The sequence below is a fragment of the Pseudomonas sp. NFACC25 genome (assembly GCF_900100935.1).
Taxonomy (GTDB): domain Bacteria; phylum Pseudomonadota; class Gammaproteobacteria; order Pseudomonadales; family Pseudomonadaceae; genus Aquipseudomonas; species Aquipseudomonas marginalis.
The window spans coordinates 1-56122 of record NZ_FMUC01000008.1 but is presented as its reverse complement, the minus strand read 5'-3'; the positions used below and the strand labels follow the sequence as shown (position 1 = coordinate 56122).

The window sequence follows — 56122 nt, the reverse complement described above, 5'->3', positions numbered from 1 at the left end:
AGTCCCCATCACCACAGCAACCCCCCTCCCACATTTTGCTTTGTGTCGTGTCAGCTATGGCGGTAGAACCGGTCCAGCAACGCCGGTAACCCCGCTCGCCACGCCCGCGGCTTGATGCCGAAGGTGTGGAGGATTTTCTTGCAGGCCAGCACCGCATGCTGCGGTTCGTCTGCCGCATCCGGCCGTGCCGCGTGGGCCTGGGCGGTGGGCGCTTCAATGGCCAGCGCATGGTAGCTGCGCGCTTCGGTGAGGATCGCCTGGCCCAGCGCCAGCGGCGTGGTCGCCTCATGCCCGGCGTAGTGGTAAGTGCCCCACAGCGGCGCCGCGCAATCGAGTTGCTTGAGCACCGAGATGATCACCCGCGCGGCATCGTCCACCGGCGTCGGGTTGCCGCGGCGGTCGTCCGCCATCAACAATTCATCCGGTTTTTCCGCACGCGCCAGAAAGCGCCCGAGGGTGCCGTCGACGCTGTCATCCAGCAGCCAGCCAAAACGCAACAGCACATGTTGCGGACACGTCGCACGCACGCTCTGTTCGATCCGCCATAACGCCTGGCCCCGCAGGCCCAGGGGCACCGGCTCGTCCTTTTCGCTGTAGGCGGTGGCGCGGGAGCCATCGAACACGCGGTAGCTGGACGGTTGCAGCAAGGTAATGTTGTGGTGCTGGCACAGTTCGGCCAGGCGCTCGATGGCGAACTCCTGGGCGGCCAGGCGGGTTTCGCTGACGGCTTCGGCCTGGAACCAGTCGAAATAGTAGGCGAGGTTGATCAACGCATCGGGACGGGTGTCGTCGAGCAATTGGGTGAGGCTTGCGGCATCCCAGCCGTCTTGGGGCGGTTTGGGTGCGAGGAAACCAATGTCTTCCTCTGCACCGAGGCGAATCAGCGCCTGCCCGAGGGCATTCCCGCCGCCCAGTAACATAAGGCGCATTCGCATAGATTGAGCAGGCCCGGTCTGTTTGGAACGATGGTTATGGTCGGCAAGCCCGTGAGGCGTGCCGTAGGTTTATTCCAGAATCGTTGCATTTTGCGGGTTTGTAGCGCAACCGTCACGGATAAAGTGCGGGGTTGCAACTTGTTGGAGCGGGCCGCATAACTTAGGCATGAACCTTCCTGAATCAACCGACACGGTATTGAACGGCTTCCACCCCGCCGTCAGCACCTGGTTCCGCCACACCTTCCCTTCGGTGACCAGCGCCCAGGCCCAGGCGTGGCCGCTGATCCGCCAGCGCCGCTCGACGCTGATCGCAGCGCCCACCGGCTCCGGCAAGACGCTGACGGCGTTCCTCGCGGTGCTCGATGACCTGGTTCACCAGGGCCTGGCCAACGGCGGGCAACTGCCGGACGAGACGCTGGTGGTGTATGTGTCGCCGCTCAAGGCGCTGTCCAACGATATCCAGATCAACCTGCAAACCCCGCTGGCCGGGATCACCGAGCATTTGCAGCGCCTGGGCCTGCCGCCACTGGTGATCCGCACCGCCGTGCGCACCGGCGATACCCCGCAGAAAGACCGCGCACAGATGCGCAAGCGCCCGCCGCATATCCTCGTGACCACACCGGAATCGCTCTACGTGCTGCTGGGCTCGGACTCCGGCCGGCAGATGCTGGCCAGCGCGCGCACGGTGATCGTCGATGAAATCCACGCCATCGCCGCCAGCAAACGCGGCAGCCACCTGGCCCTGAGCCTGGAGCGCCTGCAAGGCTTGTGCGCCGAGCCGCTGACCCGCATCGGTCTGTCGGCCACGCAAAAACCCATTGAAGCCGTGTCGCGCTTTCTGGTGGGCACTGAGCGAACGTGCGACATCGTCGACATCGGCCATGCCCGCCCCCGCGACCTGGATATCGAAGTTCCGCCGGTGCCGCTGTCGGCGGTGATGGCCAACGATGTCTGGGAGCTGGTCTACGACCGCCTCGCCGCCCTTGCCCGTGAGCACCGCACCACGCTGATCTTCGTCAACACCCGGCGCCTGGCCGAACGCCTGGCTCGGCACCTGAGCGAGCGCCTGGGCAAGAGCGCCGTGGCCGCCCACCACGGCAGCCTGGCCAAGGAAATGCGCCTGGATGCCGAGCAACGGCTCAAGGCCGGCGAGTTGCAAGTGCTGATCGCCACCGCGTCACTGGAGCTGGGGATTGATATCGGCGATGTCGATTTGGTGTGCCAGATCGGTTCGCCGGGCTCCATCAACGGCTTTCTGCAACGGGTGGGCCGCTCCGGGCACCAGGTCGGCGGCACGCCCAAGGGGCGCCTGTTCGCCACCACCCGCGACGATCTGATCGAATGCGCCGCCCTGCTCGATTGTGTGCGGCGGGGAGAACTGGACACCTTGCAGATCCCGGTGGCGCCCCTGGACGTGCTGGCCCAGCAGATCATCGCCGAGGTCAGTGCCCAGGAGTGGCCGGAGCAGGTCCTGCTCGACCTGATCCACCGCGCCGCGCCCTACGCCACCCTGGATGAACGCCACTACCAGGCGCTGTTGCAGATGCTCGCCGACGGCTACAACGGGCGCCAGGGTATCCGCAGCGCGTACCTGCACCGCGATGCCCTGACCCGCACCCTGCGCGGTCGCCGTGGCGCCAGGCTGACCGCCGTGACCAGCGGCGGCACCATCCCCGACAACGCCGACTACAGTGTGTTGCTCGAACCCCAGAGCCTGAACATCGGCAGCGTCAACGAAGACTTCGCGGTGGAAAGCATCGCCGGGGATATCTTCCAGCTTGGTAATACGTCCTACAGGATCTTGCGAGTCGAAGCCGGCAAAGTGCGGGTCGAAGACGCCCATGGCCAGCCGCCGACCATTCCGTTCTGGCTCGGCGAAGCGCCAGGGCGCAGCAATGAGTTATCCGCCGCGGTCGCGCGTTTGCAGGGGCAACTCGACACCCTGCTCAGCGCCAGCCCCGGCGACCTGCAACCGGCGCAAGAGTGGCTCACCGGCACCCTTGGCCTGAACCGCGCCAGCGCCGAACAGATCCTCGACTACCTGGCCCGCGCGCGCCTGGCCCTCGGCGCGTTGCCGTCCCGGGACACGTTGATCATGGAGCGGTTTTTCGACGAATCCGGCGGCACCCAGTTGATCATCCACACGCCGTTCGGCAGCCGCATCAACCGGGCCTGGGGCCTGGCGTTGCGCAAGCGTTTTTGCCGCACCTTCAATTTCGAATTGCAGGCGGCAGCCAGCGAAAATGCGATCGTGCTGTCGCTATCCACCAGCCACAGTTTCGAGCTGGATGAGGTGTGGCGTTACCTCAACAGCCACAGTGCTGAACACCTGCTGATCCAGGCGGTGCTGGATGCGCCGCTGTTCGGCGTGCGCTGGCGCTGGAACGCCGGCGTGGCCCTGGCGCTGCCGCGCTTTACCGGCGGACGCAAAGTGGCGCCGCAGCTGCAGCGTATGAAGAGCGAAGACCTGATCGCCAGTGTGTTCCCCGACCAGATCGCCTGCCTGGAAAACCTCGCCGGCGAACGCGAAGTGCCCGAGCACCCGCTGGTGGAACAAACCCTCGATGACTGCCTGCACGAAGCCATGGACAGCGACGCCTGGCTTGCCTTGCTGCGGCGCATGGAGCGCGGCGAAGTGCGCTTGATCAGCCGCGACCTGCCGGCGCCCTCGCCCATGGCCGCCGAAATCCTCAGCGCGCGCCCCTACACCTTTCTCGACGATGCACCGCTGGAAGAACGCCGCACCCAGGCCGTGCTCAACCGCCGTTGGAGCGACCCGCAGAGCACCGACGACCTCGGCGCACTGGATGCGGACGCCATCGCCGGCGTGCGCGAAGAGGCCTGGCCGGCGCCCCATGGCGTGGATGAAATGCATGAGGCACTGATGAGCCTGGCGTGCATCACCAGTCACGAAGTCACGGCGCCATGGGCCGAGTGGCTGAACGCCTTGGCCAAGGCTGGCCGCGCCTTTCAATTGTCCAATGGCCTGTGGGTCGCGGTGGAGCGCCTGGGGTGTTTGCAGGCGATCTACCCTAACAACTTGCCGTTGCTCCCCGGCTTCGATGAGCCCTGGACCTTTGACGACGCACTCGTCGAGGTGCTGCGTGCACGCCTCGGTGGCTTCGGCCCGCAGAGCATTATCGAGATCGCCGCGCCACTGGCCCTCCCGCTGGCCGACGTTACCCAGGCGCTGGCCCGCCTGGAGCAGGAAGGCTACGTGCTGCGCGGTCGCTTCAGCCCCGGCGCACTCGAGGAACAATGGTGCGAACGGCATCTGCTCGCCCGCATTCATCGCTACACGGTCAAGCGCCTGCGCCGGGAAATCGAGCCGGTGGCTCTGCAGGATTTCATGCGCTTCCTGTTCGATTGGCAGCATCTGTCCGACAGCACGCGGGGCCAGGGCAACGCGATGCTGCCGCAGATTGTAGGCCAGTTCGAAGGCTACGCCGCCGCCACGTCGGCCTGGGACAGTGACCTGCTCAGTGCGCGGCTCAAGGATTACTCATCGACCTGGCTCGACGAGCTGTGCCGCAGTGGCAGGCTGGTGTGGACGCGCTTGAGCAACAAGTCCGGCGCCATCGCCCTGCGCAGTACGCCGGTGGTGCTGTTGCCGCGCAGCCAGGTGGCATTGTGGAGCGGGCTCACCGAACCCACCGACAGCACGACGCTGTCGCCCAAGGCGCAGAAAGTCCACCTGGCCTTGCGCGAACACGGCGCGCTGTTTTTCGATGAGCTGGTGCACGAAGCCCATCTGCTGCGCAGCGAACTGGAAACCGCCTTGCAGGAACTGGTCGGCGCCGGCCTGGTGAATGCCGACAGCTTTGCCGGCTTACGCGCACTGACCACCCCGGCCAGCAAGCGCCAGGCGCGCAGCAGTCGGCGCGGGCGTGGGGCGTTTATCGGCGGCATGGACGATGCCGGGCGCTGGGCACTGATTCGCCGCCCCTCGACCGCTGCCGGCCCGCACTCGGCCGAGACCCTGGAACATGTGGCGATGACCTTGCTGCGCCGTTATGGCGTGGTGTTCTGGCGCTTGCTGGAGCGCGAGGCGGATTGGTTGCCGAGTTGGCGCGAACTGCTGCGCACATTCCATCGGCTGGAAGCCCGGGGTGAGATTCGCGGTGGGCGGTTTGTCAGCGGGCTGGCGGGTGAGCAGTTTGCGTTGCCGGAGGCGATCCCGTTGCTGCGCGAGGTGCGGCGCCGCCCCCATGACGGGAGTTTGATCGCCGTGTGCGGGGCTGACCCGCTGAACCTGGTGGGCACATTGTTACCGGGCAGCAAGGTGCCGGCGGTGAGTGGGAATCGGGTTGTGTATCGGGATGGGTTGCCGGCGGCGGTGATGGTCGCCGGCAAGCAGCAGGTGTTGCTGGAGGTGGATCAGCAGGCGGTGCAGGAGAAGTTGATCAGGCATTGAATTTGAGGGCCTCATTGAGGCCTGGGCTGCTCCGTCAACACCACCGACGCCGGCACCTCTTCATCCGGCTCATCCACCTGGGATGTACGCTTGGGCAACAAAACCTGCTGTGGATAAGTCTGCGCGAAGTGCACCGCATCACAGTTATCCACAAGCTTTTTCAAACGCTGGTTGAACGCACGGCTCACCGCGTATTGCCCACCCGACACAGTACGAAACTGCGCCGTGAGCACCACGCCATTGAGGTCCATCTTGTCGACGCCAAACACCTCCAGCGGCCCTTGCAGGTTGTACTTGAGGAACACATCGTCGCGGATCGACTGCCCGGCCTCGCGGATCAGCTCCACGGCCTTGTCCACATCGGTGTCGTAGGTGAACTGCACCGAGAAGAACGCATAGGCAAATTGCCGCGACTGGTTGGTGACCGCCTTGATCTGCCCGAACGGCACCGAATGCACGAACCCCTTGCCATCGCGCAGGCGCAGGGTGCGGATGGTCAGGCCTTCGACGGTGCCGGCGTGGCCGGAATCAAGCACCACCCAGTCGCCGATGGACAAGGTGTCTTCGATGATGATGAACAGGCCGGTGATCACGTCCTGCACCAATTGCTGGGATCCGAAACCAATCGCCAGGCCGACCACACCGGCCCCCGCCAGCAACGGCGCGACGTTGATGCCGAGGTTGGCCATGGTGGTAATTGCGCAGATCACCACCAGGATGATTTTGATCGCATTGCGCAGCAGCGGCAGGATGGTCTTCACCCTTGTGCTGGGCTGGCGATTGGAGCGTTTGTTCACCGGCGGTTTCAGCGCTTCCTGGATCGCCGTGTCGAGTACGACCCAGAACAACCAGGTCATCAACAGGATCAGGCCGATGCTGCTGAGGGAGTCGCTGATCGCACGGCCTACCGAGTTGCGCTGGGCAAATTCGAACAGCGATACGCCCCAGATGCGCCCGAGGATTTCGATAAAGGCGATGGCCATGACGATACGCAGGATCGCGTGCAAGAGGCTGAGAAAACGCTCCTTGTAGGCACTGCTGCGCTGGATCGCCACTTGGCTGCGGGACTTGAACAGGTGTTGCAGCACCGTGCTCAGGAATACCGTGCCGATCAACAGAATCGTGGTGAACAGCGCGCAGCGCAGGGCTTTCTGGTTGTCGTCGCCGGCGCCGATCAGGTTGATCGCCGAGACCAGCACCATCAACAGGATGGGCCAGTACCAAAGGCCGGAAAATACCCGCAGCGACTGCTGCAACGCCGGGTGTTTCAGGCGCTGGGCCAGCGGTCGATTACGGATCAGGTGGGCCACCGGGCGGCGCAGGCGCACCACCAGCACGCCAAAGATCACCGCCGCGAACAGGCCGGTAAACACCGCGATACTGCTGGTGATATTGCCGCCGAGCTGGCGGGCGATCTGTGGACTGGTCAGGGCGTCGCTGAGGGCGGCGAGGAAGCCGATCAGAAACAGCGGCTTGGGGCAGTAGTCGCGAATGATCTGCACCGCCGGCCGCTTATGGCCGACGTTGAACATCACAATCACGCACAGCAGCATCGACGTGGAGAAGATGCCGCTGCTGGTCGCATAGGCAAAGCACAGCGCCAGGGCGCGGCCTATGGACGTGGGCAGGAAGTGACTGACATAGAGCGTCAGCGGCAGGCAGATCAGCGCCGGGATCGTGTAGGGCACCACATAACCCAGTACGCCTTGCAGGCGCCCGCGGCGCTCGACGAACGGGCGCCGGTTCAAGCGCCGCACGATAAAGCGCCCCAGCAACGTCAACAGCGCGAAGGCGCCAATCCACACACTGGACAGCAGCAGGAAGTCGCCGGCCACGCTCCACGGCGAACGCTCCGACGTCTGGTCAACCAACCGGCCGACTTCATCCGCCGCGCGATCCGCGCGCAAGCGCCAGGCATCAACGAGGTTCTGATTGAGGTCGAGCTTGTTCTGCACATCATCGATGCTGGAACTGATGGCACCGAGCAATCCACCCTCCACCAGCAACTCCGGCTTTGCCGGCGCCTCGGGCTCCGGCGCGGTGGCCGCGGCGTACAGTGCGCCGCTGCCGCAGAACAGCAGCGCGCCGAGCAGTAATGCAGTCTTTAGATTCAGCAAAACACCGGGCTCCTTCAGAAGGGTCTGTAAGGAACTGACGGATTTGAGCACTGATCGTTCCCCTGCTTATTGCCGGACACCGATCCAAATGGGTTTATGCCGCCTGTAGGACAGTGGAAACTTTCGGCCAAAAATCGCAGTCAGCCATAAACGGGGGTCAGGCCCCTCACTCTTTCACAGGAGCAATCATGGCTGCGATCCCCGACTGGGTGCCCATCACCCCTAGCGTCGCCATCACTCGCTTCACGGTGCTGACGGTCAATATCCACAAGGGCTTCACCGCCTTGAATCGACGTTTCATCCTGCCCGAGCTGCGCGAAGCGGTGCGCAGTGTGGGCGCTGATATGGTGTTCCTGCAGGAAATCCACGGCACCCACGAGCGCCATCCCCAGCGCTACAGCGACTGGCCGAACATGCCGCAGTACGAGTTCCTCGCCGACAGCATCTGGCCGCAGTTCGCCTACGGGCGCAACGCGGTCTACCCCCATGGCGACCATGGCAATGCGTTGCTGTCGAAATTCCAGATCGTGCGCTACGACAACCTCGATATTTCCCAAAGCGGCCATGAAAACCGTGGTCTGTTGCATTGCGTGCTGCGCTTGCCTGGCACCGGACAGGAAGTGCATGCGATCTGCATCCACCTGGGCTTGCGCGAGGTGCATCGCCAGCAGCAATTGCGCTTGCTGGAGCAGCGTATCAGCGAGATCCCGGCGGATGCGCCGTTGGTGGTAGCCGGCGATTTCAATGACTGGCGCCAACGCGCCGACCTCAGCCGAAGCGGCCTGCAGGAAGTCTTCATGCAGGCCCACGGCAAACCCGCACGCACCTTTCCGGCGCGCTTGCCGCTGCTGGCACTGGACCGCATCTATGTGCGCAATCTAAAGATTCATAACCCCAAGGTGCTGACCACCCGCCCTTGGTCCCATCTGTCAGACCACGTGCCCCTGTCGGTGGAGATTGAACTATGAACATTGCCGTTGAGCACATTGCTACCGACCAGCCGCCGGATGAAGCCAAGGCCCGCGACCTCGATTACGGCTGGCAGCCTGACAACCGGCTCGCGTTGCTGGAGAACGGCGAGGCCTACTTTCCCAAAGTGTTCGACGCCTTGCGCGGGGCACAGCGGGAGATCCTGCTGGAGACCTTTATCCTCTTCGAAGACAAGGTCGGCCATGAGCTGCAACGCATCTTGATCGACGCGGCGCAGCGTGGGGTCAAGGTGGTGGTCAGCCTGGATGGCTTTGGCTGCGGCGAACTGAGCCCCGCTTTTCTCGGCGAATTGGCCCAGGCCGGGGTGGCCGTGCAGATGTTTGATCCGGCGTCCAAGACCCTGGGTATTCGCACCAACTGGTTTCGCCGCCTGCACCGCAAGATCGTGGTGGTGGATGCCGCCGTGGCGTTTATCGGCGGGATCAATTTTTCTGCCGATCACCTGGGGGATTTCGGCCCCGAGGCCAAGCAGGATTACGCGGTGCAGGTGATAGGCCCGGCGGTGGCCGACCTGCATCATTTCGCCCTCGCCCAAAGCGGTCGCCAGGTGCGCACGCGGCGCGGTTGGCGACGGCGCCAGCAACGGCCATCGCCTTGGCCGACCGATACAGGCGACGGCCTGGTGCGCCTGATTTACCGCGACAATCTGCAACACCGCGACGACATTGAAGAGGCCTACATCCATGCCTTGAGCAAAGCCCGGGAACGCGCGGTGATTGCCAATGCCTACTTCTTCCCCGGTTACCGCCTGCTGCGCGAGATCCGCAATGCGGCGCGCCGTGGCGTGAAGGTGCAATTGATCATGCAGGGCCAGCCCGATGTGCTGCTGGCCAAGCTGGCCGCGCGCATGCTCTACGACTACTTGCTCAAGGATGGCGTGGTGATTCATGAATATTGCCAACGCCCGCTGCACGGCAAGGTTGCGCTGGTGGATGACGAGTGGAGCACCGTGGGTTCGAGCAACCTCGACCCGTTGAGCCTGTCGCTGAACCTGGAGGCCAACGTGCTGATTCGTGACCGGGCGTTCAATCAGCAACTGTACGAACGCCTGGACGCACTCGCCAAGGAGCATTGCCAGACCATGCCGGAAAACCGCAAGCCGCGCCTGTGGCTATGGCGATTGACCGTCGGTTTCCTGGTGTTCCATGTGATGCGCCACTTCCCCGCGCTGACCGGCTGGTTGCCGGCGCACAAGCCACGGTTGAAACCCTTCGAGGCTCGCACCCATGACATCTGAAGCCAGCGATTCACGCTTCAAGCGCTGGAAGAAACCGCTGACCGTGGCGTTCTTCCTGTTGCTGATCGTGCTGTTCACCCTGCTCGCAAGGCGTATCGACTGGAGCGAAGTGTTTCAGACCCTGGGCGATTTCAAGCTGCGCACCCTGCTGATCGCGGGCACGCTGACGTTGTGCAGCTTTATCGTCTACGCCTGCTTCGACTTGATCGGCCGCACCTACATTCGCCAACCGCTGCGCTGGAAGCAGATCCTGCCGGTCGGCATCATCAGCTATGCGTTCAATCTGAACCTGAGTGCCTGGGTCGGCGGAATCGCCATGCGCTATCGGCTGTATTCGCGGCTGGGGGTGAGCACCGGCAATATCGCCAAGATTCTCGGGCTGAGCCTGGCCACCAATTGGTTCGGCTATATGGCATTGGCCGGGGTGGTGTTCAGCAGCGGCCTGGTGACCATGCCGCCGGGCTGGAAGCTCAGCAGCGGCGCCCTGCAGGGCGTGGGTGTGCTGTTGGTGCTGGCCAGCCTGGGCTATCTGGCGGCGTGCCAATTCTCGACAAAGCGTGCATGGTCGATTCGCGGCATCGAGATCAACCTGCCGTCGCTGCGCATGGCGTGCCTGCAGTTGGCATTGGGCGCGTTGAACTGGTCGCTGATGGCCGCGGTGATTTTCACCTTGTTGCCCGCCAAGCTGGACTACCCGCTGGTGCTGGGCGTGCTGTTGATCAGCGCGATCGCCGGTGTCATCACCCATATCCCCGCCGGGCTCGGGGTACTGGAAGCGGTGTTTATCGCACTGCTGCAACATGAAGCGTCGCGCGGCAGTTTGCTGGCCGGGCTGATCGCCTATCGGGCCATCTACTTTATCCTGCCGCTGCTGATCGCCCTGGTGATGTACCTCGGTGTCGAGGCCAAAGCCAAGGCGCTACGGGTGAAGAAAACACCGGCATGACCGCGTTACTGGGACTGGATGATGCTCAACCGTTCCCCCACCACCATCTCGGTGATCCAGTCCACCAGGATCGAGGTATAGGCCTGTTGTGACACTGGATCGCTCAGGGAGTGGTCGGCACCATCGATGATGCGGTGCGTCAGGGAGTGCGTGTGCTGGCACGCCGCGCGGTAGCTCATGATGGTGGCGTGGGGCACATGGTCGTCGGTTTCCGATTCGACAATCAGCACATCACCGGTAAATTGCGCGCAGGCCTGCAGCGCGCGGTTGGTTTCGGCGTGCACCAGGGTGCTGCGGTAATCCATCAGGTCGGCCTTATCGAGGTCACGCTTGGGCTTGAGCCATTCCTGGTCGCGGTACAGCGCCGGCACGCGCAGCGCCAGCCAGCGCACCGGGCGCAATGAGGTGAGAATCGCCGCCAGGTAGCCGCCATAGCTGGTGCCCACCACCGCCACCGCCGAGGTGTCGATGGCCGGGTGCGAGAGCAGTCGGTCGTAGGCCGCCAGCAGATCGCGCAGGTTGTCTTCCCGGGTGACGCGGGACAACGGGATACCTGTGCCCGCGTGGCCACGCAGATCGAACGTCAGGCACACGCATCCCAGGCCGGCGATACCTTTGGCGCGCTCCAGGTCGCGCTCCTGGCTACCGCCCCAGCCGTGCACGAATAACACCCCCGGCACCTTCGATTTGGGGCTGAGGAACGTGCCGCTCATCTGTTCGTCGTCGATGTCGATCGCAATGCTTTCGCTTCTAGCCGTCATAAGATTTGACCGTCACGTACTTGAGAAGAAAGTCGCTGTTTTCCGCCGGGCCTCGGTACACCTCGATAGCATCCGCGGGCAGCGCCTGGTCCACGTAGGTTTCTACCGAAGACACCTGAATGGCCTTGAGGCCCGGGTGGTTGATAAAGCTCTGCAGCGCCGCGACTTCCGCGCTGCTGGCGCCACCCATGCGCCAGGATTGTTCAAGCACACCACTGCGCCGCTGGCCGTCGCTGTCGAGGCCCTGGGCGATATCGTAGTTGCGCCGGGACGCGTAGAAACCCGGGTAAGCCTCATCGGCGGCCGCGTCGAAGACCTGGGCTTGCTCGATGGCTTGGCGCACGTCGCCGGGCAGCTCGAGCTTGAGCAAATCGTCATAACCGCCAGGCACCACCAACAGGTTGGAGCCACCGTAGACTTCCTCGCCCTGTCCGTCCTGGGTCAGGTATTGCTCGCCGCAGTAGCTGATGACGTGATCGCCGATAAAACTCTGGCCCACACTATGGGTGACCACATCGTGCAGGTCTTGTTCCAGCACGACGCCTTCGCTGAACATCCGGGCCGCTTCGGGGCGCGCCAGCACGGCCTCGAACTCATCCAGGCTGTGGATAACCTCTTGGCCGCGCCCGGCGCAGGCATGCACCGGCTTCAGGCGGATCGGCCCGCTGTAGAGCAGGCGTTTGGCGGCTTCCCGTGCATCGTTGAGCGCAAATACGCTCAGGCCGTCCAGCACAACGTCGCGCACGCGCTCGCAGAACAAGGGCGACCAGCCTTCGGGGGCCGCGGCGTCCGGCCCCAGCAGGCCGTGACTGATGGCTTTGGTGCCGATGAAATCATGCTCCACATAACCGCCCCACAGGTCTTCGGGACCCTTGATATCAAGGGCCAGCGCCTGTGCAGGGCCAATCAGTGTTTGCGTGGGAAGCAGGTAGCGTTCACGGCCGGCGTGTTTGCGTGGATCGTAATCACCGCCGTACTTGAGCCCAAGGATTTGCGCCAGCCAGCGCGCAAGGGCTCGGTTGGTTTCGACTTCATGCCGGGGAGCGCCCTCTCGCGTGGAGTGAGCGACTACCCATTTCTTGCGTTGAGTCGGGGTCATGCATCCCCCTTGGCCATCCCGCCATGTGTGTGGGTGGAAGGTTGCAGGGATCAGGCCAAGGCAGGTTCAAAAGTGAGGGGTTTGAAATCAATCACTTGCGCAAAAAGCGATAGCAGTTGGCCTGTATTATTCTGCACGACACCCCCTTGACCGTGGGGCGTTCTGCACGATTCACACGCCAAAACGGCTGCGGTAATCACTGGGGGCCAAACCGGTGATCTTCTTGAAGGTGGCGCGAAACGCACCAGGGTCCTGATACCCCACGGTCCAGGCGATGTGGTCGATGGTGGCGGTGGTGAACTCCAGCATTTGCCGCGCTTTGCCGACGCGCAAATGCTGGCAGTATTCGGTGGGTTTCAATCCCGTGGCACTGCGAAAACGCCGTAGGAACGTGCGCTCTTCCAGCCCCGCCTCTTGCGCCATGGCGGCCACGGACACATCCACCGCGCCACTGGCTTGCAACCAATGCTGGACCTTGAGGATGGCCACATCGCCATGGCTGAGGATCGGCGCAAAGTTGCTGCCGCACTGGCTGGCACTGTCGCTGTGCTCGATCACCAGGAAACGCGCGGTAGCGGCGGCGACGCTGGGGCCCATCAGGCGGTCGACCAGGCGCAGGCCCAGCTCGGACCAGGCCATCAGCCCGGCGGTGGTGATCAGGTCGCCGTCATCGACGATGGGCTTATCCGCTTCCAGGCGCACAGCAGGGTAACGTGCGGCAAAGGACTTGGCGGAAGACCAATGGGTAGTGGCGCTACGCCCATCCAACAACCCACTGCGCGCCAGCAGGATCGAACCGATGCACACGCCACCGAGCACGGTGCCCGCAGCGTGTTGCTGACGAATCCACTCGAGCAGTGCAGGCGGCGCCTGGTCTTCGGTGAACTCGCCGATTGAAGGCGGCACCAGCACCGCCATCATCGGTTGCTCAGGCCCTGGGTGGCTGTCGAATACCCGCGTGGGTATACCATCGCCATCCACCTGCCAGTGGCTCACCCGCAGCAACGGCAGCTGTGCGGATTGATGCTCGGCGGCGATCCGGTTGGCGACACCGAACAGATCGGTCAGCCCATGCACCGCTGCCAACTGCGCACCGTGGTAGATCAACACGCCCAGCTCAACAACCGCCATTGTCAGTTTTCCCCCTGTTATTGTCGGTGCAGCCAATCCCCCGCCCCGGCGCCAGCTAACATACTGGCCCCATCAACCCATCACGAGGCAATACCCATGGCCAAGCAAGCGCTCATCCTAATCGATATCCAGAACGACTACTTCCCTCAAGGCAAGTGGCCGCTCGATGGCGTGGAAGCCGCCGCGGACAAGGCTGCGCAGGTGCTCCAGGCGTTTCGCCAGAACGGGGAGGCAGTGATTCATGTGCGCCATGAGTTCACGTCCGAGGATGCACCGTTTTTCACGCCGAACTCTGAGGGCGCCTATTTGCACCCCAAGGTGCTGAACGAGGGCAGCGAGCCGGTGGTGCTTAAACATTTCGTCAATGCGTTCCGCGAAACCCCTCTACGCGCCCTTCTGGAACAGCGCAGCATCACCGAACTGGTGGTGGTCGGCAGCATGAGCCATATGTGCATCGATGCGGTGGTGCGGGCCGCAGCGGACCTGGGCTACAAGGTCACGGTGATTCATGACGCATGCGCCACCCGCGATCTGGAGTTCAATGGGCAGGTGATTCCGGCGGCGCAGGTGCATGGCGCATATATGGCGTCGTTGGCATTTGGCTACGCAGGCGTGGTGTCGGCGGATGAGTATTTGAAGGCGCAAGCAGCAGCGGCGTAAGCGCTGCTTGCTTCTGTGCCGTCAGCGGGTCGCGATGATAAACAGGCGCGGGAAGGGCAGTAATACAGTGCCATCGCCTAGTGCTGGATAAGCCTGTGTAATCCGCGCCTGGTATTCCTGTAGGAAAGCGGCTTTTTCGCTATCGGTCAGTGGCGCGAGAAAGGGTCGCAAGCCCGAGCCCTTGAACCACTCCACCACAGCGGCATGATCCGACAGCGGGTGCTGGTACGTGGTGTGCCACACATCCACGGTACTGCAGTGTTGGCTCAGCAACTCGTAGTAGTAGCTCACCGAGTGGCGCTCATTGTGTTGGAACGCGCCGATCTTTGCCGCCCATGGGCCATCTGCCGCCACTTCGCGCGCCAGCCGGTGGGCGGGTTCATTGAGGTTGTCCGGGGTTTGTACGGCGAGCGTGCCGCCAGGCGTCAACTGGTCGACCAGATGCGGATAGAGCGTGGCGTGGTTTGGCAGCCATTGCAGCGAGGCGTTGGCAAGGATCACGTCGAATGGCTGCGACGGACTCCAGGCTCCGATGTCCGCCAGCTCAAAGTTCAGCGCGGGCAGGCGCTTGCGGGCGTCGACCAGCATATCCTCGGAACTGTCCAGGCCCGTCACCTGCGCCTGCGGGAAACGCTCGGCCAATACCTGGGTGGAGTTGCCGGGGCCGCAACCCAGGTCCACCGCTGTGTGCACCGCGGTATTCGGAATGGCCGCGACCAGGTCACGTACCGGACGAGTGCGTTGTTGTTCAAACATCGTGTATTGCTTGGCAGACCAGGTCATCGCGGCTCTCCTTGTTCTGTGGAAGTGGGTTACAGCCTAAATCGAGTGGCCCCTGAGGACAAATGCCAGGGCCAGCGATCGTCCATCCCATCATTTAATCCGTTGCGGGTGCAGCTTCATGCATCACGAAATTACAAAAAAGCCCCGAGAGCAGGGCTCACGGGGCTTTTTGGGAAAGCTATACGGATTGCGCCGAGCGATATCCTAGAACGGAATATCGTCATCAAAGCTGTCGAAATCCGGAGCTGGCTGCGGAGCGGCCTGTTGCGGCGCTGGACGCGACTCACGCTGTGGCTGCTGGCTTGGCTGCGGACGCGACTGCTGTGGACGCGGTGCCGAGTTGGACATACCGCCCTGGCCTTGTTGGTCACCCTGTGGACGACCGCCCAGCAGTTGCATGGTGCCTTGCATGTCGACCACGATTTCAGTGGTGTAACGCTTGATGCCGTCTTTTTCCCACTCGCGGGTTTGCAGCTTGCCTTCGATGTAGACCTGCGAACCTTTGCGCAGGTATTCACCGGCGATCTCTGCCACCTTGCCGAACATCGACACACGGTGCCATTCGGTTTTCTCGACCTTCTGGCCGGTCTGCTTGTCGGTCCACTGTTCGCTGGTCGCCAGACTCAGGTTGGTCACGGCGTTACCGTTAGGCAAGTAGCGAACTTCGGGATCCTGGCCGCATGTACCGACCAATATGACTTTGTTAACCCCACGGGCCATAACGTTCTCCTATGCTGGGCGCGCTGTCGGCACTGGGTTGACCAGTTGCTCGAGCGTCGCGCGATCCAATAATTCGGTGTCCAATTTGATGTAAATGGCCGCCTCTTCCGCGACCACGACAGCATCCGTTACCCCTACGACGGCCTTCAGGCGCTCTACCAGGCCGCTTTCACGGATCGCCTCAGGCGATAGCGGCAAACGCAGGCTTGTGACGTAGGGAGGTTCGCGCATGGTAACAGCAAAGGCCAACCAAAGTGCAGCCAGCCCGGCGCATCCAAGGAACACAACCGACAAACCGCCATGCTGGAACATCCAGCCGCCCATGATGCCGCCCAACGCCGAACCCAGGAACTGGCTGGTGGAATACACCCCCATTGCCGTGCCCTTGCCACCGGCCGGTGAAACTTTACTGATCAGCGAAGGCAACGAAGCTTCCAGCAAGTTGAACGCGGTGAAGAACACCACCGTACCGATGACCAGCGCCCGTAGGCTGTCGCCGAACTGCCAGAAGAATAGTTCAGTGAGCATCAATGTCGCTACGGCGCCGAGCAAAACTCGTTTCATTTTGCGTTTCTTCTCGCCATAGATAATGAACGGGATCATGGCGAAGAACGAAATCAGCAGTGCCGTGAGGTAGACCCACCAGTGCTGTTCCTTGGGCAGCCCGGCTTTTTCCACCAGCGCCAGGGGCAAGGCGACGAAGCTGCACATCAGCATTGCGTGTAATACGAAGATACCTAAATCCAAGCGCAACAGGTCCGGGTGCTTGAGCGTCGGCAACAGGGCCTTGCGTGCGACGCCCGACTCACGGTGCTGCAACGTGCCGGTGGAGCGCGGCACCATGAAGGCCACGATCACGATCCCGAACAACGCCATGCCGCCGGTGGCAAGGAACAAGCCGTGCAAGCCAAAGGCGCGCGTCAGCAACGGGCCCACGACCATGGCCACGGCGAACGACAGACCGATGGTCATGCCGATCATGGCCATGGCCTTGGTGCGGTGTTGCTCACGGGTCAGGTCGGAAAGCAGCGCCATGACGGCAGCGGAAATCGCCCCGGCACCTTGCAGGATGCGTCCGGCGATCACGCCCCAGATCGAATCGGATTGTGCCGCGAGCACGCTGCCGAGGGCGAAGACAATCAGCCCGAGGTAAATCACCGGACGCCGGCCAATCCGGTCGGAAATGATTCCGAACGGAATCTGAAAAATCGCCTGGGTCAGGCCATAGGCGCCAATCGCCAGGCCGATCAGCGCGGGGGTTGCGCCTGCCAGATCCATTCCATAGGTCGCCAGCACCGGCAACACCATGAACATGCCAAGCATACGGAACGCGAACACCAGGGCCAGACCGCTTGCTGCTCGGGTCTCGCCGCTACTCATGCGTTCGCTGTGGGGATCGTGCATGGAAAAACCTCGTGTGAACCGGCGGCGATTCTACCAGTCCCATCGAGTGAGAGGGTATATGCGGCGCTTTGCCGCGCAGCTTTCATGTAAGGCTGCACCCGGCACTTTGACAGTGTATATTCATCCAGTCTTTAGCCGTATACTCCTGCATTATTTACGCCCGCCGTGCGAGGCCATCTTGGACAAGATCCTGATTCGTGGGGCTAGAACCCACAACCTGAAGAACATCGACCTGACCCTGCCCCGGGACAAACTGATCGTCATCACCGGCTTGTCCGGCTCCGGCAAATCGTCCCTGGCGTTCGACACGCTGTATGCCGAAGGTCAGCGTCGCTATGTGGAATCGCTGTCGGCCTATGCCCGGCAGTTCCTGTCGATGATGGAAAAGCCGGACGTCGACACCATTGAAGGCCTGTCGCCGGCGATTTCCATTGAGCAGAAGTCGACCTCCCACAACCCGCGTTCCACCGTGGGCACCATCACCGAAATCTACGACTACCTGCGCCTGCTGTACGCGCGGGTAGGCATCCCGCGCTGCCCGGACCACGACATTCCGCTGGAGGCCCAGACCGTCAGCCAGATGGTCGACCTGGTGCTGGCCCAACCGGAAGGTGCCAAGCTGATGCTGCTGGCGCCGGTGATTCGCGAGCGCAAGGGCGAACACCTCTCTGTATTCGAAGAGCTGCGTGCTCAAGGTTTCGTACGTGCGCGTATCAACGGCAAGCTGTATGAGCTGGACGAAGCGCCGAAACTCGACAAGCAGAAGAAGCACTCGATTGATGTCGTGGTCGATCGCTTCAAGGTGCGGTCCGACCTGCAGCAGCGTCTGGCGGAATCGTTCGAGACCGCGTTGAAGCTGGCGGATGGCATTGCCCTGGTGGCGCCGATGGATGACGAGCCGGGTGAAGAGATCATCTTCTCCGCGCGCTTTGCCTGCCCGATCTGTGGCCACGCCATCAGCGAGCTGGAGCCCAAGCTGTTCTCCTTCAACAACCCGGCCGGTGCCTGCCCGACCTGCGATGGCCTGGGCGTGAAGCAATTCTTCGACATCAAGCGCCTGGTCAACGGCGACCTGACATTGGCGGAGGGCGCGATCCGCGGCTGGGACAGGCGTAACGTCTACTACTTCCAGATGCTCGGGTCGTTGGCGGCCCATTACAAGTTCAGCCTTGAAGTACCTTTCAACCAACTGCCAGCAGACCAGCAGAAAGTCATCCTTAATGGCAGCGGCTCGCAGAACGTCGACTTCAAGTACCTGAACGACCGTGGCGACATCGTCAAGCGCTCCCACCCGTTCGAAGGCATCGTGCCGAACCTGGAGCGGCGCTACCGCGAGACTGAATCGGCGAGTGTGCGCGAGGAGCTGGCGAAATTCCTCAGCACCCAACCTTGCCCGGATTGCCGGGGCACTCGCCTGCGCCGTGAGGCGCGGCATGTATGGGTGGGTGAGAAGACGTTGCCGGCGGTGACCAACCTGCCGATCGGCGATGCCTGTGAATACTTTGGTGTACTGAAGCTCACCGGACGCCGTGGGGAAATTGCCGACAAGATCCTCAAGGAGATCCGCGAGCGCTTGCAGTTCCTGGTTAACGTTGGCCTGGACTATCTGTCGCTGGATCGCAGCGCGGATACGTTGTCCGGTGGTGAAGCGCAGCGAATTCGCCTGGCCAGCCAGATTGGTGCCGGCCTGGTGGGGGTGTTGTACATCCTCGATGAGCCTTCGATTGGCCTGCACCAGCGGGATAACGATCGCCTGCTGGGCACGCTGAAGCACCTGCGGGATATCGGCAATACGGTGATCGTGGTCGAGCACGATGAAGACGCGATTCGCCTGGCGGACTATGTGGTGGATATTGGCCCAGGCGCCGGCGTGCATGGAGGACATATTGTCGCCGAGGGCACGCCTGCGGAGGTAATGGCACATCCCGACTCGTTGACCGGCAAGTACCTGTCCGGCCGCGTGAAGATCGCAGTGCCAGCCAAGCGTACACCGCGCAACAAGAAGATGGCATTGCACCTCAAGGGCGCGCGTGGCAACAACTTGCGCAATGTTGACCTGGAAATACCACTGGGCCTGCTGACCTGCGTGACCGGTGTTTCCGGCTCAGGCAAGTCGACGCTGATCAACAACACGCTGTTCCCCTTGAGTGCCACCGCCTTGAACGGCGCCACCACCCTGGAAGCCGCCGCGCACGACAGCATCAAGGGCCTGGAACACCTGGACAAGGTGGTCGATATCGACCAAAGCCCGATTGGCCGCACACCGCGCTCCAACCCGGCGACCTACACCGGGCTGTTCACGCCTATTCGTGAGCTGTTTGCTGGCGTGCCGGAATCCCGTTCACGGGGCTACGGGCCAGGCCGCTTCTCGTTCAACGTCAAGGGCGGTCGCTGCGAAGCGTGCCAGGGCGATGGCCTGATCAAGGTGGAAATGCACTTCCTCCCGGACATCTACGTGCCGTGCGATGTGTGCAAGAGCAAGCGCTACAACCGCGAAACCCTGGAGATCAAGTACAAGGGCAAGAGCATCCACGAAACCCTGGAGATGACCATCGAAGAAGCGCGGGTGTTCTTTGATGCGGTTCCGGCGCTTGCGCGCAAGCTGCAGACGCTGATGGATGTGGGCCTGTCGTATATCAAGCTGGGGCAGTCGGCGACCACACTGTCCGGTGGTGAAGCGCAGCGGGTGAAGCTGTCTCGCGAGCTGTCCAAACGCGATACGGGCAAGACCTTGTATATCCTGGACGAACCGACAACCGGCCTGCACTTTGCTGATATTCAGCAATTGCTGGATGTGTTGCACCGCTTGCGTGATCACGGCAACACCGTGGTGGTGATCGAGCACAACCTGGATGTGATCAAGACGGCCGACTGGCTGGTGGATCTAGGGCCGGAAGGCGGATCCAAGGGCGGCCAGATCATTGCGGTGGGTACGCCGGAGCAGGTCTCCGAGATGCCACAATCGCATACGGGTTACTACTTGAAACCATTGCTGGCGCGCGACCGGGCCTGATTTATCAGGCTCAATAAAAAGCCCCTGTCACTGCTGAGGTGACAGGGGCTTTTTTGTAGGAAATCAGAACTGCGATTGCAGGTAGTTTTCCAGGCCAATCAGCTTGATCAAGCCCAACTGCTTTTCCAGCCAGTAGGTGTGATCTTCTTCGGTATCGTTCAACTGCACGCGCAGGATTTCCCGCGTGACGAAGTCGCTGTGCTGTTCGCAGAGCTCGATGCCCTTGCAGAGAGCGGCACGCACCTTGTATTCAAGACGAAGATCGGCTGCAAGCATGTCAGGTACGCTGGTACCCACATCCAGATCGTCGGGACGCATACGTGGCGTACCTTCGAGCATCAGGATACGACGCATCAGTGCATCGGCGTGCTGTGCCTCTTCTTCCATTTCGTGGTTGATACGCTCGTAGAGTTCGGTAAAACCCCAGTCTTCGTACATGCGCGAGTGGATGAAATATTGATCACGAGCTGCCAGTTCGCCCGTCAGCAACGTGTTGAGGTAATCGATTACGTCGGGGTGACCTTGCATCGCCCTACATCTCCCTGCTTGAAAGTCTGTAGTTTGAACCATGCTGACTCGGAGGTCACGGGACTAACGGCAGAAAAGTGAAGATTTCCGCAGAAAAGTAGCTGAAATAACGCAAAAACCGCCCAAATGAGGGCGGTTCTGCTTATCGTTTAGAGTCAGTTAAGCGATACACCCAGTGCCTTTGCGATTGCGTCTCCATAAGCAGGATCTGCCTTATAGAAGTGCTGCAGTTGACGCTGGACCACATCACTGGAGACACCGCTCATTGCGCCGGCGATGTTATTGGTGAGCAGTGCTTTCTGCTCATCATTCATCAGGCGGAACAGCGCACCTGCGTGGCTGTAGTAGTCGGTATCTTCACGGTGATCGTAACGATCAGCCGCACCGCTCAAGGGCAATGCAGGCTCGGCGTACTGTGGCGCTTGCTTCGGAGCTTCGGCGTAGCTGTTCGGTTCGTAGTTCGGAGTCGCACCACCATTGCTGCCAAATGCCATCGAGCCATCACGCTGGTAGCTGTTGACCGGGCTGCGCGGAGCATTCACCGGCAATTGCTGGTGGTTGGTACCCACACGGTAGCGGTGAGCATCTGCGTAAGCGAAAACCCGACCTTGGAGCATACGGTCTGGCGACAGGCCAACGCCTGGAACCATGTTGCTTGGGCCAAATGCAGCCTGCTCTACTTCAGCGAAGTAGTTCTGCGGATTGCGGTTAAGTTCCAGCTCACCCACTTCAATCAACGGGAATTCTTTCTGCGACCAGGTTTTGGTCACATCAAACGGATTCTCGTAATGGGCGTTCGCCTGGGCCTCGGTCATGATCTGGATGCAGACCCGCCATTTCGGGAAGTCACCGCGCTCGATCGCACCAAACAGATCACGCTGGGCGTAATCAGGATCAGTACCGGCCAGGCGGGCCGCCTCAGCCGGCGCCAGGTTCTTGATGCCTTGCTTGGTTTTGTAGTGCCACTTCACCCAGTGCCGCTCACCGCGGGCGTTAATCAAGCTGTAGGTGTGGCTGCCAAAGCCATGCATATGACGGTAGCCATCGGGAATACCACGATCCGAAAACAGAATGGTGACCTGGTGCAGCGCTTCTGGAGAGTGCGACCAGAAGTCCCACATCATTTGCGCGCTTTTCAGGTTGCTTTGCGGTAACCGCTTCTGAGTGTGGATGAAATCGGGGAATTTCAGCGGATCGCGTATGAAGAACACCGGTGTGTTGTTACCCACGATGTCCCAATTACCTTCTTCGGTGTAGAACTTCAAGGCAAAACCACGGGGATCGCGCTCGGTGTCTGCGGAACCACGCTCACCGCCCACAGTAGAGAAACGCAGGAACGTTGGAGTTTGCTTACCAACGGACTCGAACAATTTGGCGCTGGTGTACTGGGTGATGTCCCGGGTGACCGTAAAAGTACCGTAGGCACCCGACCCTTTGGCGTGTACGCGACGCTCAGGGATGTTTTCACGGTTGAAATGGGCAAGTTTCTCGATCAGGTGAAAATCGTCAAGAAGCAGCGGGCCGCGCGGGCCGGCTGAACGGGAATTCTGGTTATCCGCAACGGGAGCGCCGCTGGCGGTGGTAAGGATTTTATTCTGGCTCATGCTCAATTTTCCTCAGGTCGGACTTGGAACTGCCGGCTAATCGGCTTGGAGGGAGTATTGACCATCAACATGACACCTACAAATTCATTAAATCGTAAGCTTCAATAGAGAATAACTAACAATACCCCCGCGCACATAGTGCTGAGCGCTGTCTGAGGAAGCTTGTACACATCGCGCTTTTGTTACGCGCACAAAAAACCGGGCACTAGGCCCGGTTCTTCGTTACAGCTTGTCGTCTTACTCGGCGCTTACAGCTTCGCCGGCAGTAGCACGATCAACCAACTCGACGTACGCCATAGGCGCGTTGTCGCCAGCGCGGAAACCGCACTTGAGGATGCGCAGGTAGCCACCCTCACGGGTAGCGTAACGCTTGCCCAGGTCGTTGAAGAGCTTACCAACGATAGCTTTCGAACGAGTACGGTCGAAAGCCAGACGGCGGTTAGCCAGGCTGTCTGTCTTGGCCAAAGTGATCAGCGGCTCAGCAACGCGACGCAGTTCTTTAGCTTTCGGCAGTGTAGTTTTGATCAGCTCGTGCTCGAACAGCGACACCGCCATGTTTTGAAACATGGCCTTGCGGTGCGAGCTGGTACGGCTCAGGTGACGACCACTTTTACGATGACGCATGGTTCATTCCTTACCAAACTCACGTTCGGTGATTACGACGATCAGGCAGTCGCCTTGTCGTCCTTCTTAAGACTTGCAGGCGGCCAGTTGTCGAGGCGCATGCCGAGGGACAGACCGCGGGAGGCCAGAACGTCCTTGATTTCAGTCAAGGATTTCTTGCCCAGGTTCGGAGTCTTCAACAGTTCTACTTCGGTACGCTGAATCAGGTCGCCGATGTAGTAAATGTTTTCCGCCTTAAGGCAGTTAGCCGAACGTACAGTCAGTTCCAGATCGTCAACCGGGCGAAGCAGGATCGGATCGATCTCGTCTTCCTGCTCGATTACCACTGGTTCGCTGTCACCTTTGAGGTCGACGAACGCAGCCAACTGCTGTTGCAGAATGGTTGCAGCGCGGCGGATAGCCTCTTCAGGATCCAGAGTACCGTTGGTTTCCAGATCAATAACCAGCTTGTCCAGGTTAGTACGCTGCTCGACACGGGCGTTTTCCACCACGTATGCGATACGGCGAACCGGGCTGAACGAAGAGTCAAGCTGCAAGCGACCAATGCTGCGGCTTTCGTCTTCATCGCTCTGACGCGAGTCGGCCGGTTCATAACCACGACCACGAGCTACGGTGAGCTTCATGTTCAGGGCGCCGTTAGACGCCAGGTTAGCGATTACGTGATCGGGGTTAACGATCTCGACATCATGATCCAGCTGAATATCGGCAGCGGTAACCACCCCCGAACCCTTCTTCGACAAGGTCAGCGTAACTTCGTCACGGCCGTGCAGCTTGATAGCCAGACCTTTAAGGTTCAACAGGATTTCAATTACGTCTTCCTGTACACCTTCGATGGCGCTGTACTCGTGGAGCACACCGTCAATCTCGGCCTCGACTACTGCACAGCCGGGCATTGAGGACAACAGGATGCGGCGCAGCGCGTTGCCCAGGGTGTGGCCAAAACCACGCTCGAGAGGCTCGAGAGTGATCTTGGCGCGGGTTGGACTGACAACCTGCACATCAATGTGGCGGGGTGTCAGGAACTCATTTACCGAAATCTGCATGGATGCACCTATTTTCTAGCCCTTACTTGGAGTAGAGCTCGACAATCAGGCTTTCGTTGATGTCGGCGGACAGATCACTGCGAGCAGGAACGTTCTTGAAAACGCCCGACTTCTTCTCAGTGTCTACTTCTACCCATTCTACGCGGCCACGTTGGGCACACAGATCGAGAGCTTGGACAATGCGAAGTTGGTTTTTTGCTTTCTCGCGAACTGCGACCACGTCACCAGCACGAACCTGGTAGGACGGAACGTTTACGGTCTGACCGTTAACGCTGATCGACTTGTGCGATACCAGCTGACGGGATTCGGCACGAGTCGAACCAAAGCCCATACGGTATACAACGTTGTCCAGACGGCATTCGAGCAGTTGCAGCAGGTTTTCACCGGTTGCACCTTTCTTGCCAGCAGCTTCTTTGTAGTAGCCGCTGAACTGACGCTCGAGAACGCCGTAGATACGACGGACCTTCTGCTTTTCACGCAGTTGGGTGCCGTAATCGGACTGGCGACCGCGGCGTTGGCCGTGGATACCAGGTGCTGCTTCAATGTTGCACTTCGATTCGATCGCGCGCACGCCGCTCTTCAGGAAGAGATCGGTGCCTTCGCGACGAGCGAGTTTGCATTTTGGACCAATGTAACGAGCCATTCTTTACAATCTCCTGGATTACACGCGGCGCTTCTTCGGCGGACGGCACCCGTTGTGCGGGATTGGCGTCACGTCGGTGATGCTGGCGATCTTATAGCCACAGCCGTTCAAAGCACGGACAGCAGACTCACGACCTGGACCTGGACCTTTGACGTTAACGTCGAGGTTTTTCAGGCCATATTCCAGCGCAGCTTGACCAGCACGTTCAGCAGCTACTTGAGCAGCAAACGGCGTGGACTTGCGGGAACCGCGGAAACCCGAACCACCGGAGGTAGCCCAAGAAAGCGCGTTACCTTGACGGTCGGTGATGGTCACGATGGTGTTGTTAAAAGATGCATGGATGTGGGCGATGCCATCAACCACTGTCTTTTTAACTTTTTTACGAGGACGAGCAGCAGGTTTTGCCATGATAATTTTCCTGTCGATTCGCTGGGGCGATTACTTGCGGATCGGCTTACGCGGACCTTTACGGGTACGCGCGTTAGTCTTGGTACGCTGACCGCGCACTGGAAGACCACGACGATGACGCAGACCGCGATAGCAACCGAGGTCCATCAAACGCTTGATTTTCATGTTGATTTCGCGACGCAGGTCACCTTCAGTGGTGAACTTCGCCACTTCGCCACGCAGCAATTCAATCTGCTCGTCGCTCAGATCCTTGATCTTAGCGGCTGGGTTTACCCCAGCAACCGCGCAAATTTTCTGCGCAGTAGTGCGACCAACACCATAGATGTAGGTCAGCGAGATAACAGTGTGCTTGTTATCTGGAATGTTAACGCCTGCAATACGGGCCATTCAGTGGGACTCCAATTGACAGCTACCTACGCCCCGGAAGCCAAGAAATAGGGCGCGAGATAATATCGCTGTAATAACAAATAATCAACCCGGCAGCGCACTAGCTGCCGGGCTTCAAGCGGATCACACTCAGCCTTGGCGCTGTTTGTGACGCGGTTCCGCGCTGCAAATTACTCGAACAACACCTTCGCGGCGAATAATCTTGCAGTTACGGCACAGCTTTTTCACCGATGCACGAACTTTCATCACCAACTCCTCGAACCTTATGGGTACTCAGCGCAACATGCCGCTGCCGTAACCCTTCAGGTTGGCTTTCTTCATCAGGGATTCGTACTGGTGCGAAACGAGGTGCGATTGTACTTGGGACATGAAGTCCATCACAACCACGACCACGATCAGCAACGAGGTCCCGCCAAGGTAGAACGGAACGTTTGCTGCAACCACCAGGAACTGGGGCAACAAGCACACGGCCGTCATATATAGAGCACCGAACAGGGTCAAACGAGTCAGAACGCCATCAATGTAGCGTGCCGACTGCTCACCTGGACGAATACCCGGAATAAAGGCACCGGACTTCTTCAGGTTTTCCGCTACGTCTTTCGGATTGAACATCAACGCCGTATAGAAGAAGCAGAAGAAAATAATCCCTGCACTAAACAGCAGAATATTCAACGGCTGACCAGGAGCGATCGACTGAGAGAGGTCCTGCAGCCAGCCCATATTTTCAGACTGACCAAACCAGGTACCCAACGAAGCCGGAAACAGCAAAATGCTGCTCGCGAAAATTGCCGGAATAACACCGGCCATATTCACTTTCAGCGGCAAGTGGCTGGTCTGCGCAGCAAAAACCTTACGGCCCTGCTGACGCTTGGCGTAGTGAACAGCAATACGACGCTGGCCACGCTCAATGAACACCACAAAACCGATAATCGCTACTGCCAGCAAACCGATGGCAACCAGGGCGAAGATATTGATATCACCCTGACGTGCAGACTCGAAAGACTGCCCGATTGCTCTCGGAAGACCGGCGACGATACCTGCGAAAATCAACATCGAGATACCGTTACCAACACCACGCTCAGTAATCTGCTCACCCAGCCACATCATGAACATCGCACCAGCCACAAACGTGGATACCGCGACGAAATGGAAGCCAAAGTCACCAGTGAACGCAACACCCTGCCCAGCCAGGCCAACGGACATGCCGATAGCTTGGACCAGGGCGAGGATGACAGTGCCGTAGCGGGTGTACTGGCTAATCTTGCGACGGCCAGCTTCACCTTCCTTCTTCAACTGCTCCAGCTGCGGGCTGACGGCGGTCATCAGTTGCATGATGATCGATGCCGAGATGTACGGCATGATCCCCAGTGCAAAAATGCTCATCCGTTCCAGCGCACCGCCAGAAAACATGTTGAACAAGCTAAGAATGGTCCCCTCATTCTGTCGAAACAGGTCTGCGAGTCGGTCCGGGTTGATACCTGGAACCGGGATGTGTGCGCCTATTCGGTAGACGATAATCGCCAGGAACAGAAAACGCAGACGAGCCCAAAGTTCAGACATACCGCCTTTGCCGAGCGCTGAGAGAGCACCTTGCTTAGCCATTTATTCCTCGAACTTGCCGCCAGCTGCTTCGATAGCCGAACGCGCACCTTTGGTGGCGCCGATTCCCTTGCCGATAGTGACAGCGCGAGTCACTTCACCGGACAGCATGATTTTCACACGCTGTACGTTGACGTTGATCACGTTGGCATCTTTCAGGGTCTGCACAGTAACGATGTCGCCTTCCACTTTAGCCAGCTCGGACAGACGCACTTCTGCGCGGTCCATGGCCTTCAGGGAAACGAAGCCGAACTTAGGCAGGCGACGATGCAGCGGCTGTTGACCGCCTTCAAAGCCTGGAGCAATGGTGCCACCGGAGCGGGAGGTTTGACCTTTGTGGCCACGGCCACCAGTCTTACCCAAACCGCTACCGATACCACGGCCCGGACGATGCTTTTCGCGACGGGAACCCGGCGCTGGACTCAGATCATTGAGTTTCATCGATTAACCCTCGACACGCAGCATGTAGTAAGCCTTGTTGATCATCCCGCGATTCTCGGGAGTATCCTGGACTTCTACAGTGTGACCGATGCGACGCAGACCCAAACCCTTAACGCACAATTTGTGGTTAGGGATGCGGCCGGTCATGCTTTTGATCAGCGTTACTTTAACGGTAGCCATGATCAGAAGATCTCCTTGACGCTTTTGCCACGCTTGGCGGCAATGGATTCAGGAGATTGCATAGCTTTCAAACCCTTGAAAGTGGCGTGAACCACGTTTACCGGGTTAGTCGAGCCATAGCACTTGGCCAGAACGTTCTGAACGCCAGCAACCTCGAGGACAGCACGCATAGCGCCGCCAGCGATGATACCGGTACCTTCAGAAGCAGGCTGCATGTACACCTTCGAAGCGCCGTGAGCGGACTTCATTGCGTACTGCAGCGTGGTGCCGTTCAGATCAACTTGGATCATGTTGCGACGAGCAGCTTCCATTGCCTTCTGGATCGCAGCAGGCACTTCACGTGACTTGCCACGGCCGAAGCCAACGCGCCCTTTACCATCACCCACCACGGTCAACGCGGTGAAAGTGAAGATACGGCCGCCTTTAACGGTTTTGGCTACGCGGTTAACTTGAACCAGCTTCTCAATGTAGCCTTCGTCGCGCTTTTGGTCGTTATTTGACATAACTTAGAACTCCAGCCCAGCTTCACGAGCAGCATCAGCCAGCGCTTTAACGCGGCCGTGGTACTTGAAGCCAGAGCGGTCGAAAGCCACTTGCGAGACGCCAGCGGCCTTAGCACGCGTAGCGACCAGCTGGCCAACCTTTGTGGCCGCGTCGATGTTGCCAGTGGCACCATCACGCAGTTCTTTATCCAAAGTCGAGGCGCTGGCCAGGACTTTGTTGCCGTCGGCCGAGATGACCTGGGCGTAGATGTGCTGCGACGAGCGGAACACGCAGAGACGCACGACTTCGAGTTCGTGCATTTTCAGGCGTGCTTTGCGAGCGCGACGCAGTCGAGTAACTTTTTTGTCGGTCATTTGCTATGCCCTACTTCTTCTTGGCTTCTTTACGACGGACGACTTCGTCCGCGTAGCGCACACCTTTGCCTTTGTACGGCTCTGGTGGACGGAAGTCGCGGATCTCAGCAGCCACTTGACCTACCAGTTGCTTATCGATGCCCTTGATCAGGATATCGGTCTGGCTAGGAGTCTCAGCGGTGATGCCTTCCGGCAGTTCGTAATCCACTGGGTGCGAGAAGCCAAGGGCCAGGTTCAAAACCGTGCCTTTTGCTTGCGCTTTGTAACCAACACCGACCAGCTGGAGCTTACGCTCGAAGCCTTGGCTTACGCCTTGGACCATGTTGTTTACCAACGCACGCGTGGTACCAGCCATTGCGCGAGTTTGTTGATCGCCATTGCGAGCAGCGAAACGCAGCTCACCAGCTTCTTCAACGATCTCAACGGACGAATGGATATTCAGTTCAAGAGTGCCCTTGGCACCCTTCACCGAAAGCTGTTGGCCTGCGAATTTGACTTCGACACCGGCTGGCAGCTTAACGGGGTTCTTAGCGACGCGAGACATGCTTATCCCCCCTTAGAACACAGTGCAAAGAACTTCGCCGCCGACACCGGCAGCGCGCGCAGCACGATCCGTCATCACACCTTTGTTGGTGGAGACGATAGACACGCCCAGACCGCCACGAACTTTCGGCAGATCTTCAGCGGACTTGTACTGACGCAGGCCTGGACGGCTAACGCGCTTCACTTCCTCGATGACCGAACGGCCTTCGAAGTACTTCAGCTCGATGGACAGCAGTGGTTTGATTTCGCTGCTGATCTGATAACCCGCAATGTAGCCTTCGTCTTTCAGGACTTTGGCAACAGCAACCTTCAACTTGGAAGACGGCATGCTTACGACGGACTTTTCAGCCATCTGGGCATTACGGATACGAGTTAGCATGTCCGCTAACGGGTCCTGCATACTCATGGGCTAGACGCTCCTAATACAAAAAAATTAGCCTTGCGGCTACATATGTCGCTGAGAACTTCCGGGTAAAAAACACGGGCTCAGGCGAGCCGCGTATTTTAGACACACTCCGGAAATGAAACAAGCCCCAAAAGGGGCTTGTTCCAGATTCAAGGTCACCGGCGGTCAGTATCTTTCGATTCAGACCACCTGGACGCTGAAAGTACTTACCAGCTGGCTTTAACCAGACCTGGTACGTCACCACGCATTGCCGCTTCACGCAGTTTGTTACGGCCGAGGCCGAACTTGCGGTAAACGCCGTGTGGACGACCGGTCAGGCGGCAGCGGTTACGCATGCGCGAAGCGCTTGCGTCACGTGGCTGCTTCTGCAGGGCAACTGTAGCTTCCCAACGCGCTTCTGGACTTGCGTTCAGATCAACGATGATTGCTTTCAGTGCTGCACGCTTCTTGGCGTACTTGGCAACCGTGAGCTGACGCTTCAGCTCGCGGTTTTTCATGCTCATCTTGGCCATGGTCCTACTCCAATCAGTTGCGGAACGGGAATTTGAAAGCACGCAACAGGGCGCGACCTTCATCATCGTTCTTGGCAGTGGTGGTCAGGGTGATGTCCAGACCGCGGAGAGCATCGATCTTGTCGTAGTCGATTTCCGGGAAGATGATCTGCTCTTTCACGCCCATGCTGTAGTTACCACGACCATCGAAGGACTTGGCATTCAGGCCGCGGAAGTCGCGAACCCGAGGCAGGGAGATCGACAGCAGACGATCCAGGAATTCGTACATACGCTCACGGCGCAGAGTCACTTTGACGCCGATCGGCCAACCTTCACGGACTTTAAAGCCAGCGATGGATTTGCGAGCGTAGGTCACAACGACTTTCTGGCCGGTGATCTTTTCCAGGTCAGCAACAGCGTGCTCGATGACTTTTTTGTCACCGATCGCTTCGCCCAGACCCATGTTCAGGGTGATTTTGGTAACGCGCGGAACTTCCATCACGTTCCCAAGCTTAAGTTCTTCCTTAAGCTTAGGGGCGATTTCCTTCCGGTAAATCTCTTGTAGTCGTGCCATGGTCTAATCTACCTAGCAGTGTTCAAGCATCAACCGCTTTTTGGGTCGACTTGAAGACACGAATTTTCTTACCGTCTTCTACTTTGAAACCAACGCGGTCAGCCTTGTTGGTTTCGCCGTTGAAGATGGCGACGTTAGAAGCGTCCAGCGGAGCTTCTTTCTCGACGATACCGCCCTGCACGCCCGACATCGGGTTAGGCTTGGTATGACGCTTGACCAGGTTCAGACCACCGATAACCAGACGGTTATTAGCGAGAACCTTAAGCACCTTACCGCGCTTACCTTTGTCTTTGCCGGCGATCACGATGATCTCGTCGTCACGACGAATCTTTTGCATGTCGGATCTCCTTACAGCACTTCTGGGGCGAGCGAGACGATCTTCATGAACTTCTCAGTACGAAGTTCACGGGTCACTGGCCCAAAGATACGGGTGCCGATCGGCTCTTGCTTGTTGTTCAGAAGAACAGCAGCGTTGCCATCAAAGCGGATAATGGAGCCATCTGCACGACGTACGCCGTGACGAGTGCGGACTACAACAGCAGTCATCACTTGGCCTTTTTTCACTTTACCGCGAGGAATTGCTTCCTTGACGGTAACCTTGATGATGTCACCGATACCAGCGTAACGACGATGGGAGCCACCCAGCACCTTGATGCACATAACACGGCGAGCGCCGCTGTTATCGGCCACATCGAGCATGGATTGAGTCTGAATCATATAATTTCTCCGACCCCTAGTCCTTAGACTTCCACAGCGCGTTCGAGAACATCAACCAATGCCCAAGACTTGGTCTTGGCCAGCGGACGAGTTTCACGAATAGTGACTTTGTCGCCGATGTGGCACTGATTGGTTTCGTCGTGCGCGTGCAGCTTAGTCGAACGCTTAACATATTTACCGTAGATCGGGTGCTTAACGCGACGCTCGATCAAAACGGTGATGGTTTTGTCCATCTTGTCGCTGACAACACGGCCAGTCAGCGTACGGACAGTCTTTTCGGCTTCAGCCATGATCACTTACCTGCCTGCTGGTTGAGCACAGTCTTCACGCGAGCGATGTCACGCTTAACTTGCGAGAGCAGATGAGACTGCCCCAACTGGCCAGTTGCTTTCTGCATACGCAGATTGAACTGGTCGCGCAGCAGGCCGAGCAGTTGCTCGTTCAGCTGCTGTGCGGATTTTTCACGAAGTTCATTCGCTTTCATCACATCACCGTCCGTTTAACAAAGGCGGTGGCGAGCGGCAGCTTTGCAGCAGCCAGGGCAAAAGCCTCACGCGCCAGCTCTTCAGTTACACCCTCGATTTCATACAGGACTTTGCCTGGCTGAATCTGGGCTACCCAGTATTCCACGTTACCCTTACCTTTACCCATCCGAACCTCGAGAGGCTTTTTGGAGATCGGCTTGTCCGGGAATACACGGATCCAGATCTTGCCGCCACGTTTAACGTGACGGGTCAGTGCACGACGCGCTGACTCGATCTGACGAGCGGTGAGACGACCACGAGCTACAGACTTCAGCGCGAACTCGCCGAAGCTGACTTTGCTACCGCGCTGAGCCAGACCACGGTTGTGGCCTGTCATCTGCTTGCGGAACTTCGTACGCTTTGGTTGCAACATTTGGCGTACCCCTTACTTAGCAGCTTTTTTACGAGGCGCTGGTGCTTGTGGTTTCAGTTCTTCTTGGCGACCACCAATTACTTCGCCTTTGAAGATCCAAACCTTTACACCGATCACACCGTAAGTGGTGTGAGCTTCGTAGTTGGCATAGTCGATGTCGGCACGCAGGGTGTGCAGTGGCACACGACCTTCGCGATACCATTCAGTACGTGCGATTTCAGCACCGCCGAGACGACCGCTCACTTGGATTTTGATGCCTTTGGCACCAATGCGCATGGCGTTCTGTACGGCGCGCTTCATAGCGCGACGGAACATTACGCGACGCTCCAGCTGCTGAGCTACGCTCTGCGCAACCAGCATACCGTCGAGCTCCGGCTTGCGGATCTCTTCGATATTGATGTGCACAGGCACACCCATTTGCTTGGTCAGGTCCTGACGCAGTTTCTCAACATCTTCACCTTTCTTCCCGATAACGATACCTGGACGAGCGGTGTGGATGGTGATACGTGCAGTTTGCGCCGGACGATGGATATCGATACGGCTTACGGACGCGCTTTTTAGTTTGTCTTGGAGATACTCACGCACCTTCAGATCAGCGAACAAATAGTCCGCATAAGTCCGACCGTCTGCGTACCAGACGGAGGTGTGCTCCTTGACGATTCCCAGGCGAATGCCAATGGGATGTACTTTCTGACCCATCTCTTCGACTCCGTTACTTGTCAGCAACCTTGACAGTGATATGGCAAGACCGCTTGACGATGCGATCAGCACGGCCTTTGGCACGCGGCATGATGCGCTTCAGCGAACGCCCTTCGTTGACGAAAACGGTGCTGACCTTCAGGTCATCAACGTCTGCGCCTTCGTTATGCTCGGCGTTGGCTACGGCCGACTCCAGCACTTTCTTCATGATCTCGGCGGCTTTCTTACTGCTGAAAGCCAACAGGTTGAGCGCTTCGCCCACCTTCTTCCCGCGGATCTGGTCGGCGACCAAGCGGGCTTTCTGGGCGGAGATTCGAGCGCCCGACAACTTAGCGGCTACTTCCATTTCCTTACCCCTTAACGCTTGGCTTTCTTGTCTGCCACGTGCCCACGATAAGTGCGGGTACCGGCAAACTCGCCTAGTTTGTGGCCGACCATGTCTTCGTTAACGAGAACTGGGACGTGCAGACGACCGTTGTGTACAGCGATGGTCAGACCGACCATTTGTGGCAGGATCATCGAACGACGCGACCAGGTCTTAACTGGTTTGCGATCGTTCTTTTCCGCCGCCACTTCGATCTTCTTCAGTAGGTGAAGATCAATAAAAGGACCTTTTTTCAGAGAACGTGGCACTGTCGTATCCCTCTATTTACTTGCGACGACGGACGATCATTTTGTCGGTACGCTTATTACCACGAGTCTTCGCGCCCTTAGTCGGGAAGCCCCATGGCGATACCGGATGACGACCACCAGAGGTACGACCTTCACCACCACCGTGTGGGTGGTCAACCGGGTTCATGGCAACACCACGAACGGTTGGGCGAACGCCACGCCAGCGTTTGGCACCAGCTTTACCCAGCGAACGCAGGCTGTGCTCGGAGTTCGAGACTTCACCCAGGGTCGCGCGGCATTCAGCCAGCACTTTACGCATCTCACCAGAACGCAGACGCAGGGTCACGTAGACACCTTCACGAGCGATCAGCTGAGCCGAAGCACCAGCGGAACGAGCGATTTGCGCGCCTTTACCTGGCTTCAATTCGATGCCGTGTACGGTGCTACCAACTGGAATATTACGCAGTTGCAGAGCGTTGCCCGGCTTGATCGGTGCCAAGGCACCTGCGATCAGCTGGTCGCCAGCACTCACACCTTTAGGCGCGATGATGTAGCGACGCTCGCCATCTGCGTACAGCAGCAGAGCGATGTGAGCAGTACGGTTTGGATCGTATTCGATACGCTCGACAGTGGCAGCGATGCCATCTTTGTCGTTGCGACGGAAATCGACCAGACGATAATGCTGCTTATGGCCACCACCAATGTGACGAGTGGTAATACGACCATTGTTGTTACGACCACCAGTCTTCGATTTCTTCTCGAGCAGCGGTGCGTGAGGAGCGCCTTTATGCAGCTCCTGGTTGACCACCTTGACCACAAAACGGCGGCCAGGGGAAGTCGGTTTGCATTTAACGATTGCCATGATGCACCCCTTCCTTACTCAGCACTGCTGCTGAAATCGAGATCTTGGCCTGGCTGAAGGGAGATAACTGCCTTCTTCCAGTCATTACGCTTGCCCAGACCGCGAGCAGTGCGCTTGCTCTTACCCAGAACATTCAGGGTAGTAACACGCTCAACTTTCACGCTGAACAGGCTTTCGACGGCCTTCTTGATTTCCAGCTTGGTTGCGTCAGTTGCAACCTTGAAAACGAACTGGCCTTTCTTGTCAGCCAGAACCGTAGCCTTTTCGGAAACGTGCGGGCCAAGCAGAACTTTAAATACGCGTTCCTGGTTCATCCCAGCAGCTCCTCGAATTTCTTCACGGCCGACACGGTGATCAACACCTTGTCGTATGCGATCAGACTAACTGGATCGGAACCTTGCACGTCACGTACATCAACGTGTGGCAGGTTACGAGCAGCCAGGTACAGGTTCTGATCAACAGCTTCAGACACGATCAAAACGTCGGTCAGGCTCATGTTGTTCAGTTTGCCCAGCAGATCTTTGGTTTTTGGACTTTCAACAGCGAAGTCCTGAACCACGACCAGGCGATCAGTACGCACGAGTTCAGCAAGGATGGAGCGCAGTGCTGCGCGATACATCTTCTTGTTGAGCTTCTGAGAGTGATCCTGCGGACGAGCTGCGAAAGTGGTACCGCCGCCGCGCCAGATTGGGCTACGGATAGTACCGGCACGAGCACGGCCAGTACCTTTCTGACGCCAAGGGCGCTTACCGCCACCACGAACGTCGGAACGGGTCTTTTGCTGCTTGCTACCTTGACGGCCGCCGGCCATGTAGGCCACGACTGCTTGGTGAACCAGCGTCTCGTTGAATTCGCCGCCAAATGTCAGTTCGGAAACTTCGATCGCTTGAGCGTCATTTACATTTAATTGCATGTCAGCTTCCCCTTAACCGCGAGCCTTGGCCGCTGGACGTACAACCAGGTTGCCGCCAGTAGCGCCAGGAACAGCACCCTTGACCAACAACAGATTGCGTTCAGCGTCGACGCGCACTACTTCGAGGGACTGCACGGTCACGCGCTCAGCGCCCATATGACCGGACATTTTTTTGCCCTTGAATACACGACCAGGAGTCTGGCACTGGCCAATAGAGCCCGGGACGCGGTGGGAAACGGAGTTACCGTGAGTGTTGTCTTGACCACGGAAATTCCAACGCTTGATCGTACCCTGGAAGCCTTTACCCTTGGACTGACCGGTTACATCAACCAGTTGACCAGCGGCGAAGATTTCAGCGTTGATCAGATCGCCAGCCTGGTAGTCGCCTTCTTCAAGACGGAACTCCATGACAGTACGACCAGCTGCAACGTTTGCTTTAGCGAAGTGACCTGCTTGAGCAGCAGTCACACGCGAAGCGCGACGCTCGCCGACAGTGACTTGCACTGCACGATAGCCATCGGTTTCTTCAGTTTTGAACTGGGTGACGCGATTCGGCTCGATCTCAATGACCGTAACCGGAATGGAGACACCTTCTTCGGTGAAAATACGGGTCATACCGCATTTACGACCGACTACACCAATAGTCATGTTGTAAACCTCATGAGTGTACGGGGCTTTCACCCGCTATGGCCGCCCATTTCAGAGCGTTACACGACTAAGACCCAAGTCTTAGCCGAGGCTGATCTGTACTTCCACACCGGCCGCCAGATCAAGCTTCATAAGAGCATCAACGGTTTTATCCGTTGGCTGGACGATGTCCAGTACGCGCTTATGAGTACGGATCTCGTACTGGTCACGCGCGTCTTTGTTGACGTGCGGGGAGACCAGAACGGTGAACCGCTCTTTACGGGTAGGCAGTGGAATTGGACCACGCACTTGAGCACCAGTACGTTTCGCGGTTTCCACGATTTCCTGGGTGGATTGGTCGATCAGGCGATGGTCAAAAGCCTTCAACCTGATACGGATTTGCTGATTTTGCATTGGATTTCAGACTCCGGCTGCTATTCCCAGCGAGCGCAATACGCCCGTTAAAAGGAGGCGCAATTCTATAGACGCCCTAGATAGGTGTCAACCCAATAAAAAAGCCCCCGCTGAGCGGGGGCTTTTCAAAGCATCGAAGCTATCTCAGAAGAGACGCTTACTCGATGATTTTAGCTACAACACCAGCACCAACGGTACGGCCGCCTTCACGGATAGCGAAGCGCAGACCGTCTTCCATTGCGATGGTCTTGATCAGGGTAACTTCCATTTGGATGTTATCGCCTGGCATTACCATTTCAACGCCTTCTGGCAGCTGGCAGTTACCAGTCACGTCAGTAGTACGGAAGTAGAACTGTGGACGGTAGCCTTTGAAGAACGGAGTGTGACGACCGCCTTCTTCCTTGCTCAGAACGTAAACTTCTGCGGTGAACTTGGTGTGCGGCTTAACCGAACCTGGCTTAACCAGAACCTGGCCACGCTCAACGTCGTCACGCTTGGTACCACGCAGCAGAACGCCGCAGTTCTCGCCAGCACGACCTTCGTCGAGCAGCTTGCGGAACATTTCAACACCAGTGCAGACAGTGTTGGTAGTGTCACGCAGACCAACGATCTCCAGCGCATCTTGAACGCGAACGATACCGCGCTCGATACGACCAGTCACAACAGTACCACGACCGGAGATCGAGAATACGTCTTCGATTGGCATCAGGAACGGCTTGTCGGTCAGACGAACTGGTTCTGGGATGTAGCTGTCCAGGGTTTCAACCAGTTTACGAACGGCAGTGGTGCCCATTTCGTTATCGTCTTTGCCTTCCAGCGCCATACGAGCAGAACCGATGATGATCGGAGTGTCGTCGCCTGGGAAGTCGTAAGTGCTCAGCAGATCGCGCACTTCCATCTCAACCAGTTCCAGCAGCTCAGCGTCGTCTACCAGGTCAGCCTTGTTCAGGAAAACCACGATGTACGGAACGCCTACCTGACGGGACAGCAGGATGTGCTCACGGGTTTGTGGCATCGGACCATCAGCGGCCGAGCAAACCAGGATCGCGCCGTCCATCTGGGCAGCACCAGTGATCATGTTCTTCACATAGTCAGCGTGACCTGGGCAGTCAACGTGAGCGTAGTGACGGATCTTCGAGTTGTACTCGACGTGCGCGGTGTTGATGGTGATACCACGAGCTTTTTCTTCTGGAGCGCTGTCGATTTTATCGAAATCAACGACTGCAGAACCGAAAACCTCGGAGCAGACGCGAGTCAGAGCTGCGGTCAGAGTGGTTTTACCGTGGTCAACGTGACCGATAGTGCCAACGTTGACGTGCGGTAGGGAACGATCAAATTTTTCTTTAGCCACGACAATTAACTCCTTGCCTAAAGGACTGAATCAGCCTTGTTTTTTGGATACAGTTTCAGCGATGTGCGCCGGAGCTGTGTTGTATTTTTTGAATTCCATAGAGTAGCTTGCGCGACCCTGGGACATGGAGCGAACGTCGGTCGCATAACCGAACATCTCACCCAACGGAACCTCGGCGCGAATCACTTTGCCGGAAACCGTGTCTTCCATACCCAAGATCATGCCGCGACGACGGTTAAGGTCGCCCATGACATCACCCATATAGTCTTCAGGTGTAACAACTTCTACCGCCATGATTGGCTCAAGCAACTCACCACCGCCCTTCTGGGCCAGTTGCTTGGTTGCCATGGAAGCAGCCACCTTAAACGCCATCTCGTTGGAGTCGACGTCGTGGTAAGAACCGTCAAAAACGGTTGCTTTCAGGCCGATCAGCGGATAGCCGGCAACAACACCGTTCTTCATCTGCTCTTCGATACCCTTCTGGATAGCAGGGATGTATTCCTTAGGAACAACACCACCCACTACTTCGTTCACGAATTGCAGACCTTCCTGACCTTCGTCAGCAGGAGCAAAACGGATCCAGCAGTGACCGAACTGACCACGACCGCCGGACTGACGAACGAACTTGCCTTCGATTTCACAGTTTTTCGTGATGCGCTCACGATAGGAAACCTGAGGCTTACCGATGTTGGCTTCGACGTTGAACTCACGGCGCATCCGGTCAACCAGGATGTCCAGGTGCAACTCGCCCATGCCAGAGATGATCGTTTGACCAGTCTCTTCATCAGTTTTGACGCGGAAAGATGGATCTTCCTGAGCAAGCTTGCCCAGAGCGATACCCATTTTTTCCTGGTCATCCTTGGTCTTAGGCTCTACGGCAACCGAAATAACCGGCTCCGGGAAGTCCATGCGAACCAGGATGATTGGCTTGGCAGCGTCGCACAAAGTCTCACCAGTGGTGACGTCCTTCATGCCGATCAAGGCCGCGATGTCACCAGCGCGCACTTCCTTGATCTCTTCACGGGCGTTTGCGTGCATTTGCACCATACGACCCACACGCTCTTTCTTGCCTTTGACCGAGTTGATCACGCCGTCGCCGGAGGCCAACACGCCCGAGTAAACGCGGACGAAGGTCAGAGTACCCACGAATGGGTCGGTAGCGATCTTGAACGCCAGAGCCGAGAACGGCTCGCTGTCGTCAGCATGACGCTCCATCTCTTCTTCCTCATTATCAGGGTTGGTACCCTTGATAGCAGGAATGTCAGTAGGAGCAGGCAGGTAGTCGATCACGGCGTCGAGAACCAGGGGAACACCCTTGTTCTTGAAGGAAGAACCGCAAACAGCCAAGACGATCTCACCAGCGATAGTACGCTGACGCAGAGCGGCCTTGATTTCCACGTTGGTGAGTTCTTCACCTTCGAGGTACTTGTTCATCAGCTCTTCGCTGGCTTCGGCGGCAGCCTCAACCATGTTGTTGCGCCACTCGTCAGCCAGTTCCTGCAATTCTGCAGGGATAGGCTTGCGAACAGGAACCATACCCTTGTCAGCGTCATTCCAGTAGACCGCTTCCATGTTGATCAGATCGATCTGGCCCTGGAAGTTGTCTTCGGAACCGATAGCCAATTGGATTGGCACCGGAGTGTGACCCAGACGCTGCTTGATCTGACCGATCACGCGCAGGAAGTTGGCACCAGCACGGTCCATCTTGTTTACATAAACAAGACGTGGAACGCCGTATTTGTTGGCTTGACGCCATACGGTTTCCGACTGAGGCTCGACACCCGAGGTACCGCAGAACACAACGACAGCGCCGTCGAGTACGCGCAGGGAACGTTCAACTTCAATAGTGAAGTCTACGTGGCCTGGGGTATCGATAACGTTGAAGCGGTGCTCATCTTTGTACTGCTTCTCGGAACCTTTCCAGAAGGCGGTAATAGCAGCAGAAGTAATGGTAATACCACGCTCCTGCTCCTGAACCATCCAGTCTGTGGTCGCGGCGCCATCATGCACCTCGCCCATTTTGTGACTTTTGCCGGTGTAAAACAGTACGCGCTCGGTGGTGGTGGTTTTACCAGCATCCACGTGAGCAACGATACCGATGTTACGGTAGCGGCTAATCGGAGTAGTACGAGCCATAAAGCCCTCGCAAAATTAGTGAAGCTAAGATTAGAAGCGGTAGTGCGAGAAAGCTTTGTTAGCTTCAGCCATACGGTGCACGTCTTCACGCTTCTTAACAGCAGCACCTTTACCTTCAGCAGCGTCCAACAGTTCGCCGGCCAAACGCAGAGCCATAGACTTCTCGCCGCGCTTACGGGCGAAGTCTACCAACCAGCGCATTGCCAGAGCGTTACGACGGGACGGACGAACTTCGACCGGAACCTGGTAAGTAGCACCGCCTACACGGCGCGACTTCACTTCGACCAGCGGAGCGATGGCGTCGAGAGCTTTCTCGAAGATTTCCAGGGGGTCGCTGTTCTTGCGTTCTTTAACCTTTTCCAGCGCGCCATAAACGATACGCTCGGCAACGGCTTTCTTGCCGCTTTCCATCACGTGGTTCATGAACTTGGCCAGAATTTGGCTTCCGTATTTTGGATCGTCAAGCACTTCGCGCTTGGCTGCTACGCGTCTTCTTGGCATGGATAAGCCCTCAAACGGTCTTCAGGTTCGCTCGGAATCGGTGCCCTTTCGGGACGCCTCCGACCTTACTCTTATCGACTCAGAAAATAAGATGATTCAGTTTTACAAAAAGCCGCTACTACTTAGGCTTCTTGGTACCGTACTTCGAACGACCCTGGTTACGACCTTTAACGCCGGAAGTATCCAAGGAGCCGCGTACGGTGTGATAACGAACACCTGGCAAGTCTTTTACACGACCGCCGCGGATCAGTACCACGCTGTGCTCTTGCAGGTTGTGGCCTTCACCGCCGATGTACGAGGAAACCTCGAAACCGTTGGTCAGGCGCACACGGCATACTTTACGCAGTGCCGAGTTAGGTTTTTTCGGCGTGGTGGTATACACACGGGTGCATACGCCACGACGTTGCGGGCAGTTCTGCAGCGCAGGCACGTCGGATTTCTCGACGATACGCTTACGCGGCTGACGTACCAGCTGGTTGATAGTTGCCATCTACTAGCTCCACTGTTGTCTTGCGACGCTATTGTCTTGCAAGAAAAGCAAAATGGCAGGAACGAATTCCCGCCAAATTTAGGGGTACAAGAGTCTAAAGAGGATCTTGCCCCCAGTCAAGGCAAGGCCCCGACCTCCCCTCCCGTCGAACCCGGGCAAAACTGCCTTGATCCGACGAATGGGGCTGCCAGGGCCCAGACTTATTTACCGCAGAACTCAGTTACCGCTTGAGTTCAGTGCTTCGGTCAGTGCAGCTTCCACTTCACTGGCGCTTACGCGCAACGGCTTGTCAGCATCACGGCGACGCTTACGCTCGCTGTGGTAAGCCAAACCGGTACCAGCCGGGATCAGACGACCCACGACCACGTTCTCTTTCAGGCCGCGCAGGTAATCGCGCTTGCCGGTTACCGCTGCCTCGGTCAGTACGCGAGTGGTCTCCTGGAAGGAGGCCGCCGAGATGAACGACTCAGTGGACAACGACGCCTTGGTGATACCCAGCAGTACGCGAGTGAACTTGGAAACGAATTTCTCGTCGCCAGCCAGACGCTCGTTTTCCACCAGCACGTGAGTCAGTTCCATCTGGTCGCCCTTGATGAAACTGGAATCGCCGGATTCAGCGATCTCAACTTTACGCAGCATCTGACGCAGGATGGTCTCGATGTGCTTATCGTTGATCTTCACGCCTTGCAGGCGGTAAACGTCCTGGATCTCGTTGACGATGTACTTGGCCAGCGCACTCACACCCAGCAGACGCAGGATGTCGTGTGGATCGCTCGGGCCGTCGGAGATCACTTCGCCGCGGTTTACCTGTTCGCCTTCGAACACGTTCAGGTGACGCCACTTTGGAATCAGCTCTTCGTACGGATCGGTACCGTCGTTCGGGGTAATGACCAGACGGCGCTTGCCCTTGGTTTCTTTACCGAACGCGATGGTGCCGCTGACTTCTGCAAGGATCGACGCTTCTTTCGGACGACGAGCTTCGAACAAGTCGGCAACACGCGGCAGACCACCGGTGATGTCACGGGTCTTCGAAGTCTCTTGCGGGATACGCGCGATAACATCACCGATCGCGATCTTCGCACCATCCGCTACACCGACCAGGGCGTTGGCTGGCAGGAAGTACTGAGCGATTACGTCAGTGCCTGGCAGCAACAGATCCTTGCCGTTGTCGTCGACCATCTTCACAGCAGGACGGATGTCCTTACCGGCAGCTGGACGATCTTTCGCGTCGAGTACTTCAATGTTGGTCATACCGGTCAATTCGTCAGTCTGACGCTTGATCGTGATGCCTTCTTCCATGCCCACGTAGGTCACGGTACCTTTCATTTCGGTAACGATTGGGTGAGTGTGCGGATCCCACTTGGCCACGATTGCGCCAGCGTCGACCTTGTCACCTTCTTTAACCGAAATCACAGCACCGTACGGCAGCTTGTAGCGCTCACGCTCACGACCATAGTCATCAGCGATTGCCAGCTCACCGGAACGGGACACAGCAACCAGGTGACCATCCACTCGCTCAACGTGCTTCAGGTTGTGCAGGCGGACAGTACCGCCATTCTTCACCTGAACGCTGTCGGCTGCGGAGGTCCGGCTTGCCGCACCACCGATGTGGAACGTACGCATGGTCAGCTGGGTACCCGGCTCACCGATGGACTGGGCGGCAATAACGCCGACCGCTTCACCGATGTTCACCTGGTGGCCACGAGCCAAGTCACGACCGTAGCACTTGGCGCAAATGCCGTAGCGGGTTTCGCAGCTGATCGGCGAGCGAACGATCACTTCGTCGATGCTGTTGAGTTCGATGAACTCGACCCACTTCTCGTCAACCAGAGTGCCGGCAGGAACGATAACTTCCTCGGTACCTGGCTTGAATACGTCACGGGCAATAACACGACCCAGTACGCGCTCACCCAGCGGCTCTACAACGTCACCGCCTTCAATGTGCGGAGTCATCAGCAGGCCGTGCTCGGTGCCGCAGTCGATCTCGGTGACAACCAGATCTTGCGCAACGTCTACCAGACGACGCGTCAGGTAACCGGAGTTAGCGGTTTTCAACGCGGTATCCGCCAGACCTTTCCGAGCACCGTGAGTAGAGATGAAGTACTGGAGTACGCTCAAACCTTCACGGAAGTTCGCAGTAATCGGCGTTTCGATGATGGAGCCGTCCGGCTTGGCCATCAGGCCACGCATACCGGCGAGCTGACGGATCTGCGCAGCAGAACCCCGTGCGCCCGAGTCGGCCATCATGTACATCGAGTTGAAGGACTCTTGGTCAACTTCTTCGCCGTGACGGTCGATGACCTTCTCTTTCGAGAGGTTGGCCATCATCGCCTTGGACACTTCATCGTTGGCCTTGGACCAAAGGTCGATCACTTTGTTGTACTTCTCGCCCTGTGTTACCAGGCCCGAGGCGTACTGGCTTTCGATCTCTTTCACTTCATCAGTAGCTGCACTGATGATGCGGGCTTTTTCATCAGGGATAACGAAGTCGTTAACACCGATGGAAACGCCGGAAATGGTCGAATAGGCAAAACCGGTGTACATCAACTGGTCAGCGAAGATCACGGTCTCTTTCAGACCAACCACGCGATAGCATTGGTTGATCAGCTTGGAGATCGCCTTTTTCTTCATCGGCAGGTTGACGACGTCGTACGACAGGCCTTTTGGCACAACCTGGTACAACAGCGCACGGCCTACGGTGGTGTCGACAATACGGGTGCCGCTCACGCTGCCGCCATCACGGTCGTTGACCGTTTCGTTGATGCGCACCTTGACCTTGGCGTGCAGTGCGGCTTCGCCGGCACGGAACACACGGTCAACTTCCTGCAGGTCAGCGAACACACGACCTTCGCCTTTGGCGTTGATCGCCTCACGGGTCATGTAGTACAGACCCAATACAACGTCCTGCGACGGAACGATGATTGGCTCACCGTTGGCTGGCGACAGAATGTTGTTGGTCGACATCATCAACGCACGCGCTTCCAACTGGGCTTCCAGTGTCAGCGGTACGTGCACGGCCATTTGGTCGCCGTCGAAGTCGGCGTTGTACGCAGCACAGACCAGAGGGTGCAGCTGGATAGCCTTACCTTCGATCAGTACCGGTTCAAACGCCTGGATACCCAGACGGTGAAGGGTCGGTGCACGGTTGAGGAGAACCGGGTGTTCGCGAATCACTTCAGCGAGAACGTCCCAAACCTCTGGCAGCTCGCGCTCGACCATTTTCTTGGCCGCTTTGATGGTGGTCGCGAGACCGCGCATTTCCAGCTTGCCGAAGATGAATGGCTTGAACAGTTCAAGTGCCATCTTCTTAGGCAGACCGCACTGGTGCAGACGCAGGGTCGGGCCTACGGTAATTACCGAACGACCAGAGTAGTCAACACGCTTACCGAGCAAGTTCTGACGGAAACGACCTTGCTTACCCTTGATCATGTCAGCCAAGGATTTCAGAGGACGCTTGTTGGAACCGGTGATAGCGCGGCCACGACGACCGTTGTCGAGCAGGGCATCGACAGCTTCCTGCAACATACGCTTTTCGTTGCGCACGATGATGTCCGGAGCGGACAGATCGAGCAGGCGCTTCAAGCGGTTGTTACGGTTGATCACACGGCGGTACAGGTCGTTGAGGTCGGAAGTCGCGAAACGACCACCATCCAACGGCACCAGCGGACGCAGATCTGGCGGCAGAACCGGCAAAACGGTCAGCACCATCCACTCTGGCAGGTTGCCGGAACCCTGGAAGGCTTCCATCAACTTCAGACGCTTGGACAGCTTCTTGATCTTGGTTTCGGAGTTGGTTTGCGGAATTTCTTCGCGCAGACGACCAATCTCGTGCTCCAGGTCGATAGCGTGCAGCAGTTCGCGGACAGCTTCGGCACCCATGCGGGCATCGAAATCATCACCGAACTCTTCCAACGCCTCGAAGTACTGCTCGTCGTTCAGCAGCTGACCTTTTTCAAGGGTAGTCATGCCTGGATCGATAACGACATAGCTCTCGAAGTAGAGAACGCGTTCGATATCACGCAGGGTCATGTCCATCAGCAAGCCGATACGGGACGGCAGCGATTTCAGGAACCAGATATGGGCAACCGGCGAAGCCAGCTCGATGTGCGCCATGCGCTCACGACGAACCTTGGCCAGCGCAACTTCAACGCCACACTTCTCGCAGATCACACCACGGTGCTTCAAGCGCTTGTACTTACCGCACAGGCACTCGTAATCCTTTACCGGGCCAAAGATCTTGGCGCAGAACAGGCCGTCACGCTCAGGTTTGAACGTACGGTAGTTGATGGTTTCCGGCTTTTTAACTTCACCGAACGACCACGAACGGATCATCTCAGGCGATGCCAATCCAATACGGATGGCGTCGAACTCTTCGACTTGACCCTGGTTTTTCAGCAAATTCAGTAGGTCTTTCAAGGCCTTTCCTCCTGGCGGAGCAGAGAGCGGGCTAAACAGCCCCGCTCTCGATTCGCGTCACGTGTTATTCGGTTTCCAGATCGATATCGATGCCGAGGGAACGAATTTCTTTGATCAACACGTTGAAGGACTCGGGCATGCCCGGCTCCATACGGTGATCGCCATCCACGATGTTTTTGTACATCTTGGTACGACCGTTCACATCGTCCGACTTCACTGTGAGCATTTCTTGCAGAGTGTAAGCAGCACCGTATGCTTCCAGTGCCCAGACCTCCATCTCCCCGAAACGCTGACCACCGAACTGAGCCTTACCACCCAGCGGCTGCTGGGTAACCAGGCTGTACGAACCGGTAGAACGAGCGTGCATCTTGTCGTCTACCAAGTGGTTCAGCTTCAGCATGTACATGTAGCCAACAGTAACCGGGCGCTCGAACTTGTTGCCGGTACGGCCGTCGAACAGCTGCATCTGGCCGCTTTCTGGCAGGTCTGCCAGTTTCAGCATGGCCTTGATTTCGCTTTCCTTGGCACCGTCGAACACCGGGGTAGCCATTGGAACGCCACCGCGCAGGTTCTTCGCCAGATCCAGGATTTCCTGGTCGGAGAAGGTATCCAGCTCTTCCTTACGACCGCCGATCTCGTTGTAGATCTCGTGCAGGAACTTACGCAGGTCAGCAACCTTGCGCTGCTCTTCGATCATACGATTGATCTTCTCGCCCAGACCTTTGGCCGCGAGGCCAAGGTGGGTTTCAAGGATCTGACCAACGTTCATACGCGAAGGTACGCCCAACGGGTTGAGGACGACGTCGACCGGGGTGCCATTGGCATCGTGCGGCATGTCTTCAACCGGCATGATCACGGAGACCACACCTTTGTTACCGTGACGACCGGCCATCTTGTCGCCCGGCTGGATGCGGCGACGGATTGCCAGGTAAACCTTGACGATTTTCAGCACGCCTGGAGCCAGGTCATCGCCCTGCTGCAGTTTGCGCTTCTTGTCTTCGAACTTGTCGTCCAGCAGACGGCGACGATCAACGATATAGGCCTGGGCCTTCTCGAGCTGCTCATTAAGAGCATCTTCAGCCATGCGCAGTTTGAACCACTGGCCGTGCTCAAGACCGTCGAGGATTTCGTCGGTGATGTCCTGACCTTTCTTCAGACCTGCGCCGCCTTCAGCCTTGTGGCCTACCAGGGCGGAACGCAGACGTTCGAAGGTCGCGCCCTCAACGATACGGAACTCTTCGTTGAGGTCCTTGCGGATCTCGTCGAGCTGGGTCTTCTCGATGGACAGTGCACGAGCATCACGCTCGACGCCGTCACGGGTGAAGACCTGTACGTCGATGACAGTACCCTTGGTACCGGTAGGTACACGCAGGGAAGTGTCTTTAACGTCGCTGGCTTTTTCACCGAAGATGGCACGCAGCAGCTTCTCTTCCGGAGTCAGTTGGGTCTCGCCTTTCGGAGTGACCTTACCAACCAGGATGTCGCCCGCACCCACCTCAGCACCTACGTAAACGATACCGGCTTCGTCCAGCTTGTTCAGTGCAGCTTCACCCACGTTCGGGATGTCTGCAGTGATTTCCTCTGGCCCAAGCTTGGTGTCACGCGCCACACAGGTCAGTTCCTGAATGTGGATCGTGGTGAAGCGATCTTCTTGAACCACACGCTCGGACAGGCAGATGGAGTCTTCGAAGTTGAAGCCGTTCCATGCCATGAACGCGATGCGCATGTTCTGACCCAGAGCCAATTCACCCATATCGGTGGACGGACCGTCAGCCATGATGTCGCTACGCTGAACGCGATCACCCTTGCGCACCAGCGGACGCTGGTTGATGCAAGTGTTCTGGTTCGAGCGGGTGTATTTGGTCAGGTTGTAGATGTCGACACCGGCTTCACCGGTTTCAACTTCGTCATCAGCAACACGAACCACGATACGGCTGGCATCAACGGAATCGATCACGCCGCCACGACGAGCCACGACGCAAACGCCGGAGTCACGGGCTACGTTACGCTCCATGCCGGTACCTACCAGCGGCTTGTCGGCACGCAGGGTCGGTACAGCTTGACGCTGCATGTTGGAACCCATCAACGCACGGTTGGCGTCATCGTGTTCCAGGAACGGGATCAGCGACGCTGCGACCGAAACTACCTGCTTCGGCGATACGTCCATCAAGGTGACGTCTTCCGGCGCCTTGACGGTGAACTCGTTCAGGTGACGAACAGCTACCAGCTCGTCGATCAGGACCTTCTTGTCGTTCATCGTGGCCGAAGCCTGAGCGATCACGTGATCAGCTTCTTCGATGGCGGACAGGAACACGATCTCGTCGGTAACCAGGGCGTCTTTCACCACACGGTACGGGCTCTCAAGGAAGCCGTACTGGTTGGTGCGCGCATAGGCGGCCAGGGAGTTGATCAGACCGATGTTCGGGCCTTCCGGCGTTTCGATTGGGCATACACGACCGTAGTGAGTCGGGTGTACGTCACGCACTTCAAAGCCAGCACGCTCACGGGTCAGACCGCCCGGGCCCAGTGCGGAAACACGGCGCTTGTGGGTGATCTCGGAAAGCGGGTTGTTCTGGTCCATGAACTGCGAGAGCTGGCTGGAACCGAAGAACTCTTTCACCGCCGCAGCCACTGGCTTGGCGTTGATCAGGTCTTGCGGCATCAGGCCTTCGCTTTCAGCCATCGACAGACGCTCTTTGACCGCACGCTCAACACGCACAAGGCCAACGCGGAACTGGTTCTCGGCCATTTCGCCTACGCAGCGAACACGACGGTTACCCAGGTGGTCGATGTCATCGACGATGCCTTTGCCGTTACGGATGTCGACCAGAGTCTTCAGGACCGCAACGATGTCTTCCTTGCACAGCACACCCGAACCTTCGATCTCGGTGCGACCGATACGACGGTTGAACTTCATCCGGCCGACCGCAGACAGGTCGTAGCGCTCAGGGCTGAAGAACAGGTTGTTGAACAGGGTTTCTGCAGCGTCTTTGGTTGGTGGCTCGCCAGGACGCATCATGCGATAGATTTCTACCAGCGCTTCCAATTGGTTGCTGGTGGAGTCGATCTTCAGGGTGTCGGAGACGAACGGACCGCAGTCGATATCGTTGGTGTACAGGGTCTCGATGCGAACAACCTGCGCCTTGGCGATTTTGGCCAGGATCTCGGTGTTCAGCTCGGTGTTGCACTCAGCCAGGATTTCGCCTGTAGCCGGGTGAACGATGACCTTCGCGGTAGTACGGCCCAGGACATAGTCCAGGGGAACTTCCAGCTCTTTGATACCCGCTTTTTCGATCTGGTTGATGTGGCGCGCAGTGATACGACGGCCAGCCTCAACGATGACCTTGCCCTTTTCATCCTGAATGTCCAGGACAGCAATTTCACCACGCAGACGCGAAGCGATCAGCTCCAGCTTGAGGGTTTCATCCTTCAGGCTGAATACGTTGGTGGTGTAGAACGCATCCAGGACTTGCTCAGTGGTGTAGCCGAGCGCGCGCAGCAGTACCGAGGCCGGCAGCTTGCGACGACGGTCGATACGCACGAACACGCAGTCTTTCGGATCGAACTCGAAGTCCAACCACGAACCGCGGTACGGAATGATCCGCGCGGAGTACAGGAGCTTGCCGGAGCTGTGCGTCTTGCCGCGGTCGTGGTCGAAGAACACGCCCGGGGAACGGTGCAGCTGGGAAACGATAACGCGCTCGGTACCGTTGATAACGAAGGTACCGTTCTCAGTCATCAATGGGATTTCGCCCATGTAGACTTCTTGCTCTTTGATGTCCTTGATCGCTTTGTTCGACGACTCTTTGTCGAAAATGATCAGACGGACTTTTACCCGCAAAGGTACGGCGTACGTAACACCGCGCAACACGCATTCTTTGACATCAAATGCCGGTTCGCCCAGGCGATAACCGACGTACTCCAGCGCAGCATTGCCGGAGTAGCTGATGATCGGGAAAACGGATTTGAAGGCCGCATGCAGGCCCACGTCGCGGAACTGATCTTTGGTCGCTCCCGCCTGCAAGAATTCACGATACGAATCCAGCTGGATAGCCAGAAGGTACGGGACATCCATGACGTCCGGCAACTTGCTAAAGTCCTTGCGGATACGTTTTTTCTCAGTATATGAGTAAGCCATCAGCGTTCCCCAGCTTGGTCACCTGCTTGTTTGGCCCTCCCGACGGGAGCAGCCAGAAAATCTTGCAAACCCCATGGTTTGCACCACCGCATCGGGTGGCTACAGCGCGTTAATGGCGGCGACCGAGTCGACAGCCAAGAACGGAAAAAGGCCGGTGGCAAGAGCCACCAGCCATCAGCCTTCAGCTTAACGCTTGGGCTGGAGACGCAAGGTCGATGCTTACTTCAGCTCGACTTTAGCGCCTGCTTCTTCCAGAGTAGCTTTGGCTTTGTCAGCTGCTTCTTTGGCAACAGCTTCCAGAACCATGGCAGGAGCGCCGTCAACTACAGCCTTGGCTTCTTTCAGGCCCAGACCGGTCAGTTCACGTACTGCCTTGATCACGTTTACTTTCTTCTCGCCAGCTTCGGTCAGCATGACGTTGAATTCGGTTTGCTCTTCAACAACGGCAGCAGCAGCAGCTGGGCCAGCGGAAGCAGCGGCAGCGGAAACGCCGAATTTTTCTTCGAAAGCTTTGATCAGCTCAACAACCTGCAGAACCGACATTTCAGCTACGGCGTTGAGGATATCGTCTTGGGAGATAGACATTGCTGTATTTCCTGAATTGGGGGACGGCCTACGCGGCCATCGAAATAAACAAAAATACGCGAGAGAAGTTGCTCAGCCTTAGGCTGCGGCAGCTTCTTTTTGCTCGCGAACTGCAGCCAGAGTACGAGCCAGCTTGCTGGTAGCGCCTTGAATCACGCTCATCAGCTGCGAAATGGCTTCGTTGCGGGTCGGCAGTGTTGCCAGTACGTCGATTTGGTTAGCTGCGAGGAACTTGCCCTCGAACGCAGCTGCCTTGATCTCGAACTTATCCTGACTCTTAGCGAACTCTTTGAACAAACGGGCAGCAGCGCCTGGATGATCCTTGGAGAAGGCAATCAGAGTCGGGCCAGTGAACACGTCGTTGAGGACACTGTATTCAGTGTCAGCAACGGCGCGCTTGAGCAGGGTGTTACGTACAACACGTACGTATACGCCAGCTTCACGAGCCTCTTTACGGAGTCCGGTCATAGCGCCTACTGTCACACCACGGGCATCAGCCACGACAGCGGACAGAGCAGCTTTGGCAGCCTCGTTGACTTCAGCGACGATGGCCTTCTTGTCTTCGAGATTAATTGCCACGGGTTTAACTCCTGCTTGTTACCGTTTCATCTGGCCGGAGCCGGATGTCGTTTTGGTGTCTGATTCGGTAAGGAACCGGGAGCACCATCTGCGTAGGCTTGTTGGTTTAAGACTTGCGTCGCCTACGGTCTTGGATAGCCCCCGCCAGGCAGGGACCCCAATCTTTCAATTGGCGCAATCGCTTGCGCCAACTTGTGTCTTATACGTCCAGCGAGCCTTGGTCGATGACCAGGCCTGGGCCCATGGTGGTGCTCAGGGTAACGCGCTTGACGTAGATACCTTTCGAGGAAGCTGGCTTGATACGCTTCAGATCGGCGATCAGGGCTTCAACGTTCTCCTTCAGCTTGACGGCGTCGAAGCCGACCTTGCCAACGGAGGTGTGAATGATGCCGTTTTTGTCGGTACGATAACGAACCTGACCAGCCTTGGCGTTTTTAACCGCGGTAGCTACGTCTGGCGTTACGGTGCCAACCTTAGGGTTAGGCATCAGGCCACGCGGGCCCAGGATCTGACCCAACTGGCCTACAACACGCATTGCGTCCGGGGAAGCAATAACTACGTCGTAGTTCAGGTCGCCGCCTTTCATTTCGGCAGCCAGGTCGTCCATACCAACGCGGTCAGCGCCGGCGGCCAGAGCAGCTTCAGCTGCCGGGCCTTGAGTGAAGACAGCTACACGAACAGTCTTACCAGTACCGTGTGGCAGCACAGTAGCGCTACGAACGACCTGGTCAGATTTACGTGGGTCAACACCCAGGTTTACAGCAACGTCAACGGACTCGCTGAACTTGACAGTCGACAGCTCGGTCAGCAGAGCAGCAGCGTCTACAAAATTGTAGGACTTGCCCGCTTCGATTTTGCCGGCGATAGCCTTTTGGCGCTTGGTCAGCTTAGCCATTACACACCCTCCACGTTAAGGCCCATGCTACGAGCAGAACCGGCGATGGTACGCACGGCTGCATCCATATCAGCTGCAGTCAGATCCGCGTTTTTGGTTTTCGCGATTTCTTCCAGCTGAGCACGAGTTACGGTGCCAACCTTAACGGTGTTAGGACGAGCGGAACCGCTAGTCAGACCAGCAGCCTTCTTCAGCAGAACCGAAGCCGGGGTCGACTTGGTTTCGAAAGTGAAGCTACGGTCGCTGTATACAGTGATGATCACTGGAGTCGGCAGACCTGGCTCAAGACCCTGAGTACGGGCGTTGAAAGCCTTGCAGAATTCCATGATGTTCACGCCGTGCTGACCCAGGGCTGGACCAACAGGTGGGCTTGGGTTGGCCTGAGCGGCCTTCACTTGCAGCTTGATGTAAGCGGTAATCTTCTTGGCCATGAGGCACTCCAATTACGGGTTCAAGCGCCTCGAAAGGCTCCCCGGTTACTTGCGCGTTTATCCCAGTGACGACAAAACCCCACAGCCTAAGGCTGCGGGGTTGGGATGCTTACTCAGCTAGACCTTCTCGACCTGGCTGAATTCCAACTCTACCGGAGTAGAGCGACCGAAAATGAGCACCGCGACCTGGATCCGGCTCTTTTCGTAGTTAACCTCTTCGACGGTCCCGTTGAAATCAGCAAACGGACCATCTGTGACACGAACAACCTCACCCGGCTCGAACAACGTCTTCGGCTTGGGCTTGTCGCTACCGTCGGCGACACGACGCAGAATTGCTTCTGCCTCTTTGTCAGTGATCGGAGCAGGCTTATCAGCCGTACCGCCGATAAAACCCATAACACGAGGAGTGTCCTTGACCAAGTGCCAAGTACCTTCGTTCATGTCCATCTGTACCAGCACGTAGCCAGGAAAGAACTTGCGCTCACTCTTGCGCTTCTGACCATTCCGCATTTCAACCACTTCTTCAGTGGGAACCAGAATTTCGCCGAAGCCATCTTCCATGCCTGCCAGCTTTACGCGCTCCAGCAAAGAGCGCATAACATGCTTCTCGTAACCCGAGTAAGCATGCACAACGTACCAACGCTTAGCCACGGGACACCCTTAGCCAACAATCAAGGAAACAAGCCAGCCGAGCAGGGAATCAAGCCCCCACAACAGCAACGCCATAACCAGAACAACAGCCACAACAATCAACGTGGTCTGCGTGGTTTCTTGGCGAGTTGGCCAAACGACTTTACGAATTTCGGTGCGAGCTTCCTTCACCAGGACCGCGAAAGACTTGCCTTTGGCAGTCTGCAGGCCTACAAAGGCAGCTACAGCAGCAAGGGCGAGCAAAACGAGAACGCGGTACAGGATCGGCGAAGCAGAATAGTACTGGTTGCCAACAACGCCCACGACCACCAAAGCGACTACAGCGAGCCACTTGACGAGATCGAAACGAGAGCTTTGAGCTTCAGCCTTAGGAGTCATCTATGAAGATCCTGTGAAAAGAAAGCCAGACACACCACGTGAATCTGGCAGGTCAGGAGGGAATCGAACCCCCAACCTACGGTTTTGGAGACCGTCGCTCTGCCAATTGAGCTACTGACCTAAAACAAAATCAGGCCGACCATTATGCAGACCCGAAAAAGACTTTACAACAACCAACCCCCAAAGACTTGAAATCACTCAACAACAAGCGATCTGAACACCATCAAGCCGAGCCAGCCGTTAAAACAAAGGCAGATATTTTCATATCTGCCTTGTTATATGGAGCTCTTGAGCGGATTTGAACCGCTGACCTCACCCTTACCAAGGGTGTGCTCTACCAACTGAGCTACAAGAGCGAAACACCGTGCACAACCTGCAAACTTGGAGCGGGTAGCGGGAATCGAACCCGCATCATCAGCTTGGAAGGCTGAGGTTCTACCACTAAACTATACCCGCGGAGCTTGCAGCTCACGCTAAAAATGGTGGAGGGGGAAGGATTCGAACCTTCGAAGTCGTAGACGTCAGATTTACAGTCTGATCCCTTTGGCCGCTCGGGAACCCCTCCTAAGCGAGCCGGCATTCTACATCACGCCGGCCTTCTGTCAAGCATTTTCTCATTAAAAATATGAGGTTAGCTGCATTGACCTTCGCTTCGCACCTTAGACCTTAAAGGTCTTCACTGCGAAGCGGGCGCCATTCTATGCAAACTATTCGAGAGTTGCAATGCCTTCGCACAGCATTATTTTATGTTTTAACTCATTGAATTCCTTAGCAAGGTTTTCAAAGGGCAGGTCGTCAGCCAGGCGTCGGCTTTCCGGGGCAACTCGAAGCCAGTAACCTTGCGCATCAGGAGCACTCAGCAGCTGTACCTTAACCTTTATATCCAGGCTAGTGAGGCGCTGCTCGAGGAATTGCGCCTGTCGCTGGTCGGCAAAGCCACCAATGTATAAGCAAGTATTTTGCGCATCAGATGCCTTAGCCCGATCCTTGCGCATCACAGCGTCGGAAGACTCGCTCAGCAGGCGAATATCCTGCTGCGTATTCCGATAGAGGCTCAGAGGAGTCACGTCTTTAGCACGCAACGGCGCCTCTTGCTGATGCCATATGTAGTAGAAGGCGTTCAGGATCAATAAAAGCAAAAACAACCAACGCATAAACACCTCAAGATAAAGGGCACGCCATTGCCAGACCTACGAAAATCAAATCAGGAACGAGTCGAGCCTGAGGCACGGCATCCCTCACCAAATCAGCATCGCCCCCCGTCAGGAATACAGTGAAGTTATCCCCCCAATAACTTCTGGCCAGCTCAAGCTGGGTCAGCACAAACCCTCTGAGCATCAACGTACAGCCACGTTCTACAGCCTCTACGGTCGTATGCCCTGGCGATAGGCGCTCCAAGGCTCTCTCGGCAGCTGCATCGTCGTAACGTATCTTGCGCGTATGCGTGCGCAGCTGATTACGCATGAGGGGCATACCAGGACAGATGAAGCCACCTAAATGCTCACCATCACCGGCAACAAAATCTGCAGTAGCAGCCGTGCCGAAATCAAGCACCAGGCATGCGCCCGACGCCAATTTGAAGCCGCCCAGCATTGCTAACCAGCGATCAAGACCAAGACGCTCGAAATCTTCGTAACCGTTGCGCACCCCAGCCATTTCTCGCGCAGAAACAGCGCAGGAAACCGCAACGCCAAAGACCTCCACCAATGCATCAACCAGGTTTTTTGTTTCGTCCAGAGCACGAACACTCACCAACCGGCAATGTGTCAGCAACACACCAGGCAGCACTGACAGGCTTTCAATCAATGCAACATCCGAACTAGCGACACCTTCTGCAGATGCCGTCGCCCGATCCAAATCAAGTACGCGCCACTTGATGAAGCTATTCCCACAGTCGAGCTCAAGAATCATCACGCAACCTCAGGCTTAACTCACCACCACTGTATATTTTCTCAACACCACCGACACTTAAACGCAATGCCCCCTGACCGTCGATACCCAGCACCACCCCATCGACACGGTTGGCGCCCGCTATGAGTGACACCGCCTTTCCCTGCCAGGCGTGACCTTTTTCCCACTCATCCCGAAGCGATGAAAATCCTTGCGCCCTGTGTCGATCCAAGTAGCTTTGCAACTGCATGCACAGGCGCGCCACCAGAGAGTTACGATCCACTGGAGACCCCGTCTCCAACTGCAATGACGTCCATTGCTGATCAACCTCTTCAGCCTTCTGCATATTCACGTTAATACCGATGCCGAGGACAACGTGGCAAATATCCGCGGGATCCCCTACGAGTTCCAGCAAAATCCCGGCAATCTTCTTCTGCCCCACCAGGACGTCGTTTGGCCACTTCAGAGCCGCACCCCGCACTCCAGACTCACGCAACGCCTGCATTACCGCCAAGCCAACCACAAGGCTCAGGCCTTCCAGTTGTCGCGGACCATTCTCGATACGCAATAAGAGGCTGTAATACACATTCTGAGCGAACGGGCTGACCCACTTTCGACCACGTCGCCCTCTTCCCGCCGTTTGCTGCTCCGCAAGCACCAGGTACGGCGTCGCACGCTCAACCTCAACAAGTCGCAGAGCCTCGGCATTTGTCGAGTCGATGGAGTCGTAGATATGGATAGGCCACGCCAGGGAAGACGCATGCAGTGCAATCTGCTCGGAACTCAAGAAAACCAGCGGCGAAGCTAATTGATACCCCCTCCCACGAACCTTGTGGACCGGCAGATTCAATTCGGCCTCAAGATGCTGGAGCTGCTTCCAGACAGCACTGCGACTAACGCCCAGGGCTGCGCCAAGTGCTTCTCCGGAATGGAATCGGCCATCTTTTAGAAGTTCTAACAACGTCAGCATGCAAGTATCGCCTCACAATGAGGCACGCATGATAGCCATGCGCAGGGTCATTGCATAGAAAGGCCTTTAGCACTGAAGACCCTGCCGAGGCGCCTCTTCGCACTTTCCGAGCGCCCAAAACAAAACCCCATCTGCTTTCGCAAATGGGGTTTCGGAATTTAATCTTGACGATGACCTACTCTCACATGGGGAAACCCCACACTACCATCGGCGATGCATCGTTTCACTGCTGAGTTCGGGATGGGATCAGGTGGTTCCAATGCTCTATGGTCGTCAAGAAATTCGGGTACTGAGTCGTGGCCGGCTGGCCTCGCTTCAGCAAATTGGGTATGTGACAGCTGTCGGTGTTTTGTGAGATCTCGAACTTTCGGTTCATTGCGTCTTCACACACCGCAATCTGATGCTCTTTCGAGTAGTCAAATTGCTTGGGTG

General features: G+C 57.6%; 59 protein-coding genes, 4 tRNA genes and 1 rRNA gene. 6 read left to right on the top strand and 58 right to left on the bottom strand.

Annotated features, from left to right (window positions below; translation table 11 throughout):
- Positions 1-50: 50 nt before the first annotated feature.
- Positions 51-935, bottom strand: coding sequence for a sugar nucleotide-binding protein (locus tag BLQ09_RS18665; RefSeq protein ID WP_027605180.1), 885 nt, complete (start codon positions 933-935; stop codon positions 51-53).
- A 166-nt stretch (positions 936-1101) separates the two neighbouring features.
- On the opposite strand from BLQ09_RS18665, the gene BLQ09_RS18660 reads away from it, so the two are divergent.
- Positions 1102-5349 carry a DEAD/DEAH box helicase gene (locus BLQ09_RS18660; protein WP_092358192.1) on the top strand — a complete coding sequence of 1416 codons (4248 nt, stop codon included), beginning with the start codon at positions 1102-1104 and terminating at the stop codon, positions 5347-5349.
- Between the two features lie 11 nt (positions 5350-5360).
- Here BLQ09_RS18660 and BLQ09_RS18655 read toward each other — a convergent pair whose 3' ends face one another.
- Complete coding sequence (locus BLQ09_RS18655; RefSeq protein WP_027605178.1) at positions 5361-7466, bottom strand: mechanosensitive ion channel family protein; 2106 nt, start codon at positions 7464-7466, stop codon at positions 5361-5363.
- A gap of 188 nt (positions 7467-7654) precedes the next feature.
- Between BLQ09_RS18655 and BLQ09_RS18650 the strand changes: the two genes are divergently transcribed.
- Genes BLQ09_RS18650 through BLQ09_RS18640 form a run of 3 tightly spaced genes read left to right on the top strand, consistent with a single transcriptional unit; the run spans position 7655 to position 10639 of the window.
- Positions 7655-8434: an endonuclease/exonuclease/phosphatase family protein gene (locus BLQ09_RS18650; protein WP_092358190.1), complete on the top strand. Its 780-nt coding sequence runs from the start codon at positions 7655-7657 to the stop codon at positions 8432-8434.
- Positions 8431-9693 (top strand): cardiolipin synthase ClsB, encoded by a 1263-nt coding sequence (clsB, locus tag BLQ09_RS18645; RefSeq protein WP_092358188.1) that lies wholly within the window; start codon positions 8431-8433, stop codon positions 9691-9693. Before BLQ09_RS18650 ends, clsB begins: the two co-directional genes overlap by 4 nt.
- Positions 9683-10639: a lysylphosphatidylglycerol synthase domain-containing protein gene (locus tag BLQ09_RS18640; RefSeq protein ID WP_027605174.1), complete on the top strand. Its 957-nt coding sequence runs from the start codon at positions 9683-9685 to the stop codon at positions 10637-10639. The genes clsB and BLQ09_RS18640 overlap by 11 nt, the downstream gene beginning before the upstream one ends.
- Before the next feature lie 5 nt (positions 10640-10644).
- Here the strand turns inward: BLQ09_RS18640 and BLQ09_RS18635 are convergent, their stop codons facing one another.
- The 3 genes from BLQ09_RS18635 to BLQ09_RS18625 all read right to left on the bottom strand — a co-directional run bounded on the left by BLQ09_RS18635 (position 10645) and on the right by BLQ09_RS18625 (position 13630).
- Entirely contained in the window at positions 10645-11400 is a 756-nt protein-coding gene (locus tag BLQ09_RS18635) for an alpha/beta hydrolase family protein (RefSeq protein ID WP_027605173.1), read from the bottom strand.
- Complete coding sequence (locus BLQ09_RS18630; RefSeq protein WP_027605172.1) at positions 11390-12499, bottom strand: DUF3182 family protein; 1110 nt, start codon at positions 12497-12499, stop codon at positions 11390-11392. The genes BLQ09_RS18635 and BLQ09_RS18630 overlap by 11 nt, the downstream gene beginning before the upstream one ends.
- A 171-nt stretch (positions 12500-12670) precedes the next feature.
- Positions 12671-13630 (bottom strand): GlxA family transcriptional regulator, encoded by a 960-nt coding sequence (locus BLQ09_RS18625; RefSeq protein WP_092358186.1) that lies wholly within the window; start codon positions 13628-13630, stop codon positions 12671-12673.
- Between the two features lie 96 nt (positions 13631-13726).
- On the opposite strand from BLQ09_RS18625, the gene BLQ09_RS18620 reads away from it, so the two are divergent.
- Entirely contained in the window at positions 13727-14290 is a 564-nt protein-coding gene (locus tag BLQ09_RS18620; RefSeq protein ID WP_027605170.1) for a cysteine hydrolase family protein, read from the top strand.
- Between the two features lie 21 nt (positions 14291-14311).
- Here BLQ09_RS18620 and tam read toward each other — a convergent pair whose 3' ends face one another.
- The 3 genes from tam to BLQ09_RS18605 form a co-directional block, all read right to left on the bottom strand.
- Positions 14312-15073: a trans-aconitate 2-methyltransferase gene (tam, locus tag BLQ09_RS18615; RefSeq protein ID WP_027605169.1), complete on the bottom strand. Its 762-nt coding sequence runs from the start codon at positions 15071-15073 to the stop codon at positions 14312-14314.
- Positions 15074-15277: 204 nt separating this feature from the next.
- The gene (locus BLQ09_RS18610) at positions 15278-15793 is read right to left on the bottom strand and encodes a single-stranded DNA-binding protein (protein WP_003232445.1); all 516 of its coding nucleotides are present in this window, start codon (positions 15791-15793) and stop codon (positions 15278-15280) included.
- A gap of 9 nt (positions 15794-15802) precedes the next feature.
- Entirely contained in the window at positions 15803-17197 is a 1395-nt protein-coding gene (locus BLQ09_RS18605; RefSeq protein ID WP_015886131.1) for an MFS transporter, read from the bottom strand.
- 178 nt (positions 17198-17375) lie between these two features.
- Here BLQ09_RS18605 and uvrA point away from each other — a divergent pair, with 178 nt between their 5' ends.
- Complete coding sequence (gene uvrA / locus BLQ09_RS18600) at positions 17376-20210, top strand: excinuclease ABC subunit UvrA (protein ID WP_092358183.1); 2835 nt, start codon at positions 17376-17378, stop codon at positions 20208-20210.
- 63 nt (positions 20211-20273) lie between these two features.
- Here uvrA and bfr read toward each other — a convergent pair whose 3' ends face one another.
- The 50 genes from bfr to rrf all read right to left on the bottom strand — a co-directional run bounded on the left by bfr (position 20274) and on the right by rrf (position 55968).
- Entirely contained in the window at positions 20274-20738 is a 465-nt protein-coding gene (gene bfr / locus BLQ09_RS18595) for a bacterioferritin (protein WP_017525959.1), read from the bottom strand.
- Between the two features lie 155 nt (positions 20739-20893).
- On the bottom strand, positions 20894-22342 hold the full coding sequence (locus BLQ09_RS18590; protein WP_027605167.1) for a catalase: 1449 nt from the start codon (positions 22340-22342) through the stop codon (positions 20894-20896).
- A 237-nt stretch (positions 22343-22579) separates the two neighbouring features.
- Positions 22580-22966: a 50S ribosomal protein L17 gene (gene rplQ / locus BLQ09_RS18585; RefSeq protein ID WP_003176402.1), complete on the bottom strand. Its 387-nt coding sequence runs from the start codon at positions 22964-22966 to the stop codon at positions 22580-22582.
- A gap of 41 nt (positions 22967-23007) precedes the next feature.
- A complete protein-coding gene (gene rpoA, locus BLQ09_RS18580; protein ID WP_003176403.1) occupies positions 23008-24009 on the bottom strand; it encodes a DNA-directed RNA polymerase subunit alpha in 1002 nt (333 codons plus the stop codon).
- A gap of 22 nt (positions 24010-24031) precedes the next feature.
- Positions 24032-24652 (bottom strand): 30S ribosomal protein S4, encoded by a 621-nt coding sequence (rpsD, locus tag BLQ09_RS18575; RefSeq protein WP_003176404.1) that lies wholly within the window; start codon positions 24650-24652, stop codon positions 24032-24034.
- Between the two features lie 18 nt (positions 24653-24670).
- Entirely contained in the window at positions 24671-25060 is a 390-nt protein-coding gene (gene rpsK, locus BLQ09_RS18570) for a 30S ribosomal protein S11 (RefSeq protein ID WP_002555466.1), read from the bottom strand.
- A gap of 30 nt (positions 25061-25090) precedes the next feature.
- Complete coding sequence (gene rpsM / locus BLQ09_RS18565) at positions 25091-25447, bottom strand: 30S ribosomal protein S13 (RefSeq protein WP_024077676.1); 357 nt, start codon at positions 25445-25447, stop codon at positions 25091-25093.
- Positions 25448-25576: 129 nt separating this feature from the next.
- Positions 25577-25693, bottom strand: a complete 117-nt coding sequence (gene rpmJ / locus BLQ09_RS18560) for a 50S ribosomal protein L36 (protein ID WP_002555468.1) — start codon at positions 25691-25693, stop codon at positions 25577-25579.
- 27 nt (positions 25694-25720) lie between these two features.
- Complete coding sequence (secY, locus tag BLQ09_RS18555; RefSeq protein WP_003176406.1) at positions 25721-27049, bottom strand: preprotein translocase subunit SecY; 1329 nt, start codon at positions 27047-27049, stop codon at positions 25721-25723.
- The gene (gene rplO, locus BLQ09_RS18550; RefSeq protein WP_003176407.1) at positions 27050-27487 is read right to left on the bottom strand and encodes a 50S ribosomal protein L15; all 438 of its coding nucleotides are present in this window, start codon (positions 27485-27487) and stop codon (positions 27050-27052) included.
- Between the two features lie 3 nt (positions 27488-27490).
- On the bottom strand, positions 27491-27667 hold the full coding sequence (gene rpmD, locus BLQ09_RS18545) for a 50S ribosomal protein L30 (RefSeq protein WP_003176408.1): 177 nt from the start codon (positions 27665-27667) through the stop codon (positions 27491-27493).
- A 2-nt stretch (positions 27668-27669) separates the two neighbouring features.
- Entirely contained in the window at positions 27670-28170 is a 501-nt protein-coding gene (gene rpsE / locus BLQ09_RS18540; protein ID WP_003186035.1) for a 30S ribosomal protein S5, read from the bottom strand.
- Positions 28171-28173: 3 nt separating this feature from the next.
- Complete coding sequence (gene rplR, locus BLQ09_RS18535; RefSeq protein WP_003186037.1) at positions 28174-28524, bottom strand: 50S ribosomal protein L18; 351 nt, start codon at positions 28522-28524, stop codon at positions 28174-28176.
- Positions 28525-28534: 10 nt separating this feature from the next.
- A complete protein-coding gene (gene rplF, locus BLQ09_RS18530; protein WP_003176412.1) occupies positions 28535-29068 on the bottom strand; it encodes a 50S ribosomal protein L6 in 534 nt (177 codons plus the stop codon).
- A gap of 12 nt (positions 29069-29080) precedes the next feature.
- Positions 29081-29473: a 30S ribosomal protein S8 gene (gene rpsH, locus BLQ09_RS18525; protein ID WP_003176413.1), complete on the bottom strand. Its 393-nt coding sequence runs from the start codon at positions 29471-29473 to the stop codon at positions 29081-29083.
- A gap of 206 nt (positions 29474-29679) precedes the next feature.
- Entirely contained in the window at positions 29680-29985 is a 306-nt protein-coding gene (rpsN, locus tag BLQ09_RS18520; protein WP_003176414.1) for a 30S ribosomal protein S14, read from the bottom strand.
- Between the two features lie 13 nt (positions 29986-29998).
- On the bottom strand, positions 29999-30538 hold the full coding sequence (rplE, locus tag BLQ09_RS18515; RefSeq protein ID WP_003194642.1) for a 50S ribosomal protein L5: 540 nt from the start codon (positions 30536-30538) through the stop codon (positions 29999-30001).
- Positions 30539-30560: 22 nt separating this feature from the next.
- Positions 30561-30875: a 50S ribosomal protein L24 gene (rplX, locus tag BLQ09_RS18510; protein WP_003176416.1), complete on the bottom strand. Its 315-nt coding sequence runs from the start codon at positions 30873-30875 to the stop codon at positions 30561-30563.
- 11 nt (positions 30876-30886) lie between these two features.
- Complete coding sequence (rplN, locus tag BLQ09_RS18505) at positions 30887-31255, bottom strand: 50S ribosomal protein L14 (RefSeq protein WP_002555479.1); 369 nt, start codon at positions 31253-31255, stop codon at positions 30887-30889.
- 23 nt (positions 31256-31278) lie between these two features.
- A complete protein-coding gene (gene rpsQ / locus BLQ09_RS18500; protein ID WP_003176419.1) occupies positions 31279-31545 on the bottom strand; it encodes a 30S ribosomal protein S17 in 267 nt (88 codons plus the stop codon).
- 2 nt (positions 31546-31547) lie between these two features.
- A complete protein-coding gene (rpmC, locus tag BLQ09_RS18495) occupies positions 31548-31739 on the bottom strand; it encodes a 50S ribosomal protein L29 (RefSeq protein ID WP_002555481.1) in 192 nt (63 codons plus the stop codon).
- Positions 31739-32152, bottom strand: a complete 414-nt coding sequence (rplP, locus tag BLQ09_RS18490) for a 50S ribosomal protein L16 (protein WP_003232424.1) — start codon at positions 32150-32152, stop codon at positions 31739-31741. Before rplP ends, rpmC begins: the two co-directional genes overlap by 1 nt.
- A 12-nt stretch (positions 32153-32164) precedes the next feature.
- On the bottom strand, positions 32165-32851 hold the full coding sequence (gene rpsC, locus BLQ09_RS18485) for a 30S ribosomal protein S3 (protein WP_003176422.1): 687 nt from the start codon (positions 32849-32851) through the stop codon (positions 32165-32167).
- A 13-nt stretch (positions 32852-32864) separates the two neighbouring features.
- On the bottom strand, positions 32865-33197 hold the full coding sequence (gene rplV / locus BLQ09_RS18480; RefSeq protein WP_003103908.1) for a 50S ribosomal protein L22: 333 nt from the start codon (positions 33195-33197) through the stop codon (positions 32865-32867).
- 11 nt (positions 33198-33208) lie between these two features.
- Positions 33209-33484, bottom strand: coding sequence for a 30S ribosomal protein S19 (gene rpsS / locus BLQ09_RS18475; RefSeq protein ID WP_003232420.1), 276 nt, complete (start codon positions 33482-33484; stop codon positions 33209-33211).
- A gap of 16 nt (positions 33485-33500) precedes the next feature.
- On the bottom strand, positions 33501-34325 hold the full coding sequence (rplB, locus tag BLQ09_RS18470) for a 50S ribosomal protein L2 (protein ID WP_003210080.1): 825 nt from the start codon (positions 34323-34325) through the stop codon (positions 33501-33503).
- 14 nt (positions 34326-34339) lie between these two features.
- Entirely contained in the window at positions 34340-34639 is a 300-nt protein-coding gene (gene rplW / locus BLQ09_RS18465) for a 50S ribosomal protein L23 (protein WP_002555488.1), read from the bottom strand.
- Positions 34636-35238 carry a 50S ribosomal protein L4 gene (gene rplD / locus BLQ09_RS18460; protein WP_003176424.1) on the bottom strand — a complete coding sequence of 201 codons (603 nt, stop codon included), beginning with the start codon at positions 35236-35238 and terminating at the stop codon, positions 34636-34638. Before rplD ends, rplW begins: the two co-directional genes overlap by 4 nt.
- A gap of 12 nt (positions 35239-35250) precedes the next feature.
- The gene (gene rplC, locus BLQ09_RS18455) at positions 35251-35886 is read right to left on the bottom strand and encodes a 50S ribosomal protein L3 (protein ID WP_007253310.1); all 636 of its coding nucleotides are present in this window, start codon (positions 35884-35886) and stop codon (positions 35251-35253) included.
- 81 nt (positions 35887-35967) lie between these two features.
- Positions 35968-36279: a 30S ribosomal protein S10 gene (rpsJ, locus tag BLQ09_RS18450; RefSeq protein WP_003186070.1), complete on the bottom strand. Its 312-nt coding sequence runs from the start codon at positions 36277-36279 to the stop codon at positions 35968-35970.
- 157 nt (positions 36280-36436) lie between these two features.
- Positions 36437-37630, bottom strand: coding sequence for an elongation factor Tu (tuf, locus tag BLQ09_RS18445; protein WP_027605166.1), 1194 nt, complete (start codon positions 37628-37630; stop codon positions 36437-36439).
- Between the two features lie 30 nt (positions 37631-37660).
- Entirely contained in the window at positions 37661-39766 is a 2106-nt protein-coding gene (gene fusA, locus BLQ09_RS18440; protein ID WP_003210087.1) for an elongation factor G, read from the bottom strand.
- A 30-nt stretch (positions 39767-39796) separates the two neighbouring features.
- The gene (gene rpsG, locus BLQ09_RS18435) at positions 39797-40267 is read right to left on the bottom strand and encodes a 30S ribosomal protein S7 (protein ID WP_002555493.1); all 471 of its coding nucleotides are present in this window, start codon (positions 40265-40267) and stop codon (positions 39797-39799) included.
- 118 nt (positions 40268-40385) lie between these two features.
- Complete coding sequence (gene rpsL, locus BLQ09_RS18430; protein ID WP_002555494.1) at positions 40386-40757, bottom strand: 30S ribosomal protein S12; 372 nt, start codon at positions 40755-40757, stop codon at positions 40386-40388.
- A 216-nt stretch (positions 40758-40973) separates the two neighbouring features.
- The gene (gene rpoC, locus BLQ09_RS18425; RefSeq protein ID WP_027605165.1) at positions 40974-45173 is read right to left on the bottom strand and encodes a DNA-directed RNA polymerase subunit beta'; all 4200 of its coding nucleotides are present in this window, start codon (positions 45171-45173) and stop codon (positions 40974-40976) included.
- 64 nt (positions 45174-45237) lie between these two features.
- Positions 45238-49311 (bottom strand): DNA-directed RNA polymerase subunit beta, encoded by a 4074-nt coding sequence (gene rpoB / locus BLQ09_RS18420; protein WP_027605164.1) that lies wholly within the window; start codon positions 49309-49311, stop codon positions 45238-45240.
- 219 nt (positions 49312-49530) lie between these two features.
- Positions 49531-49896: a 50S ribosomal protein L7/L12 gene (gene rplL, locus BLQ09_RS18415; protein ID WP_027605163.1), complete on the bottom strand. Its 366-nt coding sequence runs from the start codon at positions 49894-49896 to the stop codon at positions 49531-49533.
- A 78-nt stretch (positions 49897-49974) separates the two neighbouring features.
- Complete coding sequence (gene rplJ / locus BLQ09_RS18410) at positions 49975-50475, bottom strand: 50S ribosomal protein L10 (RefSeq protein WP_003176433.1); 501 nt, start codon at positions 50473-50475, stop codon at positions 49975-49977.
- Positions 50476-50674: 199 nt separating this feature from the next.
- Positions 50675-51370: a 50S ribosomal protein L1 gene (gene rplA, locus BLQ09_RS18405; protein ID WP_003176434.1), complete on the bottom strand. Its 696-nt coding sequence runs from the start codon at positions 51368-51370 to the stop codon at positions 50675-50677.
- The gene (gene rplK / locus BLQ09_RS18400) at positions 51370-51801 is read right to left on the bottom strand and encodes a 50S ribosomal protein L11 (RefSeq protein WP_003176435.1); all 432 of its coding nucleotides are present in this window, start codon (positions 51799-51801) and stop codon (positions 51370-51372) included. The genes rplA and rplK overlap by 1 nt, the downstream gene beginning before the upstream one ends.
- Before the next feature lie 117 nt (positions 51802-51918).
- On the bottom strand, positions 51919-52452 hold the full coding sequence (gene nusG, locus BLQ09_RS18395) for a transcription termination/antitermination protein NusG (protein ID WP_003176436.1): 534 nt from the start codon (positions 52450-52452) through the stop codon (positions 51919-51921).
- A gap of 9 nt (positions 52453-52461) precedes the next feature.
- Positions 52462-52830 carry a preprotein translocase subunit SecE gene (secE, locus tag BLQ09_RS18390; RefSeq protein WP_027605162.1) on the bottom strand — a complete coding sequence of 123 codons (369 nt, stop codon included), beginning with the start codon at positions 52828-52830 and terminating at the stop codon, positions 52462-52464.
- Between the two features lie 45 nt (positions 52831-52875).
- Positions 52876-52951: transfer RNA gene (locus BLQ09_RS18385), tRNA-Trp, on the bottom strand.
- 159 nt (positions 52952-53110) lie between these two features.
- Positions 53111-53186, bottom strand: a tRNA-Thr gene (locus BLQ09_RS18380).
- Positions 53187-53212: 26 nt separating this feature from the next.
- Positions 53213-53286, bottom strand: a tRNA-Gly gene (locus BLQ09_RS18375).
- A gap of 24 nt (positions 53287-53310) precedes the next feature.
- Positions 53311-53395 (bottom strand) — tRNA-Tyr (locus tag BLQ09_RS18370).
- Between the two features lie 142 nt (positions 53396-53537).
- A complete protein-coding gene (locus BLQ09_RS18365) occupies positions 53538-53984 on the bottom strand; it encodes a hypothetical protein (RefSeq protein ID WP_092358181.1) in 447 nt (148 codons plus the stop codon).
- A gap of 7 nt (positions 53985-53991) precedes the next feature.
- A complete protein-coding gene (locus BLQ09_RS18360) occupies positions 53992-54741 on the bottom strand; it encodes a pantothenate kinase (RefSeq protein WP_092358179.1) in 750 nt (249 codons plus the stop codon).
- A complete protein-coding gene (gene birA / locus BLQ09_RS18355; protein ID WP_092358177.1) occupies positions 54731-55690 on the bottom strand; it encodes a bifunctional biotin--[acetyl-CoA-carboxylase] ligase/biotin operon repressor BirA in 960 nt (319 codons plus the stop codon). The genes BLQ09_RS18360 and birA overlap by 11 nt, the downstream gene beginning before the upstream one ends.
- 162 nt (positions 55691-55852) lie before the next feature.
- Positions 55853-55968, bottom strand: a 5S ribosomal RNA gene (rrf, locus tag BLQ09_RS18350).
- Positions 55969-56122: the final 154 nt, after the last annotated feature.

Coding starts and splice junctions, on each gene's coding strand:
- BLQ09_RS18665 (WP_027605180.1), bottom strand. CDS start 935: ATGCGAATGCGCCTTATGTTACTGGGCGGCGGGAATGCCCTCGGGCAG.
- BLQ09_RS18660 (WP_092358192.1), top strand. CDS start 1,102: ATGAACCTTCCTGAATCAACCGACACGGTATTGAACGGCTTCCACCCC.
- BLQ09_RS18650 (WP_092358190.1), top strand. CDS start 7,655: ATGGCTGCGATCCCCGACTGGGTGCCCATCACCCCTAGCGTCGCCATC.
- clsB (WP_092358188.1), top strand. CDS start 8,431: ATGAACATTGCCGTTGAGCACATTGCTACCGACCAGCCGCCGGATGAA.
- BLQ09_RS18640 (WP_027605174.1), top strand. CDS start 9,683: ATGACATCTGAAGCCAGCGATTCACGCTTCAAGCGCTGGAAGAAACCG.
- BLQ09_RS18635 (WP_027605173.1), bottom strand. CDS start 11,400: ATGACGGCTAGAAGCGAAAGCATTGCGATCGACATCGACGACGAACAG.
- BLQ09_RS18630 (WP_027605172.1), bottom strand. CDS start 12,499: ATGACCCCGACTCAACGCAAGAAATGGGTAGTCGCTCACTCCACGCGA.
- BLQ09_RS18625 (WP_092358186.1), bottom strand. CDS start 13,630: ATGGCGGTTGTTGAGCTGGGCGTGTTGATCTACCACGGTGCGCAGTTG.
- BLQ09_RS18620 (WP_027605170.1), top strand. CDS start 13,727: ATGGCCAAGCAAGCGCTCATCCTAATCGATATCCAGAACGACTACTTC.
- tam (WP_027605169.1), bottom strand. CDS start 15,073: ATGACCTGGTCTGCCAAGCAATACACGATGTTTGAACAACAACGCACT.
- BLQ09_RS18610 (WP_003232445.1), bottom strand. CDS start 15,793: ATGGCCCGTGGGGTTAACAAAGTCATATTGGTCGGTACATGCGGCCAG.
- BLQ09_RS18605 (WP_015886131.1), bottom strand. CDS start 17,197: ATGCACGATCCCCACAGCGAACGCATGAGTAGCGGCGAGACCCGAGCA.
- bfr (WP_017525959.1), bottom strand. CDS start 20,738: ATGCAAGGTCACCCCGACGTAATCGATTACCTCAACACGTTGCTGACG.
- BLQ09_RS18590 (WP_027605167.1), bottom strand. CDS start 22,342: ATGAGCCAGAATAAAATCCTTACCACCGCCAGCGGCGCTCCCGTTGCG.
- rplQ (WP_003176402.1), bottom strand. CDS start 22,966: ATGCGTCATCGTAAAAGTGGTCGTCACCTGAGCCGTACCAGCTCGCAC.
- rpoA (WP_003176403.1), bottom strand. CDS start 24,009: ATGCAGATTTCGGTAAATGAGTTCCTGACACCCCGCCACATTGATGTG.
- rpsD (WP_003176404.1), bottom strand. CDS start 24,652: ATGGCTCGTTACATTGGTCCAAAATGCAAACTCGCTCGTCGCGAAGGC.
- rpsK (WP_002555466.1), bottom strand. CDS start 25,060: ATGGCAAAACCTGCTGCTCGTCCTCGTAAAAAAGTTAAAAAGACAGTG.
- rpsM (WP_024077676.1), bottom strand. CDS start 25,447: ATGGCCCGTATTGCAGGCGTTAACATTCCAGATAACAAGCACACTGTT.
- rpmJ (WP_002555468.1), bottom strand. CDS start 25,693: ATGAAAGTTCGTGCATCGGTGAAAAAGCTGTGCCGTAACTGCAAGATT.
- secY (WP_003176406.1), bottom strand. CDS start 27,049: ATGGCTAAGCAAGGTGCTCTCTCAGCGCTCGGCAAAGGCGGTATGTCT.
- rplO (WP_003176407.1), bottom strand. CDS start 27,487: ATGAAACTCAATGATCTGAGTCCAGCGCCGGGTTCCCGTCGCGAAAAG.
- rpmD (WP_003176408.1), bottom strand. CDS start 27,667: ATGGCTACCGTTAAAGTAACGCTGATCAAAAGCATGACCGGCCGCATC.
- rpsE (WP_003186035.1), bottom strand. CDS start 28,170: ATGTCAAATAACGACCAAAAGCGCGACGAAGGCTACATTGAGAAGCTG.
- rplR (WP_003186037.1), bottom strand. CDS start 28,524: ATGACCGACAAAAAAGTTACTCGACTGCGTCGCGCTCGCAAAGCACGC.
- rplF (WP_003176412.1), bottom strand. CDS start 29,068: ATGTCTCGCGTCGCTAAGAACCCCGTTAAGCTGCCAGCCGGTGTCGAA.
- rpsH (WP_003176413.1), bottom strand. CDS start 29,473: ATGAGTATGCAGGACCCGTTAGCGGACATGCTAACTCGTATCCGTAAT.
- rpsN (WP_003176414.1), bottom strand. CDS start 29,985: ATGGCCAAGATGAGCATGAAAAACCGCGAGCTGAAGCGTCAGCTCACG.
- rplE (WP_003194642.1), bottom strand. CDS start 30,538: ATGGCACGACTACAAGAGATTTACCGGAAGGAAATCGCCCCTAAGCTT.
- rplX (WP_003176416.1), bottom strand. CDS start 30,875: ATGCAAAAGATTCGTCGTGACGACGAGATCATCGTGATCGCCGGCAAA.
- rplN (WP_002555479.1), bottom strand. CDS start 31,255: ATGATTCAGACTCAATCCATGCTCGATGTGGCCGATAACAGCGGCGCT.
- rpsQ (WP_003176419.1), bottom strand. CDS start 31,545: ATGGCTGAAGCCGAAAAGACTGTCCGTACGCTGACTGGCCGTGTTGTC.
- rpmC (WP_002555481.1), bottom strand. CDS start 31,739: ATGAAAGCGAATGAACTTCGTGAAAAATCCGCACAGCAGCTGAACGAG.
- rplP (WP_003232424.1), bottom strand. CDS start 32,152: ATGTTGCAACCAAAGCGTACGAAGTTCCGCAAGCAGATGACAGGCCAC.
- rpsC (WP_003176422.1), bottom strand. CDS start 32,851: ATGGGTCAGAAAGTACATCCCATTGGCATTCGCCTGGGAATCGTCAAG.
- rplV (WP_003103908.1), bottom strand. CDS start 33,197: ATGGAAGTAGCCGCTAAGTTGTCGGGCGCTCGAATCTCCGCCCAGAAA.
- rplB (WP_003210080.1), bottom strand. CDS start 34,325: ATGGCAATCGTTAAATGCAAACCGACTTCCCCTGGCCGCCGTTTTGTG.
- rplW (WP_002555488.1), bottom strand. CDS start 34,639: ATGAACCAGGAACGCGTATTTAAAGTTCTGCTTGGCCCGCACGTTTCC.
- rplD (WP_003176424.1), bottom strand. CDS start 35,238: ATGCAATTAAATGTAAATGACGCTCAAGCGATCGAAGTTTCCGAACTG.
- rplC (WP_007253310.1), bottom strand. CDS start 35,886: ATGACTATTGGTGTAGTCGGTCGTAAATGCGGTATGACCCGTATTTTC.
- rpsJ (WP_003186070.1), bottom strand. CDS start 36,279: ATGCAAAATCAGCAAATCCGTATCAGGTTGAAGGCTTTTGACCATCGC.
- fusA (WP_003210087.1), bottom strand. CDS start 39,766: ATGGCTCGTACTACTCCGATTAGCCGCTACCGTAACATCGGTATCGTT.
- rpsG (WP_002555493.1), bottom strand. CDS start 40,267: ATGCCAAGAAGACGCGTAGCAGCCAAGCGCGAAGTGCTTGACGATCCA.
- rpsL (WP_002555494.1), bottom strand. CDS start 40,757: ATGGCAACTATCAACCAGCTGGTACGTCAGCCGCGTAAGCGTATCGTC.
- rpoB (WP_027605164.1), bottom strand. CDS start 49,311: ATGGCTTACTCATATACTGAGAAAAAACGTATCCGCAAGGACTTTAGC.
- rplL (WP_027605163.1), bottom strand. CDS start 49,896: ATGTCTATCTCCCAAGACGATATCCTCAACGCCGTAGCTGAAATGTCG.
- rplA (WP_003176434.1), bottom strand. CDS start 51,370: ATGGCTAAGCTGACCAAGCGCCAAAAGGCTATCGCCGGCAAAATCGAA.
- rplK (WP_003176435.1), bottom strand. CDS start 51,801: ATGGCCAAGAAGATTACCGCTTACATCAAGCTGCAAGTGAAGGCCGCT.
- secE (WP_027605162.1), bottom strand. CDS start 52,830: ATGACTCCTAAGGCTGAAGCTCAAAGCTCTCGTTTCGATCTCGTCAAG.
- BLQ09_RS18365 (WP_092358181.1), bottom strand. CDS start 53,984: ATGCGTTGGTTGTTTTTGCTTTTATTGATCCTGAACGCCTTCTACTAC.
- BLQ09_RS18360 (WP_092358179.1), bottom strand. CDS start 54,741: ATGATTCTTGAGCTCGACTGTGGGAATAGCTTCATCAAGTGGCGCGTA.
- birA (WP_092358177.1), bottom strand. CDS start 55,690: ATGCTGACGTTGTTAGAACTTCTAAAAGATGGCCGATTCCATTCCGGA.